The 56472-nt window shown below is 72.4% G+C and carries 52 protein-coding genes and 1 pseudogene (2 of these 53 running past the window's edge); 27 read left to right on the top strand and 26 right to left on the bottom strand.

Annotated elements, in window-relative coordinates:
* Window positions 1–146, top strand: the 3' portion of a protein-coding gene (locus tag OHA30_RS22965) for a MarR family winged helix-turn-helix transcriptional regulator (protein WP_328915744.1). It extends 403 nt beyond the left edge of the window; only the last 146 of its 549 coding nucleotides appear in the window; its start codon lies off the left edge, out of view; its stop codon occupies window positions 144–146.
* A gap of 505 nt (window positions 147–651) precedes the next feature.
* Here the strand turns inward: OHA30_RS22965 and OHA30_RS22960 are convergent.
* Entirely contained in the window at window positions 652–1818 is a 1167-nt protein-coding gene (locus OHA30_RS22960; RefSeq protein WP_328915743.1) for a cystathionine gamma-synthase, read from the bottom strand.
* A gap of 262 nt (window positions 1819–2080) precedes the next feature.
* On the opposite strand from OHA30_RS22960, the gene msrA reads away from it, so the two are divergent.
* Entirely contained in the window at window positions 2081–2740 is a 660-nt protein-coding gene (gene msrA, locus OHA30_RS22955) for a peptide-methionine (S)-S-oxide reductase MsrA (protein ID WP_328915742.1), read from the top strand.
* 25 nt (window positions 2741–2765) lie between these two features.
* Here the strand turns inward: msrA and OHA30_RS22950 are convergent, their stop codons facing one another.
* From OHA30_RS22950 to OHA30_RS22940, 3 genes are all read right to left on the bottom strand, one after another.
* Complete coding sequence (locus OHA30_RS22950; RefSeq protein WP_328915741.1) at window positions 2766–5156, bottom strand: ATP-binding protein; 2391 nt, start codon at window positions 5154–5156, stop codon at window positions 2766–2768.
* A gap of 96 nt (window positions 5157–5252) precedes the next feature.
* Entirely contained in the window at window positions 5253–5882 is a 630-nt protein-coding gene (locus OHA30_RS22945; RefSeq protein ID WP_328915740.1) for a DUF6879 family protein, read from the bottom strand.
* A complete protein-coding gene (locus OHA30_RS22940) occupies window positions 5875–6144 on the bottom strand; it encodes a hypothetical protein (protein ID WP_328915739.1) in 270 nt (89 codons plus the stop codon). Before OHA30_RS22940 ends, OHA30_RS22945 begins: the two co-directional genes overlap by 8 nt.
* A gap of 169 nt (window positions 6145–6313) precedes the next feature.
* Between OHA30_RS22940 and OHA30_RS22935 the strand changes: the two genes are divergently transcribed.
* Entirely contained in the window at window positions 6314–6694 is a 381-nt protein-coding gene (locus tag OHA30_RS22935) for a VOC family protein (protein WP_328915738.1), read from the top strand.
* A 91-nt stretch (window positions 6695–6785) separates the two neighbouring features.
* Here the strand turns inward: OHA30_RS22935 and OHA30_RS22930 are convergent, their stop codons facing one another.
* Complete coding sequence (locus OHA30_RS22930) at window positions 6786–7328, bottom strand: NUDIX hydrolase (RefSeq protein ID WP_328915737.1); 543 nt, start codon at window positions 7326–7328, stop codon at window positions 6786–6788.
* A gap of 5 nt (window positions 7329–7333) precedes the next feature.
* Window positions 7334–8455 (bottom strand): adenosylhomocysteinase, encoded by a 1122-nt coding sequence (locus OHA30_RS22925; RefSeq protein ID WP_328915736.1) that lies wholly within the window; start codon window positions 8453–8455, stop codon window positions 7334–7336.
* Between the two features lie 305 nt (window positions 8456–8760).
* Between OHA30_RS22925 and OHA30_RS22920 the strand changes: the two genes are divergently transcribed.
* Both OHA30_RS22920 and OHA30_RS22915 read left to right on the top strand, forming a co-directional pair.
* Window positions 8761–9996, top strand: a complete 1236-nt coding sequence (locus OHA30_RS22920) for a helix-turn-helix domain-containing protein (protein ID WP_328915735.1) — start codon at window positions 8761–8763, stop codon at window positions 9994–9996.
* A gap of 140 nt (window positions 9997–10136) precedes the next feature.
* The gene (locus tag OHA30_RS22915) at window positions 10137–10379 is read left to right on the top strand and encodes a helix-turn-helix domain-containing protein (RefSeq protein ID WP_328915734.1); all 243 of its coding nucleotides are present in this window, start codon (window positions 10137–10139) and stop codon (window positions 10377–10379) included.
* Between the two features lie 164 nt (window positions 10380–10543).
* On the opposite strand, the gene OHA30_RS22910 is transcribed toward OHA30_RS22915, so the two are convergent.
* Together OHA30_RS22910 and OHA30_RS22905 are read right to left on the bottom strand one after the other, a co-directional pair.
* Complete coding sequence (locus tag OHA30_RS22910; RefSeq protein ID WP_328915733.1) at window positions 10544–10930, bottom strand: hypothetical protein; 387 nt, start codon at window positions 10928–10930, stop codon at window positions 10544–10546.
* Complete coding sequence (locus OHA30_RS22905) at window positions 10927–11358, bottom strand: ATP-binding protein (RefSeq protein WP_328915732.1); 432 nt, start codon at window positions 11356–11358, stop codon at window positions 10927–10929. Before OHA30_RS22905 ends, OHA30_RS22910 begins: the two co-directional genes overlap by 4 nt.
* Window positions 11359–11491: 133 nt before the next feature.
* Here OHA30_RS22905 and OHA30_RS22900 point away from each other — a divergent pair, with 133 nt between their 5' ends.
* Genes OHA30_RS22900 through OHA30_RS22890 form a run of 3 tightly spaced genes read left to right on the top strand, consistent with a single transcriptional unit; the run spans window position 11492 to window position 12868 of the window.
* Complete coding sequence (locus OHA30_RS22900) at window positions 11492–12436, top strand: helix-turn-helix domain-containing protein (protein ID WP_328915731.1); 945 nt, start codon at window positions 11492–11494, stop codon at window positions 12434–12436.
* The gene (locus tag OHA30_RS22895) at window positions 12399–12530 is read left to right on the top strand and encodes a DUF397 domain-containing protein (protein ID WP_328915730.1); all 132 of its coding nucleotides are present in this window, start codon (window positions 12399–12401) and stop codon (window positions 12528–12530) included. Before OHA30_RS22900 ends, OHA30_RS22895 begins: the two co-directional genes overlap by 38 nt.
* A gap of 41 nt (window positions 12531–12571) precedes the next feature.
* Window positions 12572–12868 carry a DUF397 domain-containing protein gene (locus OHA30_RS22890; protein WP_328915729.1) on the top strand — a complete coding sequence of 99 codons (297 nt, stop codon included), beginning with the start codon at window positions 12572–12574 and terminating at the stop codon, window positions 12866–12868.
* A 3-nt stretch (window positions 12869–12871) separates the two neighbouring features.
* Here OHA30_RS22890 and OHA30_RS22885 read toward each other — a convergent pair whose 3' ends face one another.
* From OHA30_RS22885 to xylA, 4 genes are all read right to left on the bottom strand, one after another.
* The gene (locus OHA30_RS22885) at window positions 12872–13696 is read right to left on the bottom strand and encodes a phosphatase PAP2 family protein (protein ID WP_328915728.1); all 825 of its coding nucleotides are present in this window, start codon (window positions 13694–13696) and stop codon (window positions 12872–12874) included.
* A gap of 344 nt (window positions 13697–14040) precedes the next feature.
* Window positions 14041–14724, bottom strand: coding sequence for an ABC transporter ATP-binding protein (locus OHA30_RS22880; RefSeq protein WP_328915727.1), 684 nt, complete (start codon window positions 14722–14724; stop codon window positions 14041–14043).
* A gap of 247 nt (window positions 14725–14971) precedes the next feature.
* A complete protein-coding gene (locus tag OHA30_RS22875) occupies window positions 14972–16453 on the bottom strand; it encodes an ABC transporter permease (protein WP_328915726.1) in 1482 nt (493 codons plus the stop codon).
* A gap of 300 nt (window positions 16454–16753) precedes the next feature.
* Window positions 16754–17935: a xylose isomerase gene (xylA, locus tag OHA30_RS22870; RefSeq protein ID WP_328915725.1), complete on the bottom strand. Its 1182-nt coding sequence runs from the start codon at window positions 17933–17935 to the stop codon at window positions 16754–16756.
* A 103-nt stretch (window positions 17936–18038) separates the two neighbouring features.
* On the opposite strand from xylA, the gene xylB reads away from it, so the two are divergent.
* Both xylB and OHA30_RS22860 read left to right on the top strand, forming a co-directional pair.
* Entirely contained in the window at window positions 18039–19469 is a 1431-nt protein-coding gene (xylB, locus tag OHA30_RS22865; protein WP_328915724.1) for a xylulokinase, read from the top strand.
* Window positions 19470–19669: 200 nt separating this feature from the next.
* Complete coding sequence (locus tag OHA30_RS22860) at window positions 19670–20818, top strand: ROK family transcriptional regulator (protein WP_328917957.1); 1149 nt, start codon at window positions 19670–19672, stop codon at window positions 20816–20818.
* A gap of 49 nt (window positions 20819–20867) precedes the next feature.
* On the opposite strand, the gene OHA30_RS22855 is transcribed toward OHA30_RS22860, so the two are convergent.
* Together OHA30_RS22855 and OHA30_RS22850 are read right to left on the bottom strand one after the other, a co-directional pair.
* Window positions 20868–22196, bottom strand: a complete 1329-nt coding sequence (locus OHA30_RS22855; protein ID WP_328915723.1) for a L,D-transpeptidase — start codon at window positions 22194–22196, stop codon at window positions 20868–20870.
* Between the two features lie 272 nt (window positions 22197–22468).
* Window positions 22469–22918, bottom strand: coding sequence for a hypothetical protein (locus OHA30_RS22850; RefSeq protein WP_328915722.1), 450 nt, complete (start codon window positions 22916–22918; stop codon window positions 22469–22471).
* A gap of 131 nt (window positions 22919–23049) precedes the next feature.
* On the opposite strand from OHA30_RS22850, the gene OHA30_RS22845 reads away from it, so the two are divergent.
* Complete coding sequence (locus tag OHA30_RS22845; RefSeq protein ID WP_328915721.1) at window positions 23050–23319, top strand: hypothetical protein; 270 nt, start codon at window positions 23050–23052, stop codon at window positions 23317–23319.
* A 32-nt stretch (window positions 23320–23351) separates the two neighbouring features.
* Here OHA30_RS22845 and hutH read toward each other — a convergent pair whose 3' ends face one another.
* The 5 genes and pseudogenes from hutH to OHA30_RS22820 all read right to left on the bottom strand — a co-directional run.
* A complete protein-coding gene (gene hutH, locus OHA30_RS22840; RefSeq protein WP_328915720.1) occupies window positions 23352–24917 on the bottom strand; it encodes a histidine ammonia-lyase in 1566 nt (521 codons plus the stop codon).
* Window positions 24918–25909: 992 nt separating this feature from the next.
* Complete coding sequence (locus OHA30_RS22835) at window positions 25910–27064, bottom strand: GGDEF domain-containing protein (RefSeq protein WP_328915719.1); 1155 nt, start codon at window positions 27062–27064, stop codon at window positions 25910–25912.
* Window positions 27065–27166: 102 nt separating this feature from the next.
* On the bottom strand, window positions 27167–27970 hold the full coding sequence (locus OHA30_RS22830) for an enoyl-CoA hydratase/isomerase family protein (protein WP_328915718.1): 804 nt from the start codon (window positions 27968–27970) through the stop codon (window positions 27167–27169).
* Window positions 27971–28901: 931 nt separating this feature from the next.
* Window positions 28902–30233, bottom strand: a complete 1332-nt coding sequence (locus OHA30_RS22825) for an adenylate/guanylate cyclase domain-containing protein (protein WP_328915717.1) — start codon at window positions 30231–30233, stop codon at window positions 28902–28904.
* Between the two features lie 268 nt (window positions 30234–30501).
* A pseudogene (locus OHA30_RS22820) lies at window positions 30502–31353 on the bottom strand (biotin--[acetyl-CoA-carboxylase] ligase); the annotation flags it as partial.
* Between the two features lie 204 nt (window positions 31354–31557).
* On the opposite strand from OHA30_RS22820, the gene OHA30_RS22815 reads away from it, so the two are divergent.
* The 4 genes from OHA30_RS22815 (at window position 31558) to OHA30_RS22800 (ending at window position 34401) form a co-directional block, all read left to right on the top strand.
* A complete protein-coding gene (locus OHA30_RS22815) occupies window positions 31558–33147 on the top strand; it encodes an acyl-CoA carboxylase subunit beta (protein WP_328915716.1) in 1590 nt (529 codons plus the stop codon).
* Between the two features lie 21 nt (window positions 33148–33168).
* The gene (locus OHA30_RS22810; protein WP_405785408.1) at window positions 33169–33387 is read left to right on the top strand and encodes an acyl-CoA carboxylase subunit epsilon; all 219 of its coding nucleotides are present in this window, start codon (window positions 33169–33171) and stop codon (window positions 33385–33387) included.
* An 84-nt stretch (window positions 33388–33471) separates the two neighbouring features.
* Entirely contained in the window at window positions 33472–33606 is a 135-nt protein-coding gene (gene mmpB / locus OHA30_RS22805) for a morphogenic membrane protein MmpB (protein WP_328915715.1), read from the top strand.
* 189 nt (window positions 33607–33795) lie between these two features.
* Complete coding sequence (locus OHA30_RS22800; RefSeq protein ID WP_328915714.1) at window positions 33796–34401, top strand: Maf family protein; 606 nt, start codon at window positions 33796–33798, stop codon at window positions 34399–34401.
* Here OHA30_RS22800 and OHA30_RS22795 read toward each other — a convergent pair.
* A complete protein-coding gene (locus OHA30_RS22795) occupies window positions 34382–34807 on the bottom strand; it encodes a hypothetical protein (protein WP_328915713.1) in 426 nt (141 codons plus the stop codon). The genes OHA30_RS22800 and OHA30_RS22795 overlap by 20 nt on opposite strands.
* A gap of 391 nt (window positions 34808–35198) precedes the next feature.
* On the opposite strand from OHA30_RS22795, the gene OHA30_RS22790 reads away from it, so the two are divergent.
* Entirely contained in the window at window positions 35199–36956 is a 1758-nt protein-coding gene (locus tag OHA30_RS22790; protein WP_328915712.1) for an acetyl/propionyl/methylcrotonyl-CoA carboxylase subunit alpha, read from the top strand.
* 91 nt (window positions 36957–37047) lie between these two features.
* On the opposite strand, the gene OHA30_RS22785 is transcribed toward OHA30_RS22790, so the two are convergent.
* Entirely contained in the window at window positions 37048–38481 is a 1434-nt protein-coding gene (locus tag OHA30_RS22785) for an MFS transporter (protein ID WP_328915711.1), read from the bottom strand.
* 114 nt (window positions 38482–38595) lie between these two features.
* Between OHA30_RS22785 and OHA30_RS22780 the strand changes: the two genes are divergently transcribed.
* On the top strand, window positions 38596–39201 hold the full coding sequence (locus OHA30_RS22780) for a TetR/AcrR family transcriptional regulator (RefSeq protein ID WP_328915710.1): 606 nt from the start codon (window positions 38596–38598) through the stop codon (window positions 39199–39201).
* Window positions 39202–39247: 46 nt separating this feature from the next.
* Here OHA30_RS22780 and OHA30_RS22775 read toward each other — a convergent pair whose 3' ends face one another.
* On the bottom strand, window positions 39248–40135 hold the full coding sequence (locus OHA30_RS22775; protein ID WP_405786066.1) for a DeoR/GlpR family DNA-binding transcription regulator: 888 nt from the start codon (window positions 40133–40135) through the stop codon (window positions 39248–39250).
* Between the two features lie 922 nt (window positions 40136–41057).
* Window positions 41058–42506 (bottom strand): NAD(P)H-quinone dehydrogenase, encoded by a 1449-nt coding sequence (locus tag OHA30_RS22770; RefSeq protein WP_328915708.1) that lies wholly within the window; start codon window positions 42504–42506, stop codon window positions 41058–41060.
* Between the two features lie 86 nt (window positions 42507–42592).
* Here OHA30_RS22770 and OHA30_RS22765 point away from each other — a divergent pair, with 86 nt between their 5' ends.
* The 5 genes from OHA30_RS22765 (at window position 42593) to OHA30_RS22745 (ending at window position 48378) form a co-directional block, all read left to right on the top strand.
* Entirely contained in the window at window positions 42593–43030 is a 438-nt protein-coding gene (locus OHA30_RS22765) for a gamma-glutamylcyclotransferase (protein WP_328915707.1), read from the top strand.
* A gap of 1105 nt (window positions 43031–44135) precedes the next feature.
* Complete coding sequence (locus tag OHA30_RS22760; protein ID WP_328915706.1) at window positions 44136–44945, top strand: purine-nucleoside phosphorylase; 810 nt, start codon at window positions 44136–44138, stop codon at window positions 44943–44945.
* Window positions 44946–45031: 86 nt separating this feature from the next.
* Window positions 45032–46741 carry a phospho-sugar mutase gene (locus OHA30_RS22755; protein ID WP_328915705.1) on the top strand — a complete coding sequence of 570 codons (1710 nt, stop codon included), beginning with the start codon at window positions 45032–45034 and terminating at the stop codon, window positions 46739–46741.
* 385 nt (window positions 46742–47126) lie between these two features.
* The gene (locus OHA30_RS22750; RefSeq protein WP_328915704.1) at window positions 47127–47888 is read left to right on the top strand and encodes a hypothetical protein; all 762 of its coding nucleotides are present in this window, start codon (window positions 47127–47129) and stop codon (window positions 47886–47888) included.
* A gap of 133 nt (window positions 47889–48021) precedes the next feature.
* Window positions 48022–48378, top strand: a complete 357-nt coding sequence (locus OHA30_RS22745) for a VOC family protein (RefSeq protein WP_328915703.1) — start codon at window positions 48022–48024, stop codon at window positions 48376–48378.
* A gap of 43 nt (window positions 48379–48421) precedes the next feature.
* Here OHA30_RS22745 and OHA30_RS22740 read toward each other — a convergent pair whose 3' ends face one another.
* The gene (locus OHA30_RS22740; RefSeq protein WP_328915702.1) at window positions 48422–49108 is read right to left on the bottom strand and encodes a PH domain-containing protein; all 687 of its coding nucleotides are present in this window, start codon (window positions 49106–49108) and stop codon (window positions 48422–48424) included.
* An 881-nt stretch (window positions 49109–49989) separates the two neighbouring features.
* Between OHA30_RS22740 and deoC the strand changes: the two genes are divergently transcribed.
* The 3 genes from deoC to OHA30_RS22725 are packed head-to-tail and all read left to right on the top strand — an operon-like array spanning window position 49990 to window position 53428.
* Entirely contained in the window at window positions 49990–51015 is a 1026-nt protein-coding gene (gene deoC / locus OHA30_RS22735; protein ID WP_328917955.1) for a deoxyribose-phosphate aldolase, read from the top strand.
* Window positions 51016–51020: 5 nt separating this feature from the next.
* Window positions 51021–52544 carry an aldehyde dehydrogenase family protein gene (locus OHA30_RS22730; protein ID WP_328915701.1) on the top strand — a complete coding sequence of 508 codons (1524 nt, stop codon included), beginning with the start codon at window positions 51021–51023 and terminating at the stop codon, window positions 52542–52544.
* Complete coding sequence (locus OHA30_RS22725) at window positions 52541–53428, top strand: aldehyde dehydrogenase family protein (RefSeq protein ID WP_328915700.1); 888 nt, start codon at window positions 52541–52543, stop codon at window positions 53426–53428. Before OHA30_RS22730 ends, OHA30_RS22725 begins: the two co-directional genes overlap by 4 nt.
* Before the next feature lie 61 nt (window positions 53429–53489).
* Here the strand turns inward: OHA30_RS22725 and OHA30_RS22720 are convergent, their stop codons facing one another.
* Window positions 53490–53894 carry a hypothetical protein gene (locus OHA30_RS22720; protein WP_328915699.1) on the bottom strand — a complete coding sequence of 135 codons (405 nt, stop codon included), beginning with the start codon at window positions 53892–53894 and terminating at the stop codon, window positions 53490–53492.
* Between the two features lie 116 nt (window positions 53895–54010).
* Between OHA30_RS22720 and OHA30_RS22715 the strand changes: the two genes are divergently transcribed.
* On the top strand, window positions 54011–54676 hold the full coding sequence (locus OHA30_RS22715) for an ATP-binding protein (RefSeq protein ID WP_328915698.1): 666 nt from the start codon (window positions 54011–54013) through the stop codon (window positions 54674–54676).
* Between the two features lie 188 nt (window positions 54677–54864).
* Here the strand turns inward: OHA30_RS22715 and OHA30_RS22710 are convergent, their stop codons facing one another.
* Complete coding sequence (locus OHA30_RS22710) at window positions 54865–55638, bottom strand: SigE family RNA polymerase sigma factor (protein ID WP_328915697.1); 774 nt, start codon at window positions 55636–55638, stop codon at window positions 54865–54867.
* A gap of 243 nt (window positions 55639–55881) precedes the next feature.
* Here OHA30_RS22710 and OHA30_RS22705 point away from each other — a divergent pair, with 243 nt between their 5' ends.
* Window positions 55882–56472 carry the 5' portion of a response regulator transcription factor gene (locus OHA30_RS22705; protein WP_177246411.1) on the top strand. Its footprint extends 87 nt past the window's final position, so only the first 591 of its 678 coding nucleotides appear in the window; it begins with the start codon at window positions 55882–55884; the stop codon falls past the right edge of the window.

Raw genomic sequence — 56472 nt, 5'->3', positions numbered from 1 at the left:
AGACCTTCACCGAACTGCTCGTACGCTTCAACGAAGGGCTCGCGGACTGGCACGCCGGGCTCTCGCACCGGGACGAACTCCCCGAGGGCGACGCGGAGTCGGCGTCCGGCGTCGAGGGGACCGAGCGGGCGTCCGAAGGGGCCTGATCCGGCCACGCGAGGGGCGTGAACCCCGGCTGCCCGCCTGCCGTCCCACGGCCGCGTGGGGTAGCGCCGGGCGGCAGCCGCACTCCGACGGGACGCCGAGTCCGCGGCGTTCACCGCGGGCGCGGGCGGACGGCTGTCGCACACCGCCGTCCTGCTCACCGGCGACCGCGCGGAGGCCGAGCGGCTGCTGACGGCCGTCCTCGCGCGCTGCTACGCCGACTGGTGCCGGATGGGCGCGGAGGATCCGTACGAGCGAGCTGGTACGGCGGTTCGCCCACCGCCCGTGAGGGGCGGCGTCCGCGCGGCGCTCACCTGGCCGCCCCACCCGCCGCCCGCGCCCCCCGGCGGACGGCACGTGGTGGTCCTCGGTGGGTCCCGGCTGACGCCCGGCCCGCGCGGACGCGCCACGGGACCGATGCGTGCCGGCCCGGCGGTCGGGTGCGGGTCCCGGGCCGGGCTCGGGGCCCGGTCCCGTTCAGATCGCCGCCGGCAGCGGCCGTACGCCTCAGGCCAGCGCCTGCTTGAGATCCGCCAGAAGGTCGTCCGCGGCCTCGATGCCGACCGACAGCCGTACGAGGTCGGCCGGGACCTCCAGCGCGGAGCCCGCCACCGACGCGTGGGTCATCCGGCCGGGGTGCTCGATCAGCGACTCCACGCCGCCCAGCGACTCACCGAGCGTGAAGAGCTTCGCGCGGTCGCAGACCGCGACCGCCGCCTCCTCGCCGCCCGCGACCCGGAAGGACACCATGCCGCCGAACGCCTTCATCTGCTTGGCGGCCACCTCGTGCCCGGTGTGCTCGGGCAGCCCGGGGTAGTACACCTGCGTCACCTTCGGGTGCGCGGCCAGCATCTCGGCGACGCGGCCCGCGTTCTCGCTGTGCCGGTCCATGCGGACCGCGAGCGTCTTGATCCCGCGCATCACCAGCCACGCGTCGAAGGGCCCGGCCACCGCGCCCATCGCGTTCTGGTGGTAGGCCAGCTCCTCGCCGAGCGCGGCGTCCGAGGTGACGAGCGCGCCGCCGACCACGTCGGAGTGCCCGCCCATGTACTTCGTGGTGGAGTGCACGACCACGTCCGCGCCCAGCGCCAGCGGCTGCTGGAGGTACGGGCTGGCGAAGGTGTTGTCCACCACCAGCCGTACGCCCGCCTGGCGGGCCACCCCGGCGAGCGCGGCGATGTCGGTGATGCCGAGCAGCGGGTTGGAGGGGGTCTCCACCCAGATCAGCTTCGTCTCGGGCCGGACCGCGTCCCTGACCGCCTGCACGTCCGAGGTGTCGGCGACCGACCACCGCACGCCCCAGCGCTCGACCACCTTCGCGAAGAGCCGGAAGGTGCCGCCGTAGGCGTCGTTCGGAATCACGACGTGGTCACCGGGCGCGAGCAGCGTACGCAGCAGGCAGTCCTCGGCGGCGAGGCCCGAGGCGAACGCCAGCCCGCGGCTGCCGCCCTCAAGCGCCGCCAGATTCTCCTCAAGAGCCGTCCGGGTCGGGTTCGCCGACCGGCTGTACTCGTATCCGCCGCGCAGCCCGCCGACGCCGTCCTGCTTGTACGTCGACACCTGGTAGATCGGCGTCACCACCGCGCCGGTGCTCGCGTCGGCCGGCTGGCCGGCGTGGATCGCGAGGGTCTCGAAGTGCCGGCTGTCGTGCTGCCCGCTGTGCTGATCGCTCATGCGACCGAGGGTAGCGGCCCGGGGTGGGCGGGGAACCGGGCGCCCACCGGGACGCGGGGTCTTAGGTAAATATGACGTTGTCGGGTAGGGGGTGAGGGCAGGAATCCCCGGCCGGGCGACGGCGTTGCCGAGTGAGTGGAACGTACGACTCCGGACCTGGGCCTTCGGGACTTTCGGGACCCTGCAAGACCGGCTCCGGAGGCTGGCCCGGGGCCCGGCGTACCGTCGAAGGCACCCACACCGTGTCGGAGGAGACCCGCTGATGCTGTTCAACCGCTACAAGAAGCAGCTGCCCACCGCTCAGGAGGCGCTGCCCGGGCGCGCGCAGCCGGAGTTCTCCGTCCCCGCCCGGCACACCGTCCTGGGCAACCCGCTGTCCGGCCCGTACCCGGACGGCCTTGAGGTAGCGGATTTCGCGCTGGGCTGTTTCTGGGGCGCGGAGCGCAAGTTCTGGGAGACGCCGGGTGTGTGGACGACGCTCACCGGCTACCAGGGCGGCCACACCCCGAACCCGACGTACGAGGAGGTCTGCTCCGGGCTGACCGGGCACACCGAGGCGGTCCGCGTCGTGTACGACCCGGCGCTGGTCTCGTACGAGCAGCTGCTCAAGCTGTTCTGGGAGTCGCACGACCCGACGCAGGGGTTCCGGCAGGGCAATGACCACGGTACGCAGTACCGCTCGGCGGTCTACACGCACTCGCCCGAGCAGGCCGCGGCGGCGGATGCCTCCCGCGAGGCGTACCAGCGGGTGCTGACGGCGTCCGGCTACCGGGAGATCACCACGGAGATCCTGCCGGCGGGGCCCTTCCACCCGGCGGAGCCGTACCACCAGCAGTACCTGGACAAGAACCCCGCGGGCTACTGCGGCATCGGCGGCACAGGCGTCTCCTGCCCGGTCGGCGTAGCCCGCACGGAGGGCTGACCCCGGCCCCCGGCCGGGGTGACCGTCACGCGGGGGGAGCTGTGAGTCGCCGCTCCAGCTCCCGCCGCAGGTGTACGGCCCGGGGGTCCGCATAGGCGGAGATGAGACCGAGGGCGTCACGACGGTGACCAGTCGCGGCGGCGGGATCCCCGGGGTGCAGCAGGTCCGCCAGCCCGGCCAGGGCGAGGGCACGGTTCCACACGTCGGCCGACCGGGAGAAGCTCGTGACCGCCATGCGCTGGAAGTCGACAGCCTCCTGCGAGCGGTCCATCAGCCAGTAGGTCCCGGCTGTGCCCTGCCAGGCCAGCGCCTCCCGGTCGGTGTCGCCGAGGCGCCGGTGGAGTACTGCGGAGCGGTGGTAGGAGGCAAGCGCGGCGGAGTAGTGGCCGAGGGCCCGGTGAGCGTTTCCGGCAGTGAGCAGCCAGTAGCCCTCAAGGGTGTGATCACGCAGCTCAAGAGCCAGCTCCACGGCTTCGTCCGCAAGCTTCAGCGCTTCCTGGGCCTGGCCGAGTTCGAGGTGGACCGCGCTGGACAGCCGTAGGGCGTCACCGAGGGCGGCCTTCCTTCCGGCTTCCCGGTGAGCCGGGATCGCGCGCCGCAGATCGTCCGCAGCTTCCGCCAGAAGCCCGGCGGCGAAGCGGGTGGCTGCGCGGTTGGACAGGGCCGTGTACGCGCGCTGGGTGGCGCCCAGGGCGCGGAAGATCCCGATCGCCTGGTCGAACCGGTCCTCGGCACGGTCGAGTTGGCGGCGGCGGAGGTGCACCAGGCCCAGCGCGCTGAGCGTTTCCGCCTCCCCTCGGCGGTCCTCAAGTTCGCGCCGGATCAGCAGCGAGCGTTCGTGAAGGTCGGCCGCTTCCGCGAGACGGCCGACCCGGCGGTGGGCGAAGCCGAGGTAGTGCAGCAAGGTGCTTTCGGTGGCACGGTCGCCGGTCCTGCGGGCGGCGGCGAGCCCGATCTCCCCGGCCGAGATCCAGTCCTGAACGGGTGCCGACGGGGCCTGCGTACCGTAGAGGACGTCCGCCAACCGGCAGGCATACCCGTCGAGTCCGGCCTCCTCGGCGAGGCGGACCGCAGGCGTGAAGTTGATGTGCTCGCGCTCGGACCAGTTCACCGCCTGGTCGTAGTCCGTGAAGACTGCGGGAACGACGCCCTCCGGCGGTCGGCCCTCTCCCTCCTGGCCTTCGCCGGAAAGTCCCGGTACGGGGTTCGCGGGCGGACCCGCAGGAGCACTTGCGGGCGGGCTCGCGGGCGGCGAGATGAAGTCCCTCGCCGCGCGGGCACTGCGCAGATACCAGTCGAGTACCCGTCGGACCGCCGCCGACCGTTCGTCCGGAGCGTCCTCCAGCCTTACCTGGTCGGTGGCGTAGGCACGTAACAGGTCGTGGAACTCGTAACGGTCCGGTGCCGTCTGTTCCAGCAGATGAGCTCCCACCAGCACATCGAGCAGTTGCCGTGTCCGCCGCCCGGCGATGCCCGCGAGTGCCGAGGCCGCGTCGAGGCCGAAACCGGGCCCCGGATGCAGCCCGAGCAGCCGGAAAACCCTGGCCTCGTCGGGGGAGAGTGCCCGGTAGGACCACGCGAAGACCGACCGTACCGCGTCCGTTCCGTCGCCGTCGCTGTCCTCGTCCCCGGTGCTCAGCGCGTCCCACAAGGCCGATTCGTCCCGCAGGTCGGCGATCAGTTCGTCCAGTCCCATGTGCGGGTGCGTCGCCGCCCGCTCCGCCGCTATCCGCAGTGCCAGCGGCAATCGCGCGCAGAGCCGGGCCAGTTCGCGCAGCTTCCCGGTGTCCTCCTCGGGGCGGTATCCGGCCGTCACCGTGCGCAACAGCGCGACCGCCTCGGGCTCGGGAAGCGTGCCCAGGGTGATCCGTTCGGCACTGTCCCTGACAGCCAGCCCGGACAGCCGTCCTCGGCTGGTGACGACCACCAGGCAGCGGGAGTTGCCCGGCAGCAGCGGCCGTACCTGCGAGACAGCGACCGCGTTGTCCAGGACGATCAGGACACCGCGGTCGGCCAGCAGTGACCGGTAGAGCGCGGCAGCCGACTCCGGCTCCGCCGGAATCGCCGCGGCGGGCACGCCGAGGCCGGTCAGGAAATGGTGCAGCGCCTCCTCGGGGGTGACGGGCTCGCGCGGATCGTAGCCGCGCAGATTGATGTAGAGCTGGCCGTCGGGGAACCGGTCCTTCACCTGGTGCGCCCAGCGCAGGGCGAGCGAGGTCTTGCCCGCGCCCGCCGTGCCCGCGATGACGCACACCGACAGGATCAGCGGTTCATCGGCGCTTTCCTGGGCAAGCAGGGCGTTGAGGCGATTCAGTTCATGCGTACGGTTGACAAATATCCTTGTGCCGGCCGGGAGTTGGCGCGGTGGCGGGCCCTCAGGCCGCCGCTCGGAGCCGTGGAAGTGGATATCACCCATGACGCTGCCGGCCTGGACCACATCGCGTGAGGTCCCGGACAGGTCGGAGTGCGTGCTGTTGAGGTTCGCGTGGCGGTCTTCGTTGTCTCTGATCGCTCAGCCCACGGTCGTCCGCGGCGGGGGCAACTGCGCCACCCGCCGGTCGAAGTACAGTGTCACGTCCTCGCCCGAGGCGTAGGCGGCCTCGACGAAGTGTGCCCAGCCCTCGACGAGTCGGGGCTGGGTGAAGCGGACGGCCCCCTCCGGGGCACCATCCGCGGAATACACGACCTCGTACAGCACTCGGTCGCCAAGGACAACGACCTCCGGCAGGGGCCCCGTCCGCTCCGCCGACCGCACTGCGTCAGCTCCGACGACCCGGATGCCCTTGCCGCATTCGGCCTGGATGCGGAGGGCGTGGAGTTCCCACTGCACATACGGGGTCAGCGGCTCCTCCACGATGCGTACCCGGTGGAGGGTGTGACCGAGGAGGCGGTCGCGCGCGACCGCCTCCAGCAGGCCGGCGCGGTCCTCCTCAAGAAGGCGCAACGCTTCGGGCCAGTCGCCGCGGCGGAGGGCGTCGCGGCTGCTGTCGTCCTCCTCGAAGTGCTGCCGGCGCTCGAACTTCCAGGAGTTGCGGCCCTTGGCACGGTCGCGCTGCGTACGGAAGTCGCGGGCGTAGTCGGCGCGGCTGAGGCGTTCGCCCAGAGCGCGGTCGAGCGGGGGCGGGGCGGCGGGATCAGACATCGGCGATGTCGGATTTCGCGGCCTGGAACATGTTGCCGGGGATGACGACCAGTCGTTCGTCAGCGGCCAACGCGACGCCTGCCGGGAGCCGGGACGCGTACGCGTCCGTCAGATCGCGGCCGATGACGACGACATCGCCGTTGTCCAGTTCCCAGATGTCCGGGCACTCCGTGTCGTCCTTGGAATTCCCCAACTCGGCGGCCGCCTTGCCCAGTCGTCGCGCGAATAACGCAGACGGGTCCGCCTCCCACGAACGAGCCACGGCTGTCCCCTCCGCTTGCCATCGTGTTCGCCGCATATTCCACCGAGCGTAGTAAGGGCGACTACCCTCTGCAATAGTTTTGCGTTGCCGCCACCCCGAAATGGCCGATACGGTCCCTCGCGTCCCCACCACTACCGGGAACGCCGAAACGTCTCCCAGGGAGGAACCCGTGGGCCCGCATCTGAGCTTCACCGCCGTGGTGCTCGACGGCCCCGACGCGGGGGCGCTCGCCGCTTTCTACCGGCGGCTGCTCGGCTGGGAGGTCGCGGCGGAGGAGCCGGGGTGGGTCAAGCTGGTGCCGCCCGGCGGGGGCGCGGGGCTGTCGTTCGCCACGGAGCCGGATTACGTGCGGCCGACGTGGCCGTCCACGCCCGAGGCTCAGCAGATGATGCTGCACCTGGACTTCGAGGTGGCCGACCTGACCGAGGCCACCGCCCACGCCCTGACCTGCGGGGCGACCCTGGCGGACCACCAGCCCCAGCCCGACGTCCACGTCCTCCTCGACCCGGCCGGCCACCCCCTCTGCCTCTGGACCCCCACAACCCCCTGACCGGGGCGCGCGGCGAGCCGGGGCGCGGGGCCCCGGCCGGCCGCGGAAGGGGCAGTACGCGGACGGACGAGGCTCGGGGCTCTGGCCACGCTCAGCGCAGCGCGGCGCGCACGCGGTCCCGCAGGGTCTCGTCGGCGATCGTGTCCACCGGCCGCCAGGCGCACGCGCTCACCTCTTCCTCCTGCAACCGCACGGCCTGCTCCCCTTCCGCCCGGAAGAGGTAACGGAAGTCGATGTGCTGGTGCTCGGCCTCGCCCTTGCTCGGGTTCGCGGGAATGGGGTGCACGTCGATGTGCACCGGAACCGGTGAGACCGGGGCGACGCTCAGCGTGATCCCCGTTTCCTCGACCAACTCCCGCAGCGCCGCGCCGATCAGGTGCGTGTCCTCAGGCTCGACATGCCCGCCCGGTGTCAGCCACTTGCCGAGTGCCACGTGACGGATGAGGAGCACATCGCCGCTGTCGTTCACCAGCACGGCCCCGGCCGTGACGTGGCCCCGGTACTCCTTGCGGCTCGTCAGGTCGGCCCCGTCGTCCAACAGGGCCTCGACGACCGCCAGGGCCGCCTTCTCCTCGGGGTGCGCGTCGGTGTACTCCGAGACCGTCGCGCGGATGTGCTCTGCCGTAATGGCCATGAAGGTCACCTGTTGTAGTAGTTGAGCCAGGTCGCGGCGATAACCGCCCGGTCCCCGGCGGGAACCTCGTGCAGCCCGGGAGTCAAGTCCCCCCGGGCCAACAGCCGGACCCCCGCCAGAATCTCCGCCTGTACCAGGAAGATGAACGGTCCAACGGACGCGCCGTGGAGGAAGTTCACCGCATTCCCGTGGTTCAGCAGATAGAAGTAATGGCCCGTGGTCTGGTAGCGGGTGACGTGCTCGCCCGTGTTGGCGCGGGTGTAGCCGTCCGGCAGCCCGTCCAGCTCCAGTTCGTCCTCGCTGCTGGTGACTGTAGCGACGTACGCCCCGTTCCTCAGTAACGGGAAGTCCTCGCCGCGCAGCGAAAGCGCTCCGGTCGCGCAGAGCACCAGCCCCGCGGCCGCTAGCGCCTGCTCGCGGTCGCGTGCCACGCCGAAGCCCTGCGAGAGCGCCTGCGCACGGCGCACCGGGTCGATGTCGTGGACCGTGACATTGATGCCCTTGGCGTGCAGCAGACGGGCAATGCTGGACCCGAGCTTGCCGAAGCCGATCACCAGTGCGGGACGACCGTGCAGGATGTCCCCGCGTCCACGCAGCAAAGCTTCTGTCGAGAACACGACGGACTGCCCCACGAGAAAGTCTTCCGGGTCCTTGAGCGGCGAGCGCGCGACCGAGAGCACCGGGCACGGGAGCTTCGGCAGTCCGGCGTACCGCTTGTGCCCGTTCTCGGTGTCCTCGATCACGCCGAGCAGCCGACCGGAGAACCGTTCCGCGATGGCGTGAAGCGAGGAGGCGAAGTATCCGCCCACGTCGAGCAGCACGACCTCTTCCCCAGCCGCTCGGGCCTCAAGATAGGTGACGGCCTGGTTCGGGTCCTCGAACATCTCGCGGGACAGCTCGTCGCAGGCGGTCGTCCGCTCGACTTCACGCCGGGCCACTGTGTCGATCGACTTCGGCTTGGGCAACACCGCCCGCAGGTCGGAGACCGCACCCACGGCGCGTACGAACGCGGGCCGTTCAGGCAACAAGTGCGTCACCAGCAGCGAGGCGGGCCGCTTCTCCGGGGCGAACGTCTTGCAGATTCTGCCGAAGTAGGTGTCCAGTCGGACGCGCTCTGAGGTCTCCATGACCCCCCTTTCTCATGTGCGCCAGGCGATCAGATGTCGCCGGCCGGGTTCCCCTCGCCAACAACGGCAGCTCGTTGCTGCACTGGACGGCTGCTACGGCTCGCTGTACCTGGATCGGGAAGACGTAGGACACCCAGTTCGTCGTGCTACTGCGCTCCGGGTGCGTGTGAGTTTCACCAGTACAGAGCGGAGACCCAAGGTTCACCAGCGCATCGACGCCGCACCTTTGCTGCATCTCTGCCGCATACTGGGTGCGTCAGGGGCTCTGAACTGGTAGGACAGCATTTCAGAGAATGGGAGTGGGGATGGCAGGCAGGCGGCAAGATTTCTTCAGGCATCGCAGGGCTCTGGGATTCACTCAGGAATCTCTGGCCGAAGCCGTGGGAGTGGATCGCTCTACTGTGGGACGCTGGGAGTCAGGAGAAACCGAGCCGCAGTCCCACCAGCGACGCACACTCGGCCGCGTCTTGAATCTTTCCGCAGCCCAATTGGAATCCCTGCTCTCCGCTCCCCGGGGTGCATCACCGGCATTCATTGTCGAAATCGGTAGGAGCACGAAATCGAACCCCGAAGATGACGATGAGATCGAGTCCTTGGAGTTGTCGCGCCGAGCAACAGCAAGCGATGTGGGGCGTGAGACGCTCTTTCGCCTTGAGGTCGCATTTGATGAACTGGCGAGAAAATACCCTTACTCGCCTCCAGAACTGCTGCTGGACAGGGTAAGAAAGCATTCTGGGTACATCTCCCGATTGATGGATGCAAGAAAGACGCTCTCCGAACACAGGCAACTGCTTGTGCTCGGGGGATGGTTCTCGCTTCTGGGTGCGACTCTGCACATTGACTTGAACCAGGAGGACGCAGCCACAGCACGACTGCGAACTGCTACAACCCTGGCCGACCACGCCGGACATGCAGAGATCAAAGCCTGGTGCTTGGAAACTGACGCCTGGCGAGTTCTGACGGACGGAAATTACCTCAAAGCTGTCGAACTGAGCATAGCGGCGCAGTCTCTGGCACCAAGAGGGACCTCCGTCGAAGTTCAGGCGACCGCCCAAGAGGGAAGAGCGCGTGCCCGGCTCGGACAGCAAGCGGAAACGTACACGGCCATAGGAAAAGTAGATATCCTTTCTTCCCAGCTTGCTCCGACCGATAGTCCGGAACATCATTACAGGTACGATCCCGCGAAGTCTGTTTCGTACACAGCTACAACGCTTGCGTGGCTGGGCGACCCTGCGGCGGAGGGCCATGCCAGAGAAGTCATTGCGCAACTCTCCCCTTCTGATGACATTTCCCGATGGCCGCGCCGAGTAGCCTCCGCGAACATTGACCTTGCCCTTTCTCTCGTTGCCTCCGATCGCATGGACGAAGCGTGCAATGCGGCTCAGCGGGCCATCCTGTCGGGACGGGTCGTCCCCTCGAATCGCTGGCGAGCTCTTGAAGTGATCCGCGCCGTTGAAATACGCCAACTGCCCGAAGCGCGGGACCTGCGAGAGGCATTCGAAGAGATGCGCCCCAGGACAGAAAGGAAGAAGAACAGATAGTCGCGCATCAATAAATCCCTCGCTCCCACCACGGCAGGGGACAAGGCCGGTGACTGGACCGGGTGGTACGGGCGGGCGATTCCGATGCCGGAACGGCGGTACGCGGCCTATGTGGCCGAGCGGGCGAAGGAGGCGGGGCAGTGACGGAGTTCTCCCGGTGGGCGGACAGCGGGCATCACGAACGGGCCGAGGAACTCGCCGGCGGACGTGACGCCTTCGAGGCGGGCGCTGCCCAACTGATCGGCGAGGCACGGGCGCGGCGCCTGGTCGAACTGCGGAAGGAGCGCGGCTTCACGCAGACCGATATGGCCGCGCGGTTGGGCATTGACAAGGGCCGGACGTCCCAGATCGAGAGCGGCCAGGTCTCGGGCAGCGGCCAGTAACCCGGCTCGTTCGCGTGCACGTGGAGCCCAGCGGCAATCCGGCTCGGCAGGTAGCCCGGGGAGTGTTGTCGGGAGCCGCACGTCCGGACGGGCGGCTCCCGCGGGTCTGTCCGCAATGCGGCTCTCAGTCGACGAGCGCAGAGTCAAGCCGGACCCAGACCCCCTCACCCGTGCGGGGCGAACCTCTTCTCCCGCACCGGCAAGGAACTCTTGAACATGTCGTGGTCGACGCGGCAGGCGACCAGGTCCTGTACGAGGTAGCCGCTCGCGGAGTACACGGGATCGGCCTGCGCGGGGTGGAGGGCGAGGTGTTCGCGGGCGTACGCGATCCGGTCGTCCGGCGACAGATCCCCCGGCATCGGCGCAACACCCTCCAGCGTCACCCCGAGCCACGACAACGCGTCCTCGGGCCGGTCGAACGTCGCCGCGTACACACCCCGCGGCCGGAACACCCACTCCCGCACCACCAACGGAAAAGCGGCGAACGTGGCCAGGGGCCGCGCCGTTCCTGTCGTCACCGAGGTGTGCCAGTGGACTTCGGGAACGCTCACGTACCGCCACCGCCCACGGCCACGTAGGCCCAGACGAGCTTGCCGACGCCGTCGCGCTCGCTCACGCCCCAACTCCCGGGGCCGACCAGCGCGTCCACCAGCGCGAGCCCGCGCCCCCGCTCGTCGTCGGCGCCCGCCCGGTGGACCTCCGGCCGCCGGGAACTGGCGTCGTGCACCTCAAGCCGTACGCCCTCCCCCTCGCGTACGAACCTGGTCTCGATCAGCCGGCCCCGTACCCGCGCGTGCTGGACGCTGTTGGTCACCAGCTCGGTCAGGACGAGTTCGGCCACCTCGGCGAGGTCGCCCAGACCCCACTTCCACAGCACCGCCCGCAGACAGTGCCGGGCCCGGCTCACCGAACGAGGCGTACACGCCCAGTACGAGGCCACCAGCGGTTCCGGGGGCGTTGTCACTACTGGTGTCTCCATGGGCCGGGCCTTTCCTTCGTACCACGCCGTAGTCGGGTTCTGACGTTCTGCTCACAAGACTGCGCGCGTAGTCCTACGATCGAAAAGGGGGTACGGGCTTAAGCCTCAAACCGTAAAGATCGGAAGGAGTCCCGTGGCAAGGCAAGTTGATCCGGACGCGTCCGTGGCAGCGGTGTTCGCACGACGGGTGACGCGACTGCGGCAGATAAGGGGTTGGAGCCAGGTGGAGTTGGCCCGGCGGGTCCGCGTGCACCCGACGCGGATCAATCAGATCGAACGCGTGACCGGACACAAGCCGACGCTCGATCTGGCCCGCGACCTGGACCGCGAACTCGAAGCGGACGAACTCCTGATCGACCTGTGGCCGCACGTCTACCGCGAGGCGTTTCCGGATTGGTCGCGGGCGTTCATGGAGCAGTCCGCTCGAGCTGTCCGGATTCGCGCGTACGCCGCACACACCGTTCCTGGTCTGCTTCAAGTCCAGGACTACGCACGGTCCGTTCTCGGCGCAGGACGTACGCTCAAGACTTCGGAACAACTCAAGGAACGCGTCGCCGCTCGAATGGCCCGGCAGGAACGCCTTACTGCCGATGACCGCCCCGAGTTGGTGGTTGTCCTGGACGAGGCCGTGCTGTTGCGTCCGATCGGCGGTCCGACCGTCATGCGTCGCCAACTCCGTCGACTCCTGGAGACCGAAAGCGATCCGAACATCATGGTTCAGGTGCTTCCGTTCTCAGTTGGTGCGCATCCGGCCATGGGCGGATCTCTGACCATTCTGACCCTTCCGGACGGCTCGGAGTCGGCGTACACAGAAGGTGCGGACTACGGCCAACTCATCGAAGATCCAGCGGAGGTGAGGTCCTACTCAATGTCCTACGATCAGCTCAGAGGCCATGCGCTGCCGTCGGCCATGTCCTTGAACATGATCAGAACCATGATGGAGGACGCCTACCTTGACTCCCGGCTCCCGACTCGACATCAGCGCCGCCGACTGGCGCAAGTCCAGCTACAGCAACCAGGAGGGCGGCGACTGCGTCGAGGTGGCAACCCACTTCCGCGACCTCGTCCCCGTGCGTGACAGCAAGAACCCCCAAGGCCCCGCCTTGCTCTTCGCAGCTCACGCATGGACCGCGTTCATTGCCGACGTCAAGGCCGGGCATATCACTGCCTGAAAGCCAACGGCCCTCGTCCGCCACGTGATGAAGGAGTACCGATGGGCAACACCCCCGACCTCTCCGGCACGAAGTGGCGCAAGTCCAGCTACAGCAACCAGGAGGGCGGCAACTGCGTCGAGGTGGCAACCCACTTCCGCGACGTTTCCGGCACGAACTGGCGCAAGTCCAGCTTCAGCAACCGGGAGGGCGGGGCCTGCGTCGAGGTGGCTCCCGGCTTCCCCGACCTCGTGCCCGTGCGTGACAGCAAGGACCCTCAAGGCCCCGCCTTGCTCTTCGCGGCCCACGCGTGGGCCGCGTTCATCGCCGACGTGAAGGGTGGGCGGTTGGGCGGGTGATGGTCAGGCGTGGTCGGCCGTGGCGGGTTCGGGGGACGCCCGGGGGCCGCGCTTCAGGGGCCACGCCCAGTGCGTGTTCGGGGCCAGCGCCGTTTCCGGGGCCGGGCCCGGGACGACGAGGACGGCCACGCCGAGCAGCGCGCAGCCGATCGCGCAGTCGAGCCAGTAGTGGTTGGCCGTGCTGACCACGACCAGCAGCGTGACCAGCGGGTGCAGCAGCCACAGCCACCGCAGGCGCGAGCGGTGCGCGGCGATCAGCCCCACCGCGATGGCCAGCGCCCAGCCGACGTGCAGCGACGGCATCGCGGCGAACTGGTTGGACATGGACTGCCCGTCGGGCTTGCCGTAGACCGAGGGGCCGAAGCGCGCCGCCGTGTCGACCATGCCGGAGCCTGACAGCATCCGCGGCGGGGCGAGCGGGAAGAAGAGATGGCCGATCAGGGCCAGCAGCGTCTGGACGACGATCGCCCGCCGTATCCACAGATAGTGGGCGCGGTGGCGCAGGAACATGTAGGCGAGGAAGCACACCATCGCGGGGAAGTGCACGGTGGCGTAGACGTAGTTGGCCGTGTGGATCACCGGCTCCCAGTGCATCACCGCGCGCTGCACGGTGTGTTCGCTGGGCAGCCGCAGATCGCGTTCGAACGACCAGACGTCGCGCGCGTGCCGGAAGGCCGGATCGGTCTGGCCGTTGGCGAGCCTGCGGCCGTACTTGTAGACGGCGTCGAACAGGAAGAGCAGGCCCAGTTCGGGGAGCAGTCGGGGCAGTTGGTTGGCCAGGGGAAGGGGAACGGGAAGATGTCTGTGCCGGGCCGGTCGTTTGGACACTTCCACCGACGACGTGGCTTTCCCCGGCACCCTTGTCCCCACCTCTCCCGCACCTCTCCCGACCGCTGTCCTCCACCGCTGCCCGACCACCGCGCCGGCCCATGGCCCGGCCGGCGTGACCGGCCGTCCCCCGGCCGGTGTTCGGGCGTGCGCACCGTCTGCCCGTCCAGGCGTACGGCACTCAACCCACCCCCGACATCCTCGCAAAGGGTTCACGGAATGTCCGTGACCTGTTTCACCGCACGGTGTCTCAACTCAAGTAGCGGACGCCCACCGCGAACGCCGGACCGGCGGGGCCGGGAAGGGCCCCGCCGGTCCGGCGGCGAGAAGAGAGGGACAGGCGGTCAGGCCGTGGTGGACTCCCGTACGGTCAGCGTCCCCTTGCGGATCGTGGCCACCCTCGGCGCCCGCTTGGCGATCGCCGAGTCATGGGTGACCAGTACGAACGTGAGGCCGCGGTCGCGCCAGAGCCCTTCGAGCAGGGCCATGATGTCGTCGCGGGTGGCCTCGTCGAGATTGCCGGTGGGCTCGTCGGCGAGCAGCACCTTGGGTTCCTTGACCAGCGCGCGGGCGATGGCGACCCGCTGCTGCTGACCGCCGGACAGCTCGGACGGCAGATGGTTCAGCCGCTCGCCGAGGCCCACGGACTCCAGCGCCCGCGCGGCACGCTCGCGGCGCTTGGCGGCGCGCACGCCCATGGGGACGAGGGCGGTCTCGACGTTCTCCTGGGCGGTGAGGGTGGGGATGAGATTGAAGCTCTGGAAGATGAAGCCGATGTTCTCCGACCGTACTTTCGTCAGCCGGCCCTCACCGAGCCGGGCGAGGTCGGTGCCGTCGAGGTCGACGGAGCCGGAGGTCGGGCGGTCCAGGCCGCCGAGCATCTGGAGCAGCGTGGACTTGCCGCCGCCGGTGGGGCCCTGGATGACGAGTTGGTCGCCGTCGGCGATGGTGAGGTCGATGCCGCGCAGGGCCTCGACGGTGTCCTTGCCTCGGCGGTAGCGCTTGGTGACGCCGGTCAGTCGGTACATGGGTGAACTCCTCAGCGGGGATGGGTGGTTCGACGTGGGCGCGCCGGGCGGACAAGGGCGGTACGACGCCGGGCACGGGCCGTTCGACACCGGGCAGGGGCCGTACGGGGGCCAACGGACTTGAGCGGTACGGGAGTCGGCGGATGCGAGCGGTACGGAGGCCGGCGGCCCCGGCCCGTACCGGCGCGCCGACCGGCCCAGGCCGTACGGACCTCGACGCCGCCGACACCTCACGCCCGGCGCCCGCTTACTCGACGCGGCGCAACGCGTCCGCCGGCCGCAGCCGCGACGCCCGCCAGCCGCCGAACGTCCCGGCGATCAGGCCACCGCCGAGCGCGAGCCCGACGGCCAGCACGATGGTCCCGACGGACACGGGCGCGCTGAGCGCGATGTCGAGCGTCTTGGCGGCGGCCTCCCGCGGCCCTCCGCCGGGCCCGCCGCCGAAGCCGCCCGAGCCGCCCGAGCCGCCCAGGCCGGCGCCCGAGCCGCCCCCGCCCCCGCCGAGCTGCGCGCTGAGCGTCGGGCTGATCGCGGTGACCGTGTACGCGCCCGCGAGCCCGAGGGCGATACCGAGCGCGCCGCCGATCAGACCGTTGACCAGGGCCTCGCCCATGACCTGCCGGGTGACCCGGCCGCTCTTCCAGCCGAGCGCCTTGAGCGTGCCGAACTCCCGTACCCGTCGGCTGACCGCCGAGGAGGTCAGCAGTCCGGCGACGAGGAAGGCGGCGATGAGGACGGCGATGGACAGCCACTTGCCGACGTTCGAGGCGAGCGAGGACGCCGTGGACAGCGAGCCGGAGACCGTGGAGGCGAGGTCCGCCGAGGTGGTCACCGTCGTGCCCGGGACGTTCTGCTGGATCGCCGTCTTGACCGCGGCGATCCGCTTGGAGTCGGACGCCTTGACGTAGACCGTGGTGACCTTGTCCGTGGAGCCGGAGAGCGTCTGGGCCTGCTTGAGCGGCAGGTAGACATCGGCCGCCGCGTCTCCGCTGTCGGCGGTGGCGACGCCGATGACCTTGTACTTCACGCTCTTGACGGTGAGCGTCGAGCCGACCTTGAGCTTGTGCTGCTCGGCGTAGGCGGAGTCGACGACGGCCACCTCGGCGTTCGACTGGGCCGAGGTGAAGGTCGTGCCCGAGGTGATCCCCGAGGAGGTCAGCGGGCCGAGCCCGAGGTCGGCGACGTCCACGCCGTAGACGGAGTAGCTGTTGACGTCGAACTGGGCGCCGCCGCCCTTGACTTCGCCCTGCGGGGTCTGCGCGGTCTGCGGGGCGCCGCCGGGACCGCGGGACGTACCGCCCTCGCGCTGCTGGAACTGGCCCGGGGTGAAGGAGCCGTCGATCTTCATGACCCGCAGCGAGAGTCCGCCGACGGCGTCGGCGACGTGTCGTTGCGCGCCGACCTTGCCGACGACCGACGAGGCCAGCGTCTGGAAGCCCTGGACGGTGACCAGGTCACTGCTCTGCGCGGCGCCGTCCGCCTTGGCGTCGAAGTTGAACTGCGGGCGGCCCGTGGCGCCCGAACCCGGCGCGGCCGCCGCCTTGGTGACCGTCATGTCGGTGCCGAGTCCGTAGAGCGACTGGAGCACCTTGCCCTGCGCCCGGCTCATGCCGGACGAGACGGAGTCGACGGTGATGACGAGCCCGATGCCGAGCGCGAGGCCCAGCGCGACGACCAGGGCGGCCTTGCGCCGGCGGCGCAACTCGCGCCGGAGATACGTGAAGAACATCCGAATCCTCGTGGTGGCAGGGGGTGGAGGGGACGCGGGTGAGGTTCGCGTCCACCTCCACCCCGCTGCCGCGCAACGCTAGGAATCGGCAATGACGTTGTGGTGAGGCGGGTGTGAGAGGGCAGTGAGAACGAAAGCGTGGAAATGACACGCGGGTGAGTTTCCGTTCGGACCCGCCATGAACAGGCTCACCACGGGTGGTTCACAGCCCTCTCCCAGCTCCGTCCGGAATGCTGGCGCGGCGGCTACCGCGCGCAAAGCACCCCGAGCACCCCGGAAGCACCCCTCGGCGACTACGACTTACCGCGCGCCGAGCAGGTGGTCCATCGCCAGCTGGTCGAGGTGCTCGAAGCCCATCCCGCGGGCCGCGGCGGCCTCCGGGTCGAAGTCCTCGAACGCGCCGCGGTCCGCGAGCAGCCCGGCCAGCGTCTCGCCCTCGCCGAGCGTGGGCTGCGCCAGCTCGTGCAGCCGGGACGCGCGCAGCGCCTCCTGCACCTCGGGGTCGGCGCGGAAGGCCGCGGACCGCTCCTTGAGGATCAGGTAGTTGCGCATGCAGCCGGCCGCCGACGCCCACACGCCCTCGGTGTCCTCGGTACGCGGCGGCTTGAAGTCGAAGTGCCGCGGGCCCTCGTAGCCGGCGCTCTCCAGCAGGTCGACCAGCCAGAAGGCGGAACGCAGGTCGCCGGCGCCGAAGCGCAGGTCCTGGTCGTACTTGATGCCGGTCTGGCCGTTGAGGTCGATGTGGAAGAGCTTGCCGTGCCACAGCGCCTGGGCGATGCCGTGCGGGAAGTTCAGCCCGGCCATCTGCTCGTGGCCGACCTCGGGGTTGACGCCGACGAGCTCGGGGCGGGCCAGCTCGTTGATGAACGCCAGCGCGTGGCCGACGGTCGGCAGCAGGATGTCGCCGCGCGGCTCGTTCGGCTTGGGCTCGACGGCGAACCGCAGGTCGTAGCCCTGCTCGGTCACGTAGTCGCCGAGGATGTCGAAGGCTTCCTTCATCCGGTCCAGCGCGGCCCGTACGTCCTTGGCGGCGCCGGACTCCGCGCCCTCACGGCCGCCCCAGGCGACATAGACCTTGGCGCCCAGCTCGACGGCCAGGTCGATGTTGCGGATGGTCTTGCGCAGCGCGAAGCGGCGGACGTCCCGGTCGTTCGCGGTGAAGGCGCCGTCCTTGAAGACGGGGTGGGTGAAGAGGTTGGTCGTGGCCATCGGGACGGTCAGGCCGGTGCTGTCCAGCGCCTGCCGGAAGCGCTTGATGTGGCCGTCGCGCTCGGCGTCGGAGGACCCGAAGGGGATCAGGTCGTCGTCGTGGAAGGTCACGCCGTACGCGCCCAGCTCGGCCAGCCGGTTGACGGACTCGACCGGGTCGAGCGGCGCGCGCGTGGCGTCGCCGAACGGGTCGCGGCCCTGCCAGCCGACCGTCCACAGGCCGAAGGTGAACTTGTGCTCGGGGGCCGGGGTGAGGTGGGTCTCGGAAGTCATGGGGGTCGGCTCCTATTCGTCAGACTGTTGAACAAATTAGTATGCGAGACCGATGATGGGAAGTGGCAACCTCCGAAGGACCTCCAGAAAGGACCGGGATCACATGGCGGCACAGGGGTCGGACGGACCCGTCGTACTCGGCGTCGACAGCTCCACGCAGTCCACCAAGGTGCTGGCGGTCGACGTCGCCAGCGGAGCCGTACTGGCGTCCGGGCAGGCCCCGCACACAGTCAGCACGGGCGCGGGGCGCGAGACCGACCCCGAGGTCTGGTGGCAGGCGCTGGAGTCGGCGCTCGGGCAGATCGGCGACTACGCGGCCCGCGCCGAGGCGGTCTCGGTCGGCGGCCAGCAGCACGGCCTGGTCGTGCTCGACGGACAGGGCCGGGCGCTGCGGCCCTCCCTGCTCTGGAACGACGTACGGTCCGCGCCGCAGGCCGCCGCGCTGGTCGAACGGCACGGCGCCCAGTGGTGGGCCGACCGCTTCGGCTCGGTGCCGGGCGCCAGCTTCACGATCTCCAAGTGGGCCTGGCTGGCCGAGCACGAACCGGAGGTGGCCGCCGCCGCGAAGGGCGTACGGCTCCCCCACGACTTCCTCACCGAACGGCTCTCCGGCGCCGCGGTCACCGACCGCGGGGACGTGTCGGGCACGGGCTGGTGGCGCTCGGACACCGAGGAGTACGACGAGACGCTGCTGTCCGCGGCCGGTCTCGACCCCGAGCTGCTGCCGGCCGTGCTCGGGCCCGGTCAGGCGGCCGGGACCGTAAGGGACGGGCTGCCGCTGCGCGCGGGCGCCCTGGTCGGCGCCGGGACCGGTGACAACGCGGCCGCCGCGCTCGGCCTCGGGCTCACCCCCGGCCAGGCCGTGCTGAGCCTCGGCACGTCGGGCACGGTGTACGCGGTCGCCCGGCGGCGGCCGACGGACGCCACGGGTACGGTCGCCGGGTTCGCCGCGGCCGACGGCGGCTGGCTGCCGCTGGCCTGCACGCTGAACTGCACGCTCGCGGTCGACAAGGTGGCCGCGCTGCTCGGCCGCGACCGCGAGGAGGTCGAGCCCGGCGGCTCGGTCGCCTTCCTCCCCTTCCTCGACGGGGAGCGCACCCCCAACCTCCCTTACGCCTCGGGGCTGTTGACCGGGCTGCGGCACGAGACGACCGCGGGCCAGATCCTCCAGGGCGCGTACGACGGGGCCGTGTTCGCGCTGCTGGCCGCGCTCGACGAGGTGCTGGCGGTGGACGGGACCGCCGACCCGGCTAAGGCGGAGCCGCTGCTGCTCATCGGGGGCGGGGCGCGGGGAGCCGCGTGGCTGCGTACGGTGCTGAGGCTTTCGGGGCGTGCCGTACGGGTGCCCGCCGCGCGGGAGTTGGTGGCACTCGGGGCGGCGGCGCAGGCCGCTGCGCTGGTGACGGGGGAGGCGGCGGTGGAGGTCGCCGCGCGCTGGGCGACGACGGAGGGGGCGGTGCATCAGGCTGTCCCGCGCGACGACGAGACGCTCGCACGCCTGGCGTCGGCTCTTCCCCTGGCGTCGGCACGCTAGCGCCCACTGCGTGGGGCTCTGTTTCCCCGCCCGCCCCGGTTGTGCGAGCCGAACAGCCGCCGACAGGCGGGCGGGCGAGGCAGGTGCGGGGGGCCGCGGCCACATACTGGAGGCGGCGGCGAGGACAAGCGAAAGGTGACTCCGTGACCAAACGCACAGGCGCCCAATCCGCCCTGCGCCACCGCAACCTCGCCCTGGTCATGCAAGCCCTCGCCGCGGGCGACAGCCTCACCAGAGCCACCACCGCCGCGCAGATCGGCCTCACCCGGGCCACCGTCTCGACGCTCGTGGACGAACTCCTCGCCGCCGGCCTGCTGGAGGAGCGCGGCGCGCAGCGCCCCGGCACGGTCGGCCGCCCTGGCACCGCCCTCGCCCTGAGCACGACAGGCCCCGCGGGCGTCGGCGCGGAGATCGGCGTCGACCACCTCGCCGCGTGCGTGGTCGATCTGCGCGGCGAGGTCCGCTGCCGCGCCGAGGCCCCCTCGGCGAACCGCGGCCGGCCCGCGCCCTCGGTCCTCGCGGAACTCGCCGGGCTGACCGCCCGGGTCACCGCGGAGGCCCGGGAGAAGCGGCTGCACCCGGTCGGTACGACGGTCGCCGTCCCCGGCCTGGTCGGCCACGACCGCGGCACCGTCCTGCGCGCCCCCAACCTCGGCTGGGAGAACGTCGACGTGGCGGCGGCCCTCGCCCAGGACACGGACGAGGCCGTCGGCGTCATCGAGGTCGAGAACGAGGCGAATCTCGGCGCGCTGGCCGAACTCTGGCTCGGCGGCCACGCCACCCGCACCGGCCGGATCGCCGACTTCGTCCATGTCTCGGCCGAGATCGGCATCGGCGCCGCCCTCGTCGTGGAGGGCCGGCTGTTCCGCGGTGCCCGAGGCTTCGCGGGCGAGCTGGGCCATGTCCCCGTACGGCCGGACGGCCCGCTGTGCTCGTGCGGCGCCCACGGCTGCCTGGAGACGTACGCGGGCGAGAAGGCCCTGCTCAGGGCGGCGGGATCGGGAAGCCCCACGGCGTTGCGCACCGCCGCGGCGGCCGGTGACCCCGCGGCCGTGCGCGCCCTGGAAGAGGCCGGCGCCGCCCTGGGCATCGCCCTGAGCGGCGCGGTGAATCTGCTCGACCCGCAGGCCGTGGTGGTCGGCGGCCCGCTGGCGGACCTGGCCCCCTGGCTGCTGCCGGGCGTCCGCCGTGAGCTGGCCGACCGCGTCACCGACCGCCAGTGGCGGCCGGAGGACGTGGTCACCTCACGCCTCGGCCGTGACGGCGTCCTGCGCGGCGCGGCCTACAGCGCCGTACGGACGGTGCTCGACGATCCGGGGAGCTGGATACACAAACCCGATGAGGGCTGACGGGCTGACCGGCTGAGCGGGACCTGCGGAGCCGCTACCAGCGGACCCGTTACAGCGCGGACCCGGCCAACCACGCGCTCCACGACATGTTCCAGCCGTTGAGCCCGTTGTCCGGCTGGACCGTACGGTCCTTGGAGTCCTTGACGATCACGACGTCGCCGGTCATCGAGTGGTCGAAGAACCAGGCGGCGGGCGTGTTCGGGTCGTTGCCGCCCTTGGTGTCGCTCAGCCCGATGCAGCCGTGGCTGGTGTTGACCTTGCCGAAGATCGACGGGTCACCCCAGTAGTTGCCGTGGATGAACGTCCCGGAGCTGCTCAGCCGCATGGCGTGCGGCACGTCGGGGATGTCGTACTCGCCCTTGCCGTCGTCGTCGGTGAAGCCGACCGTGGCCCCGTTCATCCGGGTGGTCTTGTCCTTCTCCGAGATCACCATCTGGCCGTTGTACGTGCTGTGGCCGTCCGCGCCCGCGGAGACGGGCAGGGTCCTGATCACCTGGCCGTCGCGGACGACGGTCATCAGGTCGGTCCTGGTGTCGACCGTGGAGACCTGGGAGCGGCCCACGTCGAAGCTGACCGTCTTGTTCTGCACGCCGTACGTGGCGGGCGCGCCCTCGACACCGCTGAGCCGCAGGGTCAGGGAGACATGCGAGCCGGCCTGCCAGTACTGCTGCGGCCGCAGGTCGAGCCGGGTGGAGCTGAACCAGTGGCCGACGACCTGCTGACCGCTGCTGGACTGCACGATCACGGCCCGCTGCACGGCGGCCCGGTCGGCGTTCGATATCGCCTTGTTGAAGTTGATCGAGACCGGCATGCCCACGCCGACGGTCGAGCCGTCCTCGGGGGTGAAGTAGCCGACGAAGGTGTCGACGGCGGAGGCGGTCGCGAAGGTGGCGTTCGTGGCGGCGGGCCGGCCGTGGGAGTCGGTGGCGGCAGCAGCGATCGTGTACTGGGTGCCGCGGGCCAGCGTGACGTCCGGCTTCCAGCTGGTGCGGTCGGCGGAGATGGACCCGGCGATCCGGTGGCCGGTGGCCTTGGACGTCATGGTGACGGAGGTCAGGGTGCCGCCGGTGACGGTGACCTTGGCGCCGTTCGCCACCCTCGCCTGGGTGGTGCCCGCCTTCGGCGAGATGGTGATCTTCGCGTCCGAGGTGTGCTTGGCGGCGTTCGCGTCCTCGCGGGCCTGGGCCTTCTTCTCCGCGGTGGCGGTGGCCGAGGGCGAGGGCGAGGGCGAGGGCGAGGGCGAGGAGGGGGAGGGGGAAGGCGAGGAGGAGGTCGGGGACGTCCCGCTCGCGGTGGTGGGCGACGAGGAGGTCGCGGCCTTCCCCTCGGCGCCGCCCCCGCTGTGCCCGCAGGCCGTGAGCGCGACCGTGCCCCCCATCAGCACCGCGATCGCCGTGAGCGTACGGCGACGGGTGAACAGGGACCTCGGGTTACGAGGGGCGGGTGTGGGAGCTTTTCCGTTTTGGGGCGGAGTCACACATCTCTCCAATGACCTGGGGTCGCCCACGGGGGTACGCGAGCTTCGTCCGTACCCATGGAAACAGGCTCGGCCGCGGTTACGTCCCCTCATGCCGGAATTGTGGGCTTTACCACGCGCGACGCCCCCGGCGAAATCAGGCCGGGGGCGCCGCGTCCGTGCAGGTCAGAGGCTTATGGCCGCCAGCCCTCGGCATTGAGGCGGGTACGCTCCGAACGTTCGTCCGAATCGAGATCGTCCAGTTCCGGATCGTCCTCGTCCGGATCGTCGTCCGAGTCGTCGTCCGAGTCGTCGTCCGAGTCGTCGGCGTCAGGGTTCCACTCCTCGTCGGGGTCGTACTCGGTGTGGGCGCACGACCAGGACGCCTGGACCAGCTCGACGCCCGGGACGCGGGTGATCAGGTCGGCGGGGTCCACGAGGTACGCCAGCGCCTCCGACTCGTCGCTCCCGACGGCCGCCTCGGCGTGGCCGCGCTCGCGCGCGGGCATCGCGGTGTCGGCCCCGATGCGGGCGAGGGCCGCCGAGCGCAGTTCCGCGGCGCCGGACACCTCCAGCACCAGTTCGGCCTGTAGCCGTACGTACCGCGGGCCGCTGTCGCCGCGGGGAATCTCAGTAGTGCTCATGGCACGGAGAGTAAGCGGCCCCGACCCCGCTTCCCACGAGCCACACCAAGTCACTACGATCGGCTCCCACGGTCAAGTCGCCCACCTCCCCCCAGTGCCCACGCCCTGGGAGGCACCCTCAGGGAGATCCGTTGGCATCGTCCCGCCCTTATGTCGCCGCCGCGGCCGCCGCCGTGCTCGCCGCGCTGTACTTCGTCCCCTCCGCGTCCGCCAGCCCGGACCGGCCGGCCGCCGCGCGTCCGGCCTCGGCGACCACGCAGTCCACCGGGGAGTTCGGCCTGGCCGACACCGGCGCCGTCGACACCACGCCGTATCTGATCGGTGGGGCGGCGTTCCTGGTGGCCGGCGCGGGCCTGGTGCTCAACGCCGGCCGCCGCGCCCGGGAGAACGCCGCCGCCTGACGGACCGTCACGGCGTAACGGTCCCCGGGCGCTCACGCCAGCGGTCCGGTGACCTTCTCGGCCGCCCGGACCAGGGCGCCTTCCCGTACGAAGGTGTGGGCCGCCTCCAGATCCGGCGTCAGGAAGCGGTCCCGGCCGGAGCCGGGGACGCCCGCATCCCGTACGGCCGCGAGCACCGCCGCCGTGGCCGGGGCCGGGCGCAGTTCGCTGCCCGTGGTCCTGATCTCCAGCGCGCGGGTGGCCGTGTACAGCTCGATGGCGATGATCCGGGCCAGGTTGTCCACGGCGGTACGGAGCTTGCGCGCGGCCGACCAGCCCATGGAGACATGGTCCTCCTGCATCGCGGAGGACGGGATCGAGTCGACCGACGCGGGGACCGCCAGCCGCTTCAACTCGCTGACCAGCGCGGCCTGGGTGTACTGAGCGATCATCAGACCGGAGTCCACGCCCGGGTCGTCGGCGAGGAACGGCGGCAGGCCGTGCGAACGGTTCCGGTCGAGCAGCCGGTCGGTACGGCGTTCGGTGATGGAGCCCAGGTCGGCGGCGGCGATGGCGAGGAAGTCCAGGACGTAACCGACGGGCGCGCCGTGGAAGTTGCCGTTCGACTCGACCCGGCCGCCGTCGGGGCCGTCGATCAGCACGACCGGGTTGTCGATGGCGGCGGCGAGTTCGCGGTCGGCGACCAGCCGGGCGTGCGCGAGGGTGTCCCGGCCGGCGCCCGCCACCTGGGGGGCGCAGCGCACGGAGTACGCGTCCTGCACGCGCGGGGCGTCGTCCTGGTGATGGCCGGTCAGGCCGGAACCCTCAAGGACCCGGCGCATGTTCTCGGCGCTGGCGGCCTGGCCGGGGTGCGGGCGGATGGTGTGCAGTTCGGGCGCGAGCACCTTGGCGGTGCCGAGCAGCGCCTCCAGGGTGAGGGCGGCGGTGATGTCGGCGGCGGTGAAGAGGTTCGCCAGGTCGGCGCAGGCCATCACGAGCATGCCGAGCATGCCGTCGGTGCCGTTGATGAGGGCCAGGCCCTCCTTCTCGCGCAGCTCGACCGGCTCGATGCCGTGTTCGGCGAGGAGTTCGGCGGCCGGGCGGACCGTACCGTCGGGACCCTCCGCCTCGCCCTCGCCCATGAGCACGAGGGCGCAGTGCGCGAGGGGGGCGAGGTCGCCGGAGCAGCCGAGCGAGCCGTACTCGTGGACGACGGGGGTGATGCCCGCGTTGAGCACGGCGGCCATCGTCTCGGCGACGACGGGACGGACGCCGGTACGGCCGGAGGCGAGGGTCTTGAGCCGCAGGAACATCAGCGCGCGGACGACCTCGCGCTCGACCCGCGGGCCCATGCCGGCGGCGTGCGAGCGGACGAGGCTGCGCTGGAGCTGGGCGCGCAGTTCCGGGCTGATGTGACGGACGGCCAGGGCGCCGAAGCCGGTCGAGACGCCGTAGACCGGTTCCGGCTTGGCCGCGAGGGCTTCGATCACGGCCCGGGCGGCGCCGATGCTCGCGAGGGCTTCGGCGCCCAGCACGACGGTCGCGTCCTGGCGGGCCACGGCGAGGACGTCCTCGGCAACGGCTCCCTGGGTGCTCAGCACCACGTTCTGCATATTCATATTCACGCACCCTAGGCACTGAAGCCTTTCCTGTCACTGCTCCCCTTCCCCGAACACGGCAGCTCCCCCCAGCGCCCGGGGTCGGTACACGGCGCCCGGGGGCGGTAAGCGGCGGCCGGGGTCGGTACGCGGCGGCCGGGAGCCTAGCCCGGTGCGGCGCGGGCCCGGTGGCCCGGGGCCCGGTGCGCGGGGCGCGGGGCGCGGGGCCCGGTGCGCGGGGCCCGGTGCGCGGGCCTGGGCGCAGCCCGGACCAATCCCGCCGCGACGGTGAGCAACCACCCTCACGCGAACCGGCGGCGCCCAACCCGCCGATCCCGCCGCCACGGCACCGCCGAACACCGCCATCCCAACTGAGCACCGCCGCGGCGGAAAAAGCGCGGCCCCCCGCCAGGGGCCAAGCGGCCCCGGGGCACCCGGATCCCCGGGCGCGACAGATGACCCGACCGCCGCGAGCGGTGCACGGTCATGACGAACACCCGCCCGTCGACCCGGGCGCAGCCCGGACCAATCCCGCCGCGACGGCGAGCAACCAGACTCAGGTGGACCGGCGGTGCCGAACCCGCCGAACCCGCCGCCACGGCGGAACAAAGGCGCGGCCCCCGCCAGGGGCAAGGCGGCCCGGGGGGCACCCGGATCGCCGGGCGCGACAGATGACCCGACCGCCGAAGGCGCGCGGAGCCGCCGCGAGCGGTGCACGGTCATGACGAACACCCGCCCGTCGACCCGGGCGCAGCCCGGACCAATCCCGCCGCAACGGCGAGCAACCGGACTCAGGCGGACCGGCGGTGCCGAACCCGCCGATCCCGCCGCCACGGCACCGCCGAACACCGCCATCCCAACTGAGCACCGCCGCGGCGGAAAAAGCGCAGCCCCCGCCAGGGGCGAAGCGGCCCCGGAGCACCCGGATCCCCGGGCGCGACGGATGACCCGACCGCCGGCAGGCCGTGCGCGGCCCGGGGCCGGGACGATGGCTGAACGCGCGACCCGCAGGGTCAAGTGCGGCGGCCGCGGAGGGTGCGGCGCTCGCCCTCGCCGGGGGCCGGCGGGGAATCGGCGAGCCGGACCACCGGGTCCTGCGCCCCCTCCTCCCCGGCCACCACGGGATGCCCGGCCCGGAGGGCCTTCGCCCGGTACTGCGCCGCGTCCGCAAGACGGAACAGCCGCCGGGCCGACCGTACGGGCCCGATCTCGACCCCCGTGGACGCGACCCCGCAGGCCACCCCCTCGCCGACGTCCAACTCGGCCGCCCTGCGGCACAGTTCGTCGGCCGCGTGAATCACCTCCGCCGGCTTCTGCCCGACCGCGACGATGCAGAACTCGTCACCCCCGAGCCGAGCCGCCAGGCTCCCCGGCAGCGTCGCCCCGCACAGCGACAGCAGCGAGCCGAACCGTTCCAGCAGCCGGTCGCCCACCGCGTGTCCGAGCTGGTCGTTCACCTTCTTCAGGCCGTTCAGGTCGCACACCACGAGGCTGACCACGACGCCCTCCACCCGGTGCCGCTCCAGCGCCTCGTCCAGACGTACGTCGACCGCGCGCCGGTTGCCCAGGCCGGTCAGCGGATCGGTGAAGGCCAGCCGCTGCACCTCGGCGAGCCGCTCGGTCTGGACGATCCCGGCGGCGATCAGCGCGGCCAGCACCGCCGCGAAGTCCGCGTCCTCCCGCTCGAAGCCGGGCGCGCCCTTACGGCGGGCCACGTACAGCTCCCCCCACGCCCGCCCGTGCAGAACGATCGGCGCGACCGCGCAACTCCCGCGCCCGCGCCGCCGCAGCGCCGCCGCCCGCCCCCAACTGCTGCCGCCGGGCGACGTGCCCGTACCCTCCGCGGTCTCCACCCACCCGTGCGGTTCGCCGCCGCCGGCCCACGTGCCGTGCAGGAATTCGGCGATCTCCGGGAAGTCGTGCACGGAGTACGACTCGTCGGCCGGTTCCGGCTCCTCGCCGGGCGCGAGGTCACCGTCGTTGACCAGGACCCGCAGCCGGCCCGTCTCGCGCTCCCACAGCGAGATCGCGGCGAAGGAGCCGCCCATCGCGAGCCGCGCCCGGCGCGCGCCGGCCCGTACCGTGGCCTGCGGCGTCTGGGCGGTCGCGAGTTCCTGCGCGAGTTCGACGACCGCTCGCAGCCGAAGATCGGCCGTCCCGTCCACCATCTCCCCAGGCTAGGGATGTTTGCGCCGGATCGGGCGCTGAATGCTCCGAACGGGGTCGGGTCCGCGCGTCCTGCGCCCCTGCTCCCGGCCCGGGCGGCGCCCCTACTCCCCCGGCCAGTCCGGGGTCCGCTTCTCGTTGAACGCGGCGACGCCCTCGGCCCGGTCGCCGGAGAAGGCGGTGGTACGCCAGGCCGCGTCCTCGACCTCAAGCCCTGCCCGCAGGTCGAGCCCCTGGCCCAGCCGCAGGGCGCGCTTGGCCGCGCGCAGGCCGACGGGCGAGTTCGCGGCGATACGGGTGGCGAGGTCGAGCGCCGTACGGCCGTCCTCCCCCTCGGGGGCGAGCTGGTCGACCAGGCCGAGGCTCAGCGCTTCCTCGGCGCGGACCCGGCGGGCGGTGAAGATCAGCTCGGCGGCTCGGGCGGCGCCGACCCGGCGGGGCAGCAGCTGCGTACCGCCGCCGCCGGGGATCACCCCGACGGAGACCTCGGGCAGGCCGACCACGGCGGTCGGGTCCGCGACGATCAGGTCGCAGGCGAGGGCGAGTTCGAAGCCGCCGCCGAGGGCGAAGCCGTGCACGGCGGCGATCGTGGGCATGGGGAGGTCGAGTACGCCGGTGTACGCGGCGCGGGTGCGGGGGCGCTGGCGGCGCAGGTCGGCGTCGGTGAAGGAGTTGCGTTCCTTGAGGTCGGCGCCCACGCAGAACGCTCGGTCGCTGGACGAGGTGAGGACGGTCGCGCTGACGGTGGGGTCGGCGGCGAGGTCGGCGCAGGCGGTGGCCAAGGCGTCGGCCATCGCGGTGGAGACGGCGTTCATCGCCTGGGGGCGGTCCATGACGAGTTCCGCCACGCGGGTGGCGTGGCGTCGTACCGCTACGAAGTCCCCGTACCGCTGCTCCACCGTACTCACCCTCCGGTTAACGCCCGTAAACCAACGCGGGCCATCCTCCCACGCCCCACCCCAGCCCCCCAGCCCGGGGCCACCCCGCGACGGCGGGCCCAGCCCGAAAAACCCCGCCGAGACGGCAAGCAACCCTCGAACCGACAGCGGGCGCAGCCCGAAAGAATCCCGCCGCGACGGCGAGCAACCACACTCACGCAGACCGGCGGTACCAAACCCACCGACCCCGTCGGCACGGCACCGCCGAACACCGCCGTCCCGGCCGACCGCCGCTGCGGCGGAAAGGGGGGCAGACCCCACGCCCGCTGCGGCGGAAAGGCGACATCGGCCGGGCCGTACGGCCCCCGCGGCAGCGGGCCGGGGCGGATGCCCCGCCAACTTCTCGGGCCCAGCCCGAAGAACCCCGCCGAGACGGCAAGCAACCCTCGAACCGACAGCGGGCACAGCCCGAAAGAATCCCGCCGCGACGGCGAGCAACCACACTCACGCCAACCGGCGGTGCCAAACCCACCGACCCCGTCGGCACGGCACCGCCGAACACCGCCATCCCGGCCAGCCACCGCTGCGGCGGAAAGGGGGGCAGGCCCCCACGCCCGCCGCGATGACAAGCGAGGCCGGGGGCGGACGCCCTCACGCCCCGGGCGTAGCCCGAAAAGACCCGCCGCGACGGCGAGCAACCACACACACGCACACCGGCGGTACCAAACCCACCGAACCCGTCAGCATGGCACCGCCGACAACCGCCATCCCGGCCGACCGCCGCTGCGGCGGAAAAGGAGGCTCCCGTCAGGGCACGTGGCGGCTGCGGGCGCGCGAAGAGAACCCGGCCCGGGCCGGAGGCCAGACGCACGCGACATCCGGGCGCGCGGAGAGGACCGGGCCCGGGCCGGAGGCCGGGCGCACGTGGCGTCCGGGCGCGCGAAGAGGACCGGGCCGGAGGCTAGGGGCGGCGGGTGAGGAGCCAGGGCTCCACCACGCCGAGCCCCCGCACCGGCCTCCTCCACATCGGCTGAAGAGCGAACCTGTACTTCTCCGTGCTCGACGCGTCCACATCCGCCTCAGAGACCGGCGCCTCGCCCGCCTCGCCGAGCGCCACCGCGAAGTCCCCGTCCACCAGCACCGCGTCCCGCGGTGCTATGGACGTCAGCCGGGAAGCCAGATTCACCGTCGTACCGAACACATCGCCCATCCGGGTGGTGACCGTCCCGAACGCCATCCCCACCCGCAGCGCCGGCATCGTCTGGTCCCCGGTCATCGTCTCGATGAGCCGTATCCCGATCTCCGCCGCCGTCCCGGGGTCGTCGGCGACGTACAGCACCTCGTCGCCGAGCGTCTTGATCAGGCGCCCCCCGTACGCCGCGACCTGATCCGCCGCGGTCGTCTCGAACGCCTCGACCAGCTCGCCCAGTTCCTCCTCCTCAAGGCGCCGGGTCAGCCGGGTGAAGCCCACGAGATCGGCGAAGCCGACCGCGAGCCGCCGGTCCACGGCCTCCTCGTCGTCGGACTGGACGACCCTGCTGGTCGCGGCGGCCACCTGGCGCCGCCAGACGTAGATGAGGAACTCCTCCAGCTCCGGCAGGAGGAGTTCGACCAGCGGATACGCCACTTCCGCCCGCGTCATCCCCGGCTCGGGCGGCTCCGTGAGGCCCTCCAGGAAGGAGTCGGTCTGCCAGTCGGCCAGCCGCGCCGTGGTCTGCCCGGTGGAACGGGCCACCTGGATCGCCATCGACTCGCTGAGCAGCCCCGCCTCGACCAGACCGGCCAGCCGCCGCAGGGCGAGTACGTCCGCCTCGGTGAGCGCCCTGGCCTGGCCGATGTCGGCGAAGCCCATCGCCCGCCAGAAACGGGCGGCCAGGTCCATCGAGACACCGGCCGTACGGGCGGCCTGGAAGGGGGTGTAGCGGCGGGGCGCGCCGAGGATCAGCTGTTCCAGCCGGAGGGCGAGCGGGTGCTCCCCGGAGTCCGGCTCACCTGGCTCACCTGGCTCACCGGGATCAGAACCGTCGGCCGGGTCACCGGACCCGGCGTCCGCTCCCCCGCCGCCGGACGCCCCGCGCCCGGAGTCGCCGGAAGCGGCGCTCCCGCGCTCAGGACCGTCGGCTGTGTCACCGGTCGGGGCATCGGTCGTGTCACCGGCCGGTTCGCCGAAGCCCGTACCCCCCTGCTCCGGGCCACCGGAACCCGCGCTGTCGGGATCGCCTCCGTCACGGTCCGGGTCTGTGCCCGGATCCGAGGTGAACGGCTCGTTCGGCGGGGGGCTGTCGTGATCCACGATTACCGCCCGGCCCCTGAAAAGTCCCTGCGCACAGCCCTTCCGATCATCGAGACGACGCAGCCCCTCAAACGATACGGCAGGTGTGCCCTGGCTCACTCCCGTCCGTCGCTCAGTCCCGCTGTTCGGACCGCCCGTCCGCCCCGGCAGACCCGCCCGACCCCCCGGAACCGCCGGAACCGGCAGAACCCCCCGCGTCCCCCGGCCCCCCGAACCCGGCGGGACCGCCCGACCCGGACCCGGCAGGGCCCGCCGAACCCCCGGGCCCGGCCGGCCGCAGATGGACGACGTCCCCCGCCCCCACCGCCCGCTCCCCTTCCGGCCCGGCGATGACGAGCCTGCCGTCGCCGTCCACGGCCACCGCCGTCCCCGCCAGCTCCCCGCCGCCCGGCAGCTCGGCCCGCACCTGCCGGCCGAGCGTGGCGCACCCGGCCGCGTAGGTCTGCTGGAGCCGGGAGAGCGCCGGGTCGCCGCCCGCCTCCCGCCAGGCCCCGTACCAGTCGGCGATCGACCGCAGCACGGCCCGCAGCAGCGGGTCCCGGTCGGTGCCCTGCGCCCCGGCGAGGGCGAGCGACGCGGCGGTCGGCACCGGGAGTTCCGCGGCCCGCAGCGACACATTGAGCCCGATGCCGATCACCACGGCGTCGGCCCCGACCCGCTCCGCGAGGATCCCGCCGGTCTTGCGCTCCTCGCCGTCCACGGTGACCAGCAGGTCATTGGGCCATTTGAGTGCTGTGTCCACCCCGGCGGCCCGGGACAGCGCGACCGCCGTCGCCACCCCGGCGAGCAGCGGCAGCCAGCCCCAGCGGTGCACCGGCACCGGACCGCCGCCGACGGCGGCGCCCGGCCGCAGCAGCACCGAGAAGAAGAGCCCGGACCTGGCGGGCGCCGTCCACCGCCGGTCGAGCCGCCCTCGCCCCGCGGTCTGCTCCTCGGCGACGAGCACCGCACCCTCGGGCGCTCCTCGCTCGGCCCGCGCGGCCAGGTCGACATTGGTCGAGCCGGTCGCCTCCACCACGTCGAGCGAGGTCCACAGCGTCTGCGGGAGGACCACCGCCCTGCGCAGCGCTGCGGCGTTGAGCGGCGGGCGTTCCAGGTCGGACCAGCGGCTGTGCGTCATGTCCTCACCCTACGAGCCCGCCGGTCAAGGCCGGGCAGTGTGGCGAACGCCGCAGTGCCCGTACCCGAGAGTCGCCACTACGCTACGGAAGCAGCGTTACTCGCCGGTCACGTACGAGTGAACGCGGTATGCCCACCCCGTACGGAACCCCCGTGCGGCAACGGAAAAGCACGATCCGCCGCCGAGAGCAGGAGAGCCGCCTCCATGGCCGAGCCGGAGTACGACATCCACACGACCGCGGGGAAGCTCGCCGATCTGCGCCGCCGTATCGAGGAGGCGACGCACGCGGGCTCCCGGCGCGCGGTCGAGAAGCAGCATGCCAAGGGCAAGCTGACCGCCCGGGAGCGGATCGAACTGCTCCTGGACGACGGGTCGTTCACCGAACTCGACGAACTCGCCCGGCACCGCTCGACCAACTTCGGTCTTGAGGCCAACCGCCCTTACGGCGACGGTGTGGTCACCGGCTACGGCACGGTCGAGGGCCGGCCGGTGGCCGTCTTCTCCCAGGACTTCACCGTGTTCGGCGGCGCGCTCGGCGAGGTCTACGGCGAGAAGATCGTCAAGGTGATGGACTTCGCGCTCAAGACCGGCTGCCCGGTCATCGGCATCAACGACTCCGGCGGCGCCCGCATCCAGGAGGGCGTCACCTCTCTCGGCATGTACGGCGAGATCTTCCGCCGCAACACCCATGCCTCCGGGGTGATCCCGCAGATCAGCCTGATCGTCGGCCCGTGCGCGGGCGGCGCGGTCTACTCCCCGGCGATCACCGACTTCGTGGTGATGGTCGATCAGACCTCGCACATGTTCATCACCGGGCCCGATGTCATCAAGACGGTGACCGGTGAGGACGTGGGCATGGAGGAGCTGGGCGGCGCCCGCACCCACAACACGACCTCCGGCAACGCCCACCATCTGTCGGGCGACGAGAAGGACGCCTTCGAGTACGTCAAGGCGCTGCTGTCCTACCTCCCGAGCAACAACCTGGAGGAGGCGCCCGCCTTCCCGGCCGAGGCGGACCTGGCCGTCACCGACGAGGACCTGGAACTCGACACGCTGATCCCGGACTCGGCGAACCAGCCCTACGACATGCACCAGGTCATCGAGCACATCCTCGACGACGCCGAATTCCTGGAGACGCAGGCGCTTTTCGCACCGAACATCATCACCGGCCTCGGGCGTATCGAGGGCAGGCCGGTGGGCGTGGTCGCCAACCAGCCGCTGCAGTTCGCGGGCTGTCTGGACATCAACGCCTCGGAAAAGGCGGCGCGTTTCGTGCGGACCTGCGACAGCTTCAACATCCCCGTGGTCACTTTCGTCGACGTCCCCGGATTCCTCCCCGGCACCAGTCAGGAGTGGGACGGCATCATTCGTCGTGGTGCCAAATTGATCTACGCGTACGCCGAGGCCACAGTTCCGCTGATCACGATCATCACCCGAAAGGCGTACGGCGGCGCGTACGACGTCATGGGCTCCAAGCACCTCGGCGCGGACCTCAACCTGGCCTGGCCCACCGCCCAGATCGCGGTCATGGGCGCCCAGGGGGCCGTCAACATCCTGCACCGCAGGACCCTCGCGGCCGCGCAGACCCCGCAGGAGGCCGAGGAGCTGCGGCAGCAGCTGATCACGGACTACGAGGACACGCTGCTCAACCCCTACATCGCGGCCGAGCGCGGCTATGTGGACGCCGTCATCGCGCCCTCGAAGACCCGCGCCCAGCTGGTCAAGGCGCTGCGGACGCTGCGCAACAAGCGCGAGAGCCTGCCGCCGAAGAAGCACGGCAACATCCCGCTGTAGAGCCGCCGGAGGAGCGCGCACATGATGATCAAGGTGGAGCGGGGACGACCGACCCCGGAGGAGCTCGCGGCCGTCGTGGCCCTCGTCCAGGCGCGGGCCGCGGCGCTGGAACCCCGCGCCGACGGCCCGCGCCGCCCGGCCCCCTGGTCCGACCCGGCCCGTACGGTGCCGCGGGCCGCGGCCCATGCCGTCCCCCGTCCGGGGCCGGCCGCGTGGCGTACCTCGGTGTGGCCCGCGTAAACCACCGGTACGGGTGAGGTTGTTGTTCCGTTTCTGAGTACGGGTACTCAGGCGCGGGCCGCGCCGGGCCGGGACGCTGGACGCATGCTGTGGTCGGACCGCCAGCCGGAAGAGCCCCCCGAGGAGATGCGCCAGGCGCAGGCGATGCTGCGCCGGGCCATGCTGCTGATCGCGCTGGCCGCGGCCGTCGTGATGGCGGTCACGGCCTGGCGCGCCTGAGCGGGGGCTCCTTCGCGGTGACCGCGTCGGGGCGACGGCGGTGACTCGGCGCGTCTGAGCCGGGGGCCGCCACCGCAAGGGCAGGCGCCGCCGTGAGCCCGGCGCCCGGCCCCGGCGCCGTACGCCCGCCGCCGGCCCCGCCCCCGGGCCCCCAACCGCCGCCGCCCGCCCGGTCCCTACGATGTGCGGGTGACTTCCACCCGCGCCCTCGTGCTCGCCTCCGCCTCCCCCGCCCGCCTGGGACTGCTCCGCCAGGCCGGTCTCGACCCGCGCGTGCTGGTCTCCGGCGTCGACGAGGAGGCCGTCACCGCGCCCACTCCGGGCGAACTCGCCCGTGTGCTCGCCGAGGCGAAGGCGAAGGCGGTGGCCGGCGGCGACGGCCTGGACGGCAACGAGCTGGTGATCGGCTGCGACTCCGTGCTCGACCTGGACGGCAAGGCGCTGGGCAAGCCCGCGGACGCGGCCGAGGCCACCGCCCGCTGGCAGGCGATGCGCGGCCGCAGCGGGGTGCTGCGCACCGGGCACTGCGTGATCGACACGGCCACCGGCCGGCAGGTCTCGGCGACGGCCTCCACGACCGTACGGTTCGGCCGGCCAGACGACGCGGAGGTCGCCGCCTATGTGGCGAGCGGCGAACCGCTGTACGTGGCGGGCGCGTTCACCCTGGACGGCCGCTCGGCGCCCTTCATCGAGGGCGTGGACGGCGACCCGGGCAACGTCATCGGCCTTTCGCTGCCATTGCTGCGAGAACTGCTGGCCCAACTCGGCGTGCGGATCACTGATCTGTGGGGGTGAGCGCGGCGGGCGCCCGGTCCTCCGGCGCGTAGAGCAGCAGGGTGCCGACCAGCAGAGCGAGTATCACCATCAGCAGGGCGAACGCGGTCCAGCCGACGATCCCGACCACGATCGCGCCCACGACGCCCTGCACCACCGCGCAGACGATGAGCGCGATCCGTCCGGCCCGCCCGGCCGTCCGGTCCCGCAGCGCGATCCGGGCCACCAGCACCGCGCACACGACCAGGAAGAGTGCGAACAGCCCACCGCCCGCCCAGGATCCGGCGGCCATGGTGTCGGAGTCGAGCCCGCCGAGCGACATCTCCTGGTGCCGCACGGCCAGGCCCAGTACCCAGTTCACGCCGGCGATCGCGAGGGCTTCGAGCACGAGCACCACGGCCGTACCGGCGGCTATTCCTCTGCGCACGCGTTCCCCCTTCGGCCGACACTCCGGGGAATTCCCGGCCGTTACCCCCGGTACCCCGCCGCTCGCAGGCTACTCACCGGTACCGGCGACGGCAAGGGTGCGCGTCCAACCACCCGTCAGGGCGGACGCGTCGGCAAACTTTCCGCCCTCTCTTAGTGGGGTCCCCACAAAAGAACGCGGCTCGGGGGCGGAGACTTCGGCCCAGTTCGCGCCCGCGCCGGAGAGTGACACACATCGGCCGGATCGGGGCCTTACCGTGGACTGAGCAGGCGTTCACGGGCTCCTCGGGCCCGTGGATCACCCTCCGTGTGGGCAAGCTCACGTGCAGGGGTGCCTCGGCATCAAGTGTGGCCAGTACCTAAACTCGGCTTGTTCCAAGGAGGGAGCCATCGTGCGCAAGGTGCTCATCGCCAACCGCGGTGAAATCGCAGTCCGCGTCGCCCGTGCCTGCCGGGATGCCGGGATCGCCAGCGTAGCCGTCTACGCCGATCCGGATCGGGACGCGCTGCATGTCCGCGCGGCCGACGAGGCATACGCACTGGGCGGCGAGACCCCGGCGACCAGCTATCTGGACGTCACCAAGGTCCTGCTCGCCGCGGCCGAGTCGGGTGCCGACGCGGTCCATCCCGGCTACGGGTTCCTGTCGGAGAACGCGGAGTTCGCGCAGGCCGTGCTCGACGCCGGTCTGACGTGGATCGGCCCGCCCCCGCAGGCCATCCGCGACCTGGGCGACAAGGTGGCGGCCCGTCACATCGCCCAGCGCGCGGGCGCCCCGCTGGTGGCCGGCACGCCCGACCCGGTCTCGGGCGCGGAGGAGGTCGTGGCCTTCGCGAAGGAGCACGGCCTGCCGATCGCCATCAAGGCGGCCTTCGGCGGCGGCGGACGCGGCCTGAAGGTCGCCCGCACCCTGGAGGAGGTCCCCGAGCTGTACGACTCCGCGGTGCGCGAGGCGGTCGCCGCCTTCGGCCGCGGCGAGTGCTTCGTGGAGCGCTACCTGGACCGGCCGCGGCACGTGGAGACCCAGTGCCTGGCCGACACCCACGGCAACGTGGTGGTCGTCTCCACCCGTGACTGCTCGCTCCAGCGCCGCCACCAGAAGCTCGTGGAGGAGGCCCCCGCGCCCTTCCTGACCCAGGAGCAGAACGACCAGCTGTACGCCGCGTCCAAGGCGATCCTGCGCGAGGCGGGCTACGTCGGCGCGGGCACCTGTGAGTTCCTCGTCGGCCAGGACGGCACGATCTCCTTCCTTGAGGTCAACACCCGTCTCCAGGTGGAGCACCCGGTCACCGAGGAGGTCTCCGGCATCGACCTGGTCCGCGAGATGTTCCGGATCGCCGACGGCGAGAAGCTGGGCTACGACGATCCGCCGCTGCGCGGCCACTCCTTCGAGTTCCGGATCAACGGCGAGGACCCGGGCCGCAACTTCCTGCCCGCGCCCGGCACCGTCACCCGGTTCGACGCGCCCAGCGGCCCCGGCGTACGGCTGGACGCGGGCGTGGAGGCCGGCGCGGTGATCGGCCCGGCCTGGGACTCGCTGCTGGCCAAGCTGATCGTCACCGGCGCCACCCGTGAGCAGGCCCTCCAGCGGGCGGCCCGCGCGCTGGGCGAGTTCCATGTGGAGGGCATGGCCACGGCCATCCCGTTCCACCGCGCGGTCGTCGTCGACCCGGCGTTCGCGCCCGCCGAGGGGCCGTTCAGCATCCACACCCGGTGGATCGAGACCGAGTTCGTCAACACCATCCCGGCGTTCGCGGGCGCGGTGGCGGACGAGGAGGAGGCCGGGGGCCGCGAGACCGTGGTGGTCGAGGTCGGCGGCAAGCGCCTTGAGGTGTCGCTGCCCGCCTCGCTCGGCATGACGCTGGCCCGTACGGGCCTGGCCGCCGGTGCCAAGCCCAAGCGGCGGGCCGCCGCCAAGGCGAGCACGGCCGTCTCGGGTGACGCGCTGCCGTCGCCGATGCAGGGCACGATCGTCAAGGTCGCCGTCGAGGAGGGCCAGTCGGTGGCCGAGGGCGATCTGATCGTCGTCCTGGAGGCGATGAAGATGGAACAGCCGCTGAACGCCCACCGGTCGGGCACCGTGATCGGCCTCAAGGCGGAGGTCGGCTCCTCGGTCTCCTCCGGCGCGGTCATCTGCGAGATCAAGGACTGACCCGGGGGGCCTGACGCCCCGCGGACGACGACGCCGGTCGGGCTGGTCGAGGTTGACCAACCGGGCCGGCGTTCGTACGAAGAGCGGCCGGTCAGCCCACGACGGTCGGCCGCGGTGCCTTGAGGGAGAGCGCGAGCACCAGCGACAGGCCGGTGAAGACCGCGCCGAGGGTGAAGGCGGCGGTGGCGCCGTGGATGAACGGGTCGTGGTGCGCGTGCCGTGACACCGTGCCGAAGACGGTGACCAGGACCGAAAGACCGAGGCTGCCGCCGACCTGCTGCATCGTCTGGAGCAGCCCGGAGGCGGAGCCCGCGTCCTTGGGCCCGACCCCGGACAGGATGAAGGTGTTGAGCGGCATCATCGTCAGCCCGACACCGACGCCGATGAGGACCAGCGGGCCGAGGATGCCGCTCGCGTAGCCGTCGGAGGCGCTGAGCTGGGTGATCCAGACGGCGCCCGCGAGGTTGAGCAGCACCCCGGTGCTCGCCACCCGCTTGGCGCCGTACCTGGCCAGCGCGCGGGGCGCGGTCCTGGCGGCGACGAAGAGCGGCCCGGCCAGCGGCAGGAAGGCGAAGCCGGTACGCAGCGGGCTGTAGCCGAGATACGTCTGGAGATACTGGGTGGAGAAGTAGAAGACGCCGAACATGCCGGCCGGGACGAGCAGCATGATCCCGTACGCCAGCGCCCGGTTGCGGTTGGTGAACAGCCGCAGGACGACCAGCGGGCGCTCCACCCGCATCTCGTTGACCAGGAAGGACGCGAGCAGGGCGGCGGCGATCACGAAGGACGTCAGCGCGCGCGAGTCGGTCCAGCGGGACTCGCCGACCCGGATGAAGGCGTAGACGAGCGTGGCCATGCCGAGGGTGCCGGTGAGCGCGCCCGCGATGTCGAAGCGGCCGCCGCGGTGGCGTTCGGTCTCCTGGATGTAGCGGGGGGCGAGCAGCACGATGGCCACGCCGACCGGGATGTTGATGAAGAACACCCACCGCCAGGAGCCCCAGTCGGTGAGCATGCCGCCGACGGTGAGGCCGACCGCGGAACCGGCCCCGGCGACCGCGGAGAAGACGCTCAGCGCGCGGTTGCGGGCGGTGCCCTCGGCGAAGGTGGTGGCTATCAGGGCCAGGGTGCTGGGCGCGGCGAGCGCGGCGGCCGCGCCCTGGAGCCCGCGGGCGATCAGCAGGGTGGTGGCGTCGTTGGCGACGCCGCCCGCGATCGAGGCGACGGTGAAGGCGGCGACGCCCCAGATCAGCGCGGTGCGCCGGCCGATGAGGTCGCCGATCCGGCTGCCGAGCAGCAGCAGGCCGCCGAAGGCGAGGGTGTAGACGTTCAGCACCCAGGACATGCCGGTGGGTGAGAAGCCGAGGTGGACACCGATGCCGGGCAGGGCGACGTTCACCACAGTGGCGTCGAGCAGCAGCATCAACTGGGTACCGACAATGGCGGCGAGGGCGAAGAATGAATGCCTGCGAAGGGGGGACGGCAGGCGGGAGGTGCTGGTCAGGTCGCGCACGGCGTGCGTGGACATGGGGAGTGAGCCTCCAGCGGAGAGACAAACGGAGGGTGCCTCCGAAAACTATACGGAGACCACCTCCGGTTCTACAATCGCTTTTGGTGAACGCATCCCGGGAGGCAGGACGACATGCGGGCAGACGCGCAGCGCAACTACGACCGACTGCTGGAGGAGGCCAAGCAGGCCTTCATCGTGCACGGCACCGACGTCGCCCTTGAGGACATCGCCCGCCACGCCGGAGTCGGCATCGGCACGCTCTACCGGCACTTCCCCGACCGCTACACCCTGATGAACGCGGTCTTCGAGCAGGAGGTCGACGCGCTCACCGCCCGGGCCCGCGAGCTGACGGCCACCGAGGAGGACCCGGCGCTCGCCCTCACCAAGTGGCTGCACGCGGTGGCCGTGCACTCCACCGCCTACCGGGGGCTGGCCGCGGCGATCATGGAGGCGTCGGAGGTACGGATGCCCGAGTGCAAGTCCCTGCTGCGTTCGACCGGCGGCGCGCTGCTGTGGCGGGCGCAGGAGGCCGGGGCGATCAGAAGCGACGTCGAGATCGGCGACCTGCTCAAGATGACGTACGCGCTCGTGTCGGCCGCGGAGAAGAACCCGGAGGAGCACGGGCTGTTCGACCGCCTGATGTCACTGGCGGTCGACGGCATGCGGACCCGCGAGGGCACTCCGTGCGGGCACGCGCGGCCCTCGACGGCCGCCGCCGCGAGGGAGGCGGCCGTCTGAGGCCGGTGGCGGACACGCCGCCGCGGTACGTCGCCCGACCGACCGGTCACCTGCGCCGTACGTCGGCGAGCCGCGGGGTCGGCTGCTCGGCGCCCACGGCCTGGGCGGCGCGCAGCGGCTGGGGCCGCCGGGGGCCCGGCAGGGGGGAGTCCCGGCGCGGGCGCCCGGCGGCGATGACGTCCGCGCCAGACAGCTGGGCCACGGCGATCTGCACCCCGCGGTCGGCGAGCGCCTGGAGTTCGGTGCCGGCCCGCTCGTCGTCGGCCGGCGGCTCGTCGGTGACCAGATGGGTGATCAGATCGGTCGGCACGGTCTGGAACATGGTGTCGGCGCCGAGCTTGGTGTGGTCGGCGAGCACCACGACCTCGGCGGCGGCCTGCACCAGCGCGCGGTCGACGCTCGCGGAGAGCATGTTGGACGTGGAAAGACCGCGCTCGGCGGTCAGTCCGGCGCCCGACAGGAAGGCCCTCGACACCCGCAGCCCCTGGAGGGACTGCTCGGCGCCGCTGCCCACCAGGCCGTAGTTCGACCCGCGCAGCGTGCCGCCGGTCATCACCACTTCGACCCGGTTGGCGTGGGCCAACGCCTGGGCCACCAGCAGGGAGTTGGTGACCACGGTCAGTCCCGGCACCCGCGCCAGCCGGCGGGCCAGCTCCTGCGTGGTGGTACCGGCGCCGACCACGATGGCCTCGCCCTCGTCGACGAGTCCGGCCGCGAGATCGGCGATGGCCGTCTTCTCCGCGGTCGCTAGATGGGATTTCTGCGGGAAGCCGGACTCCCTGGTGAAGCCACCCGGCAGCACCGCACCGCCGTGCCGGCGGTCCAGCAGTCCTTCTGCCTCCAGTGCCCGCACGTCACGACGCACGGTCACTTCGGAGGTCTGGACGACTCGGGCGAGCTCCCGGAGCGAGACCGCCCCGTTCGCCCGCACCATTTCCAGGATCAATTGGCGACGTTCTGCAGCGAACACGAAACCGACAGTAACCCCAACGACCGGGTCGGTTCAGCGTTTTGCTCCGGATGACGGAAGTCGTGCACAAATCAGACCGCCAAGTGCTATACGCCGACCACCCGTTCGCCCGCCCCGCGGCGCCGGGCCGGGGCGGGCGCGCCCCCACCCACGCCGAGTGCCCGGCGGCGGCCCCCGCGGCCCCGGGCCGGGGGCAGGCGCACCCGGCGTCGGGCCGACTGACCGCTGTAAGGGCCGACTTCGGGACGGCGTCCCGCCACTGGGAGCCGATATACGGCCGACAGATCGATACCCGGCCGACGGCCCGCCCGGACAGCGCACGCGGGCGCCGGGCCGGACGGCTGCCGCGGGACTCACGGGGAGCCGGCACGGGCCGACCGGGCCCCCGCGGCCCCGCGCCGGGGCGAGCGGCCAGCGCCAGCCAGCGGGCCGCCGCAAGGCCGACTTCGGGACAGCGTCCCGCCGCTGAGGGCCGATATGCGGCCGACAGAGCGATACCCGGCCGACGGCCCGCCCGGGCAACGCGCGGGCGCCGGGCCGGACGGCTGCCGCAGGACTCACAGGGAGCCGGCACGGGCCGACCGGGCCCCCGCGGCCCCGGGCCGGGGCGGGCACAATCGGCGTAGGGCCGGCGGGGCGTTGGCCGGTCGGTCACCGCGAAGACCGGTGCCGGGTCGGCAGGTCGCCGCAGGGGACGATGCGCCGGAGGCGAGTCGGCGCGGACGGTCGCGTCCGGCCGGACAGCCGCCGCAAGGGCCGGCGGGCGGCCGACAGATCACCGACCGTCAGCCGGCGTCGGGCCGGCGGGCAGAGGCGAGCCGCCGTGGGGCCTCGCAGGGAGCCGACCTGCGGTCGGCGCCGGGGGGAAGCGAGCCGCAGGCTCTCCTCAGCCTTCGTCGGCGGTCTTGCGAGTGTGCAGCTGCCGCGCCACCTCGGCGATCGAGCCCGAGAGCGACGGGTACACCGTGAACGCGTTGGCGATCTGCTCCACCGTCAGACTGTTGTCCACCGCGATCGAGATCGGGTGGATCAGCTCGCTCGCCTTGGGCGCGACCACCACACCGCCGACCACGATCCCCGTCCCCGGACGGCAGAAGAGCTTCACGAAGCCGTCCCTGATCCCCTGCATCTTCGCCCGCGGGTTCCGCAGCAGCGGCAGCTTGACCACGTTCGCCGCGATCCGCTTGCTGTCCACGTCGGCCTGCGTGTAGCCGACGGTGGCGATCTCCGGGTCGGTGAAGACATTGGACGAGACCGTCTTGAGGTTCAGCGGCGCCACCGCGTCACCCAGGATGTGGTACATCGCGATCCGCCCCTGCATCGCCGCCACCGACGCCAGCGCGAACACCCCGGTGACGTCACCGGCCGCGTAGATGCCGGGCGCGCTCGTACGCGACACCCGGTCGGTCTTGATGTGCCCGGACCCGGTGAGCCGTACGCCCGACTCCTCCAGGCCCATGCCCGTCGTGTTGGGGATCGCGCCGACCGCCATCAGGCAGTGCGTGCCGCTGATCACCCGGCCGTCGGCGAGCGCGACCTCGACCCGGTCGCCGACGCGCTTGACGCCGGCCGCGCGGGAGCGGGCCATCACGTTCATGCCCCGGCGGCGGAAGACGTCCTCCAGGACGGCGGCCGCGTCCGGGTCCTCGCCGGGCAGCACGCGGTCGCGGGACGAGACGAGCGTCACGGTCGAGCCGAGCGCCTGGTACGCGCCGGCGAACTCCGCGCCCGTCACACCCGAGCCGACCACGATGAGCTCCTTGGGCAGCTCGTCGAGGTCGTAGACCTGCGTCCAGTTCAGGATGCGCTCGCCGTCCGGCCGCGCGTCCTCCAGCTCGCGCGGGCGGGCGCCGGTCGCGACCAGCACGGCGTCGGCGGTCAGCCGCTGGGTCGTACCGTCCTCGGCCTCCACGACCACGCAGCGCGTGCCCTCGGCGGTCGGGCAGCCCTCCAGCCGGCCCCGGCCGCGCAGCACACGGGCGCCGGCCCGGGTGACGGAGGCGGTAATGTCGTGCGACTGGGCGAGCGCGAGCCGCTTGACCCGGCGGTTGACCTTGCCGAGGTCCACGCCGACCACCCGGGCGGAACGTTCCAGCAACGGAGTGTCGTCGGCGACGATGATGCCCAGTTCGTCGTACGACGAATCGAACGTCGTCATCACCTCCGCCGTGGCGATGAGCGTCTTGGACGGCACGCAGTCGGTGAGGACCGACGCCCCGCCCAGGCCGTCGCGGTCCACGACGGTCACCTCCGCGCCGAGCTGCGCTGCCACCAGCGCGGCTTCGTAGCCGCCGGGTCCGCCACCGATGATCACGATCCGAGTCACGTACCCCATTGTCCCGCACGCGCCAAGCGAATGCCGCCGGGGGGCTGGTCCGCTTCCTTACGCCGGACGCATCCGGCTCCCGTACTCTCGTGTCCATGTCGCTCTACGCCGCCTACGCATGCAACCTCGACGCGCGGCTGATGACGCGCCGCGCCCCGCACTCCCCGCTGCGCGGCACCGGCTGGCTGGACGGCTGGCGGCTCACCTTCGGCGGTGAACAGATGGGCTGGGAAGGCGCGCTGGCCACCCTGGTCGAGGACCCGGGCCACCAGGTGTTCGTCGGCTTGTACGACATCGCGCCCGTGGACGAGGAGTCGATGGACCGCTGGGAGGGCGTCCCGCTGGGCATCTACCGGCGTACGACCGTTCGGGTCCACACGCTGGAGGGCGACGCGGCGGCCTGGCTCTACGTCCTCAACGACTACGAGGGCGGCCTCCCCTCGGCCCGCTACCTGGGCGAGATGGCCGACGCGGCGGAATCCGCCGGCGCGCCCTACGACTACGTCATGGAACTCCGCAAGCGCCCCTGCTGACGCCCTCCCGGCGGGCGCCCTCCCGGCGGGCGCCCCGCGCGGCACAGCCCTGACCCCCAAGCACCCGCCCGGCGAACATCGACGTCGCCCCGCCCCTGCCCACCAGCGCCCGCCCGCGCCGGGCCGGCGGGCCAACCCGCCCGGCTGCCGCCGCTTCGGCGGCAACGCCTCCAGCGGCCGGGGACCGCGCCCCCTCACCCCAACCTCTACGCGCCAGCGCGCCCGCGCCGGGCCAGCGGGCCGGCGGGCCACGCCCGACACTCGGGGGGCCGAACCGCACCCTCCGGCACCCCGACCTTTGCGTGGCAGCGCCCGCCCGCACCAGGCCAGCGGGCCAACCCGCCCGGAGGGCGACCGCCGGGCCGCAGCCCGCACGGCTGCCGCCGCGGCAGCGCGCGCCGGGCCGGCGGGCCGCGCCGCGCGGTCCTGACGTCCGCCCCTGCGGGTGCGACCCGGGCGCCGGATCGCACCCGCCGCCCGAAGGCGGTCACCCCAGGCACCCGCCCTGCGCGCATCGGCGGCGCCACGCCCGACACCCGGGGGCCGAATCGCGCCCTGCTGCAACCCGACCTTTGCGTGGCAGCGCGCGCCCGCGCCGGACCGTCGGGCCAACCCGGCCAGAGGGCGACCGCCTGACAGCAGCCCACACGGCTTCCGCCACTCCGGCGGCAACGCCTCCGGCGGCCGGGGACCGCGCCCCCTCACCCCGCTCCCTGCGCGGCAGCGCGCGCCCGCGCCGGACCGTCGGGCCAACCCGCGCGGCCGCACCCTCGCTACGGCGTCCCAGCCGCCCCGCCCAGAGGGCGACCGCCCGGCCACAGTCCGCCCGGCTGCCGCCGCTTCGGCGGCAACGCCTCCAGCGGCCGGGGCCGCGCCCTCCGCACCCCCGACCCCTGCGCGGCAGCGCGCGTCCGCGCCGGGTCAGCGCGGGCGCGGCGCGCGGTCTTGGCGTCCCGCCCGGAGGGCACCCGCGGGGCGCAGGAGGTGCGGGCGCACGGCTGGTGCACGGGTTCGGGACGAAGTCCATTGTCGGAAGATCTGATTTCTTGCGGCTCAGTTGGGGGGACGTCTACGCGCGTAGGCCGTTACGGGTTACGCTCTGCGCGTGAACGATTTCGTGAACCCCGATCCCTACGCCGCGGCCACCGTCGCCGCCGCCCGCCTGCGCGAGCTGACCGGCGACGGCACCCACGACGTGGCCCTGGTGATGGGCTCGGGCTGGGTGCCCGCCGCCGACGCCCTGGGCACCCCCGAGCACGAGTTCCCGATCACCGACCTCCCCGGTTTCCCGGCGCCCGAAGTGGCCGGCCACGCGGGCCGCGTACGGTCGGTCCGCATCGGCGGAGTCCGCGCCCTGATCTTCCTCGGCCGCACCCACCTGTACGAGGGCCGCGGCGTCGGCACGGTCGTCCACGGCGTCCGTACGGCCGTGGCCGCCGGCTGCAAGACCGTCGTCCTCACCAACGGCTGCGGCGGCCTGCGTCCCGGCTTCCGCCCGGGCCAGCCCGTACTGATCAGCGACCACATCAACATGACGGCCACCTCGCCGATCGTCGGCGCGAACTTCGTCGACCTCACCGACCTCTACTCGCCCCGGCTGCGCGCCCTGTGCAAGGACGTCGACGCCTCCCTGGAGGAGGGCGTCTACGTCCAGCTCCCCGGGCCGCACTACGAGACCCCGGCCGAGATCGGCATGGTCCGCGCGATAGGCGGCGACCTCGTGGGCATGTCCACGGGCCTCGAAGCGATCGCCGCGCGCGAGGCGGGCGCGGAGGTGCTCGGCATCTCCCTGGTCACCAACCTCGCCGCCGGGATGACCGGTGAGCCGCTCAACCACGAGGAGGTCCTCGAAGCGGGCCGTGAGTCCGCCTCCCACATGGGCGCCCTCCTCACCCGGGTCCTCGCCAGGCTCTGAACCGCCCGGCGCCCGACGACGAGACCGCCCGGCGCCCGATGACCACCCCGCCCGGCCACGAGGGCCCCACCCACGGAGGAGCGACGATGAGCTCGGACCTGCTGACCACCGCCCGGCGCTGGCTCGCCGAGGACCCGGACCCGGACACCCGCGAGGAGCTGGCGGCCCTCCTCCGGGCCGCCGAGGCCAATGGCGGGGCCAATGGCGGGGCCGACAACGAGGCCACCGCGGCCCTGGCGGCCCGTTTCGCCGGGACCCTCGAATTCGGCACGGCCGGCCTCCGCGGCGAACTCGGCGCCGGCCCCACCCGGATGAACCGCGCGGTGGTGATCCGGGCCGCCGCCGGCCTGAGCGCGTATCTCAAGGCCCGCGGCGGTGGCCTCGTCGTGATCGGCTACGACGCCCGCCACAAGTCCGAACGGTTCGCGCGCGACACCGCCGCCGTCGTCGTGGGCGCGGGCCTGCGCGCCGCGCTGCTCCCCCGGCCCCTGCCGACGCCCGTGCTCGCGTACGCGATCCGGCACCTCGGCGCCGCCGCGGGCGTGATGGTGACCGCGAGCCACAACCCGCCGCAGGACAACGGCTACAAGGTCTACCTCGGCGACGGCTCCCAGATCGTGCCGCCGTCGGACACGGAGATCGCCGCCGAGATCGCGGCGGTGGGCGCGCTCGCGGACGTCCCCCGGCCCGACGGCGGCTGGGACGTACTCGGCGAGGACGTCCTGGAGGCGTATCTGCGCCGGGCGGTCGGTGTCCTGGCCGAGAACGGTCCGCGGGACGTCGCCACCGTGTACACGCCGATGCACGGCGTCGGCCTGGAGACGCTGACCGCCGCCTTCGCCCGGGCCGGTTTCCCCGCGCCGACCCCGGTGGCCGAACAGGCGGCGCCCGACGCGGACTTCCCGACGGTGGCGTTCCCCAACCCGGAGGAGCCCGGGGCGATGGATCTGGCCTTCAGGGCCGCGCTCACCGCCCGCCCCGACCTCGTCATCGCCAACGACCCCGACGCGGACCGCTGCGCCGTCGCCGTACCCGACCCCGGGGCCCCCGCGGGCTGGCGCATGCTGCGCGGCGACGAACTGGGCGCGCTGCTGGCCGTCCACCTCGTCCGTACCGGCGCCGCAGAACCCGGCCAGGACACCTTCGCGGCGAGCATCGTCTCCTCTTCACTGCTGTCGAAGATCGCGGCCCGCGCCGGGCTCGGCTACGAGGACACGCTGACCGGCTTCAAGTGGATCGCCCGCGTGCCCGGCCTGCGCTACGGCTACGAGGAGGCGCTCGGCTACTGCGTCGACCCGGCGGGGGTACGGGACAAGGACGGCATCACCGCCGCGCTGCTCGTCGCGGAACTGGCCGCCGGCCTCAAAGGGGAGTCCCGTACGCTCACCGGCCTCCTGGGCGGCCTCGCGCTCACCCACGGGCTGCACGCGACCGACCAGTTGTCGGCGCGGGTCGCCGATCTCTCCCTGATCGGCGCGGCGATGTCCCGGCTGCGGTCCCGCCCGCCCACGGCCCTGGCCGGGCTGGCCGTCGTATCGGCGGAGGACCTGACCGCCGGGGCGGGGGGCCTGCCCCCCACGGACGGTCTGCGCTACGGGCTGTCCGGCGACGCCGGGCGGGGGGTGGGGTCCGCCCGGGTCGTCGTCCGCCCGAGCGGGACGGAGCCGAAGCTCAAGTGCTACCTGGAGGTCGTCGTCCCGGTGGCGGACGCAGCGGCGCTCCCGCGCGCCCGCGTGACGGCGGCGGCCGTCCTCGCCGCTCTGAAGTCCGACGTCGCCGCTGCCGCCGGGCTCTGACAGACGCCGGCCCGGCCGGCGAACGGCCGCCGGACGGCCCGAGCCCCTTTCCGGGCGGCCGGGGCGGCGGACCGGCGCCCTGATCGGACGGGAACGGCCGACGGCCCGTCAGGAACGCCGCAGAGAGCCCTGGAAGGCCCTGGACGCCCGGACCGCCCGGGACGGCCCCGGCGTACCATTTCGGCCGTGGTGCGGCTCGTACCCACGTCGCGTCCGATCGTCCGATCCTCCAGGGGCAGGGGCTCACATGGACTACTGTGCGTGCGGCAGAACGGCCACGGGACGCTGCGTAGCCTGCGTACAGCCGTGCTGCGACGGATGCAAGGACCGCCGGTACGCCGCCCAAGCCGCGGCGGCCGCCCGATCGGGTATCGCGCGGGTCGAGGTGCTGTGCCGACCCTGCGGGACGCGCGAGTTGGAGGCGCTGCACACCGCCCGCCTGAACCGGATCACGGCGGCGGACCCCCACCACGCGCGGCTGCTGGCGCTTCACGCCCATGTGGAAGCCGGGCCGCCGCGTCGGTTCGGGAGAGACCCGCAAGGGGACCACTGGCCGCTGTTCGAGGAGTCCCGGGCCGCGGGGGTCCCCTTCTCGGCCGGCAGCGCGCATCTGGAGTTGCTGGCGATGATCCGGGCCGGCCTCGTCCTGCCGCGTCAGAACCGGTTGTCCGTGTTCGCCTGTGCCAGGGTCAACCCCCGCTTCGGGGCTCCCCGCACAGAGCTGCACCCGCTCGGTGACCTCGGGGTGACGCTGATGCGCGTCCCCCTGAGCGACAGCGAGACCGACCCGGGCGTCTCACTCGCCCTGCGCGCGGACGGATGCCTCGTCGCGTCCTTCCGATGGCCGCGGCACCGGTACTTCCGGATCCTGACCACCACGGACGGCAGCACCCCCGCCCCCGTGTCCTGGGACGGTGACTACATGTTCAACTCGGTCACGGTGAAAGAGGCACGCCGGATGACGGCGGAGGCGGCGGCCGAGATGGACCGGGTGCGGCAGGCACCGGCGGCGTCGTACGAGTTCGACCGGCTGGTCCCCGACCACCCGGAAACCCGGGCCTACGCGGAGCACTCCCTGGCGCACGCGCTGTGGGGCGTGATCGACCGCGAACGGACGCCGGGGCTGCCGACGGGAGCCTGGTCCTGACGGTGCGGCGCGGGGTCCGGCGCCGGGCTCACGGGGGCTGGCCCTCCGGGTGCCGGACCGCGGGGTGCTGGACCCGGGGGCGCCGGCCAGGGAGGATCGGAGCCCGGTCGGGGGCTAACGCGAGGAGCACGGAATGGGCGTACGGCGAGTCGTACCGGACGTACGTACCGGGTCGGAGGAAGCCATGGCCGCCGGCCGCCGGTTCTACCGGACGCTCGGGCTGGAGGAGGTCATGGACCTCGGGTGGGTGGTCACCCTCGCCTCGCCCGCCAACCCGACCGCGCAGGTGACGCTGATCACCCGGGACGAGAGCGCCGGGACCGTACCCGACATGAGCATCGAGGTCGACGACGTGGACGCGGTGTACGCGGCCGTCGTCGCGAGCGGGGCACGGATCGTGCATCCGCTGCGCGACGAGGAGTGGGGTGTACGGCGCTTCTTCGCCGAGGACCCGAACGGCCGCGTGGTGAACGTCGTCAGCCACCGCTGAGCGTCGCGGCGGTCACGCGTCGGCCGTTCGGCCGCTGAGCTGTTCAGCCGATCGCGAGCAGGACGATCAGGACGATCGCCCCCGCCACCGCCGGAGCGATGATCTCGTAGCACCACCGAATCGCCGGCTCCCCCCGCACCCCGTCCTCGGGCGCGGGCCGGTGCTCGGACAGCTCACGGAGATCGGCGAGCGCCTGATCGGACCAGGAACGGACCGTCCCGTCGCTGCCCGGCGTCGGGGGCCGCCGCCGGGCCCCGCCGAAGGCGTCCTTGCGCTGTCCGTCGCCCGCCGACTTGGCCCGGGCGTCCTGCCGGGCCGCGCGCTTGCGGGCGCGCAGGGAGACGGGGATCGCCCAGAGCTGGAATTTGCGGCTGCCGGAGAAGAGTTCCGTCGAGAACGACGCGCGCAGGGCGTCCACCGAGGTCCACGGCAGGGTGATCGTACGGAACGGGTTGCGGATACGGATCCGCTCGGCGTTGGCGAAGACCGCGGGGCGGACCGTGAAGGCGACGATGAGCGGTACGGCGAGCAGCAGGGCGGCGATGGCCACCCAGGGGGTGTGACCGGTGCCACGGGCGATCGCGTCCCCGCCGAGCCAGCCGGCGAGAACGAGCAGCAGGATTCCTCCGCAGACACCGGCCGTCGAACGGTAGGCGCGGTCGGCGTACTGCGGCTGCCCGGGACCGGCGGTGGCCGGGGAGGTCGGGCGGTCGTGATGGGGGCTCGTCATAAGTCCCGATTGTGCCTGACGCCTGCGGCGCGCCCCGCACACCCGGTCCCGCCCGGCCCCGAACCTCGGCGCCCCTCGCACCCCGGGGCCGTCCGGCCCCGGACCTCGGCCCCCGCCCCAGGGCCGTCCGGCCCGAGAGCCGGCCCACCTGCCCCGCCCGCCCCGACCCCGACTCTCCCGCCATCGCGGCTTGTCGCGCAGTGCCCCGCGCCCCTAACGGGACGCCCCAACCCGGGCCGCCCGGGCCCAGGGGCCAAGCCCACACCCCCCACCCGCGGGGCCGCGGCAGCAGCCCCCGCCCACGACACCGCCTGCCCCGCCCGCACGAAACCCGACTCTCCCGCCACCGTGGCTTGCCGCGCAGTTCCCCGCGCCCCTGACGGGGCACCCCGTCAGGGGCGCCCGGGAATGACCCCGGCCCGGACGCAGAGGGCAAGCCCACGCCCCCACACCCCGGGGCCGTCCGGCCCCGGACCTCGGCCCCCACCCCAGGGCCGTCCGGCCCACCTGCCCCTCCCGCACGGACCCCGGCTCTCCCGCCACCGTGGCCTGTCGCGCAGTTCCCCGCGCCCCTAACGGGACGCCCCAACCCGGGCCGCCCGGACGTAAGGGCCGAGCCCATGCCCCGGCCACGGGCCCGCGGGGAGTCGGCGCCCACGACACCACCTGCCCCGCCCGCACGGAACCCGGCTCTCCCGTCATCGTGGCTTGTCGCGCAGTTCCTCGCGCCCCTGACGGGGCGGCCGGACGCAGGGGTCGAGCCCATGTTCACGCGCGCGGGGGCGCGGGGAGTCGGGGGCGCGCGCTTGGGGGGAGGGTCGGGGCCCGAGGCCGGGGGGTGGCGGGGTGGCTACGCGCGTAGATATGCTGAGCTCGTGACCATGTCCCCCGTTGTACCCGCCCACGCCCCCGACGCCGCGGGTCGTCTCGCGCGCCTCGCGGACGTCACCGCCTCCGACAGCGCGCTCCGCCGCTTCCTGCACGGCCTGCCGGGGGTCGACGCCGTCGGGCTCGAAGCCCGCGCCGCCGGCCTCGGCACCCGTTCGATCAAGACGACCGCCAAGGCGTACGCGATCGACCTCGCGATCTCGATGATCGACCTGACCACCCTCGAAGGCGCGGACACCCCCGGCAAGGTCCGGGCCCTGTGCGCGAAGGGCGTACGGCCCGACCCCACCGACCGCACCGCGCCCCAGGTCGCGGCGATCTGCGTCTACCCGGACATGGTCGCCGTCGCCAAGGACGCCCTCGGCGCCTCCGGCATCCACGTCGCCTCCGTGGCCACCGCCTTCCCGGCCGGCCGCGCCGCCCTGAGCGTGAAGCTCGCGGACACCGCCGAGGCGGTCGCCGCCGGCGCCGACGAGATCGACATGGTCATCGACCGCGGCGCCTTCCTGTCCGGCCGTTACATGGAGGTCTTCGAGACCATCCGCGCGGTCAAGCTTGCCTGTGCCCGCCCTGGGGGCACCTCCCGGGCCGCAGGCTCCGGGGGAGGCACCGCCGCCCACCTCAAGGTGATCTTCGAGAACGGCGAGCTGTCGACGTACGACAACATCCGCCGCTGCTCCTGGCTGGCGATGCTCGCGGGCGCCGACTTCATCAAGACCTCGACCGGCAAGGTCGCCGTCAACGCCACCCCGCCCAACACCCTGCTGATGCTCGAAGCCGTCCGTGACTTCCGCGACGCGGTCGGCGTCCAGGTCGGGGTCAAGCCGGCCGGCGGCATCCGTACGACGAAGGACGCCGTCAAGTACCTGGTGATGGTCAACGAGACGCTGGGCGACGACTGGCTCTCCCCCGACTGGTTCCGCTTCGGCGCCTCCAGCCTGCTCAACGACCTGCTGATGCAGCGCCAGAAGCTCAGCACCGGCCGCTACTCCGGTCCCGACTATGTGACGGTGGACTGATTCCCGTGACCTCGACACACCAGAAGTTCGCCTACGCCCCCGCGCCGGAGTCCCGCGCGATCGTCGATCTGGCGCCCTCGTACGGCCTGTTCATCGACGGCGAGTTCACCGAGGCCGCCGACGGCACCGTCTTCAAGACCGTCTCGCCGTCCACCGAGGAGGTACTCGCCGAGGTCGCCCGCGCGGGCGAGGCGGACGTGGACCGCGCGGTGAAGGCGGCCGGGCGGGCGTTCACGAAGTGGTCCGCGCTGCCGGGCGCCGAGCGCGGCAAGTACCTGTTCCGGATCGCCCGCATCCTCCAGGAGCGCTCCCGCGAGCTGGCCGTGCTGGAGTCGCTGGACAACGGCAAGCCGATCCGCGAGACCCGCGACTTCGACCTGCCGACCGTCGCCGCGCACTTCTTCTACTACGCCGGCTGGGCCGACAAGCTCGACTACGCGGGATACGGCCCGAACCCGCGCCCGCTGGGCGTCGCCGGGCAGATCATCCCGTGGAACTTCCCGCTGCTGATGCTGGCGTGGAAGATCGCCCCCGCGCTGGCCACGGGCAACACCGTCGTCCTCAAGCCCGCCGAGACGACCCCGCTGTCCGCCCTGTTCTTCGCCGACGTGTGCCGCCAGGCCGGGCTGCCGCGCGGTGTCGTCAACATCCTGACCGGGTACGGGGACGCGGGCGCGGCCCTGGTCGCGCACGAGGGCGTCGCCAAGGTCGCCTTCACCGGCTCGACCGCGGTCGGCAAGGCCATCGCGCGTACGGTCGCGGGCACCCGCAAGAAGGTCACCCTCGAACTGGGCGGCAAGGCCGCGAACATCGTCTTCGACGACGCCCCGATCGACCAGGCCGTCGAGGGCATCGTCAACGGCATCTTCTTCAACCAGGGCCATGTCTGCTGCGCGGGTTCGCGGCTGCTGGTCCAGGAGTCGGTGCAGGACGAGGTGCTGGACGCGCTCAAGCGGCGGATGTCCACGCTGCGGGTCGGCGACCCGCTGGACAAGAACACCGACATCGGCGCGATCAACTCCCCCGAGCAGCTGGCCAGGATCACCGCGCTCGCCGAGGCGGGCGAGGCGGAGGGCGCCGAGCGCTGGGCGCCGGCCTGTGAACTGCCGGAATCCGGCTACTGGTTCGCGCCGACCCTCTTCACCGGTGTGACCCAGGCCCACCGGATCGCCCGCGAGGAGATCTTCGGCCCGGTGCTGTCGGTACTGACCTTCCGCACTCCGGCGGAGGCGGTGGAGAAGGCGAACAACACACCGTACGGACTGTCCGCGGGCATCTGGACGGAGAAGGGCTCACGCATCCTGTCGGTGGCGAGCAAGCTCCGGGCGGGCGTGGTGTGGGCCAACACGTTCAACAAGTTCGACCCGACCTCGCCGTTCGGCGGTTACAAGGAGTCCGGCCACGGCCGGGAAGGCGGCCGGCACGGCCTGGAGGGGTATCTCTCCGAGGCGGCCGGGCCGACGAGCGCACATGACGGACATCTCCAGGCGCTGCCCGGGGGAGAGCGAGAAGGCGAGCGCGACCGATGAAGACGTCCGAGGCACCGCGACTCAGCGTGTTCAAGACCTACAAGCTGTACGTCGGGGGCAAGTTCCCCCGCTCCGAGAGCGGCCGGGTGTACGAGGTGACGGACTCCAAGGGCGGTACCTGGCTGGCCAACGCGCCGCTGGCGTCCCGCAAGGACGCGCGGGACGCGGTGGTCGCCGCCCGCAAGGCGGTGCCGGGCTGGTCGGGCGCGACGGCGTACAACCGCGGGCAGGTGCTCTACCGCGTCGCGGAGATGCTGGAGGGGCGCCGCGAGCAGTTCGCCCGCGAGGTCGCCGACGCCGAGGGCCTGTCGAAGGCGAAGGCCGCCGCGCAGGTGGACGCCGCGGTGGACCGCTGGGTCTGGTACGCGGGCTGGACGGACAAGATCGCCCAGGTGGTGGGGGGCGCCAACCCGGTCGCCGGTCCGTTCTTCAATCTGTCCACGCCGGAGCCGACGGGCGTGGTGGCCGTGCTGGCCCCGCAGGAGTCGTCCTTCCTCGGCCTGGTCTCGGTGATCGCACCCGTGATCGCCACCGGGAACGCGGCCGTCGTGGTGGCCTCCGAGCGCGCGCCGCTGCCCGCGCTGTCCCTCGGCGAGGTGCTGGCCACGTCGGATCTGCCCGGCGGGGTGGTCAACGTCCTGTCCGGGCGTACGGCGGAGATCGCGGCGCCGCTGGCCGCGCACCAGGACGTCAACGCGATCGACCTGACCGGGGCGTCGGCCGAGCTGGCCGTGGAGCTGGAGCGGGCGGCCGCGGACAACGTCAAGCGGGTCCGCCGCCCGGCCGTCCCCGGCGGCGCCGAGGACTGGACCGCCGACCCCGGCACTGGGCGCCTCACGGCGTGGCTGGAGACGAAGACGGTCTGGCACCCGATCGGTTCCTAGCCTCCATGGGGCTCTGTCCCCGCCGCACGAGGGCGGGGACGGAACCCTGTCGGGGGAGCCGTTATCCGGGGAGCAGGGCCGCGACCGTACCCACGACCGGCAGCGTGCCGAGCGAAGCCCCGTGCGTCACGGGGCCGGTGGCCACGGCCGTCGACACCGGCTGGAAGTCCGCGATCTGCGACCCGACCGCGTTGTCCAGCGGGTCGACGCCCGTGTTGGCCAGCGGGTCGAGTGTGAGGTTCTTCACCGGCGCCACCCCGGCGGCCAGCGCGCCGGTCACCGTCCGGGTGGGCAGGGCGTCGACCAGTCCGCCGGTGGGCAGCACACCGGTCAGACCTCCGGCGGGGAGCGCGTCGGCGACGCTCTGCCCGGGCGGCGGGCCGGCCGCGACAGCGGCCCCCGCGGGGACCACCGCCGCGGCCGCGGCGGTGAGGGTGAGTACGAGCGCGGTACGAAGCGAGTGCATGGTTCCGGTCCTGTCGACGGAGTACGTGCTGTCGCAGAGTAACGCAAGAGACGCGCAGGGTAGTTGTCTTCCCGCGGGTCGTCCCCCGGCCGGGGTATGCGGGAGAATCGTTTCCCGTGAGTTCACCCTCCCCTCAAGCCGCGTACGGGACCACCCCTCCTCCGCTGCGCGCCCGTGTGATCCTGCTGGCCGGGCCCTCCGGCTCCGGAAAGTCCTCGCTCGCCGCCCGCTGCGGGCTGCCCGTCCTCGTCCTGGACGACTTCTACAAGGACGCGGGCGACCCCACGCTGCCCCAACTCCCGGGCGGTACGGGCGTCGACTGGGACGCGCCCGGGTCGTGGCACCCGGAGGCCGCCGTCGCCGCCGTCGCGGAGCTGTGCGCGCGGGGCGCCGCCGACACCCCGGTCTACGACATCTCGGCCAGCGCGGCGACCGGCGTGGCGCGGCTGGACCTCGGCGGTTCACCGGTCTTCGTCGCCGAGGGCATCTTCGCCGCGGAGATCGTCGGGCGCTGCCGTGAACTCGGGCTGCTCGCCGACGCGCTGTGCCTGCGCGGCCGGCCCACGACGACGGCCAGGCGCCGCTTCGCAAGGGATCTGCGCGAGGGGCGGAAGTCGGTGCCGTTCCTGATCCGCCGGGGTCTGCACCTGATGCGGGCCGAACGCGGCATCGTGGCCCGGCAGACCGCGCTCGGCTGTCACCCGTGCGGGCACGACGAGGCACGGCGGCGGATCGCCGCCGCGGCCGAGGCCGAGCGGGAGCGCGTACCCGTGGAGGTGTGAACCCTGGGTGTGAGAGCCCGGGGTGTGAGAGCACGAACAAGCAGCGCGCACACAGCAGGGCCTCGGGACATACGGCGGGACCGGACGGCTTCCCCCTCGCCGTCCGGTCCCGCGCTCCCCCGTGTCCCCCCTCTGTTTCCCCCCGCTCCCCCGTATCCCCCGTTTCCCCCCGTCCGGTCGCCGGTGGTTCAGGCCACCAGCTCGCCGAACGCGTCCTCCTCGTCACGGCCGAAGTTCAGCGCCTCGTCGTCGCGCATACGCCGCAGCGAGCGCCAGATGCTGCTCTTCACCGTGCCGACGCTGATGTTGAGTATGTCGGCGATCTCCGGGTCGGTCCGGCCCTCGTAGTACCGCAGCACGAGCATGGTCCGCTGCTGCTCGGGCAGCCGGGCGAGCGCCTGCCACAGCACCGCGCGCAGCTCGGTGCCGCCCATCTCGTCGGTGTCGCCCACGGTCTCGGGCAGCTCCTCGGTCGGGTACTCGCTGAGCTTGCGCCGCCGCCACGCGCTGATGTGCAGATTGGTCATCGTCCGGCGCAGATATCCGCCGACCGCGGCCTTGTCGCTGATCCGGTCCCAGGCCCGGTAGGTGGAGAACAGCGCGCTCTGCAACAGGTCCTCCGCCGCGAACCGGTCACCGGTGAGGTGGTACGCGGTCGCGTAGAGGGAAGCTCGGCGTTCCTGGACGTAGGCGGTAAAAGCCGCTTCCGCCTCTGCCTCCTGCGCCTGGGAACGCGTGGTACGGCCACCGTCGTCCGGGGTCTGCCGGCGCGGGATCGTCCGGTCCGCGTCACCGACCGGCGCGATGTGCGCCGGCCGGGGACGGACGGAACAGGCGGTGCGTCCGGCGCCGCGAACGTACCCCCGTCCGCTCGCGGCGCCGGACAACTCGGTGGCTCGGACCGCGGGGTGCGTGTGCGCGGAATGAACTGCGGTGGTGGTGGAGCTGTGCAGTGCGTTCATTTGAGCGCCCCCGTCGGTGGAACCTGCGGCATGGGTTTCGGCGTCGCATCCGGTGTGGCATGCGTTCTTCCGATGGGCATAAGAGTGCCGGGCCAGTTTCATGACGCTGTCCGCCGAGTGTCACAGGCCCGTCACAGAGACCGGCGAGCCGTGTCCCCCGTGCGCGGGGCCCGGCGCGTTCCGCGCGCCCTGTGTTCTCCCCGTGCTTCAACCGGCCGCCGAGGGTAGGCAACAATGTCCGGCGTGCCTTTCCTGTTGCTTATCGAGGATGACGACGCCATCCGTACCGGTCTCGAACTCGGCCTGTCCCGCCAGGGCCACCGCGTGGTGGCCGCGGCGACGGGCGAGGACGGCCTGAGACTGCTCAAGGAGCAGCGCCCCGACCTGATCGTGCTGGACGTGATGCTGCCGGGGATCGACGGCTTCGAGGTGTGCCGGCGCATCCGGCGCACCGACCAGCTGCCGATCATCCTGCTGACCGCGCGCAGCGACGACATCGACGTGGTGGTCGGGCTGGAGTCCGGGGCCGACGACTACGTCATCAAGCCCGTGCAGCCCCGGGTACTCGACGCCCGGATCCGCGCGGTGCTGCGGCGCGGCGAGCGGGACAGCACGGACTCGGCGGCCTTCGGCTCGATCGTCATCGACCGCAGCGCGATGACCGTCACCAAGGACGGCGAGGATCTGCAGCTCACCCCGACCGAGCTGCGGCTGCTGCTCGAACTGAGCCGGCGGCCGGGGCAGGCGCTGTCGCGGCAGCAGTTGCTGCGGCTGGTGTGGGAGCACGACTACCTCGGCGACTCACGGCTGGTCGACGCGTGTGTGCAGCGGCTG

The sequence above is a fragment of the Streptomyces sp. NBC_00223 genome, assembly GCF_036199905.1.
Lineage (GTDB): Bacteria > Actinomycetota > Actinomycetes > Streptomycetales > Streptomycetaceae > Actinacidiphila.
This window is presented reverse-complemented; position numbering and strand designations above follow the sequence as displayed.

Coding starts and splice junctions, on each gene's coding strand:
- OHA30_RS22745 (WP_328915703.1), top strand. CDS start 48,022: ATGGGCGTACGGCGAGTCGTACCGGACGTACGTACCGGGTCGGAGGAA.
- mmpB (WP_328915715.1), top strand. CDS start 33,472: ATGCTGTGGTCGGACCGCCAGCCGGAAGAGCCCCCCGAGGAGATGCGC.
- msrA (WP_328915742.1), top strand. CDS start 2,081: ATGCTGTTCAACCGCTACAAGAAGCAGCTGCCCACCGCTCAGGAGGCG.
- OHA30_RS22945 (WP_328915740.1), bottom strand. CDS start 5,882: ATGTCTGATCCCGCCGCCCCGCCCCCGCTCGACCGCGCTCTGGGCGAA.
- OHA30_RS22890 (WP_328915729.1), top strand. CDS start 12,572: ATGGGCAACACCCCCGACCTCTCCGGCACGAAGTGGCGCAAGTCCAGC.
- OHA30_RS22810 (WP_405785408.1), top strand. CDS start 33,169: ATGATGATCAAGGTGGAGCGGGGACGACCGACCCCGGAGGAGCTCGCG.
- OHA30_RS22850 (WP_328915722.1), bottom strand. CDS start 22,918: ATGAGCACTACTGAGATTCCCCGCGGCGACAGCGGCCCGCGGTACGTA.
- OHA30_RS22905 (WP_328915732.1), bottom strand. CDS start 11,358: ATGGAGACACCAGTAGTGACAACGCCCCCGGAACCGCTGGTGGCCTCG.
- OHA30_RS22960 (WP_328915743.1), bottom strand. CDS start 1,818: ATGAGCGATCAGCACAGCGGGCAGCACGACAGCCGGCACTTCGAGACC.
- xylB (WP_328915724.1), top strand. CDS start 18,039: ATGGCGGCACAGGGGTCGGACGGACCCGTCGTACTCGGCGTCGACAGC.
- OHA30_RS22860 (WP_328917957.1), top strand. CDS start 19,670: ATGCAAGCCCTCGCCGCGGGCGACAGCCTCACCAGAGCCACCACCGCC.
- OHA30_RS22770 (WP_328915708.1), bottom strand. CDS start 42,506: ATGGGGTACGTGACTCGGATCGTGATCATCGGTGGCGGACCCGGCGGC.
- OHA30_RS22740 (WP_328915702.1), bottom strand. CDS start 49,108: ATGACGAGCCCCCATCACGACCGCCCGACCTCCCCGGCCACCGCCGGT.
- OHA30_RS22775 (WP_405786066.1), bottom strand. CDS start 40,135: ATGGTGCGGGCGAACGGGGCGGTCTCGCTCCGGGAGCTCGCCCGAGTC.
- OHA30_RS22815 (WP_328915716.1), top strand. CDS start 31,558: ATGGCCGAGCCGGAGTACGACATCCACACGACCGCGGGGAAGCTCGCC.
- hutH (WP_328915720.1), bottom strand. CDS start 24,917: ATGAATATGCAGAACGTGGTGCTGAGCACCCAGGGAGCCGTTGCCGAG.
- OHA30_RS22930 (WP_328915737.1), bottom strand. CDS start 7,328: ATGGCCATTACGGCAGAGCACATCCGCGCGACGGTCTCGGAGTACACC.
- OHA30_RS22725 (WP_328915700.1), top strand. CDS start 52,541: ATGAAGACGTCCGAGGCACCGCGACTCAGCGTGTTCAAGACCTACAAG.
- OHA30_RS22755 (WP_328915705.1), top strand. CDS start 45,032: ATGAGCTCGGACCTGCTGACCACCGCCCGGCGCTGGCTCGCCGAGGAC.
- OHA30_RS22765 (WP_328915707.1), top strand. CDS start 42,593: ATGTCGCTCTACGCCGCCTACGCATGCAACCTCGACGCGCGGCTGATG.
- OHA30_RS22925 (WP_328915736.1), bottom strand. CDS start 8,455: ATGGAGACCTCAGAGCGCGTCCGACTGGACACCTACTTCGGCAGAATC.
- OHA30_RS22710 (WP_328915697.1), bottom strand. CDS start 55,638: ATGAACGCACTGCACAGCTCCACCACCACCGCAGTTCATTCCGCGCAC.
- deoC (WP_328917955.1), top strand. CDS start 49,990: ATGTCCCCCGTTGTACCCGCCCACGCCCCCGACGCCGCGGGTCGTCTC.
- OHA30_RS22875 (WP_328915726.1), bottom strand. CDS start 16,453: ATGTTCTTCACGTATCTCCGGCGCGAGTTGCGCCGCCGGCGCAAGGCC.
- OHA30_RS22835 (WP_328915719.1), bottom strand. CDS start 27,064: ATGGTGGACGGGACGGCCGATCTTCGGCTGCGAGCGGTCGTCGAACTC.
- OHA30_RS22785 (WP_328915711.1), bottom strand. CDS start 38,481: ATGTCCACGCACGCCGTGCGCGACCTGACCAGCACCTCCCGCCTGCCG.
- OHA30_RS22855 (WP_328915723.1), bottom strand. CDS start 22,196: ATGGGGGGCACGGTCGCGCTCACGGCCTGCGGGCACAGCGGGGGCGGC.
- OHA30_RS22720 (WP_328915699.1), bottom strand. CDS start 53,894: ATGCACTCGCTTCGTACCGCGCTCGTACTCACCCTCACCGCCGCGGCC.
- xylA (WP_328915725.1), bottom strand. CDS start 17,935: ATGACTTCCGAGACCCACCTCACCCCGGCCCCCGAGCACAAGTTCACC.
- OHA30_RS22780 (WP_328915710.1), top strand. CDS start 38,596: ATGCGGGCAGACGCGCAGCGCAACTACGACCGACTGCTGGAGGAGGCC.
- OHA30_RS22880 (WP_328915727.1), bottom strand. CDS start 14,724: ATGTACCGACTGACCGGCGTCACCAAGCGCTACCGCCGAGGCAAGGAC.
- OHA30_RS22950 (WP_328915741.1), bottom strand. CDS start 5,156: ATGGGTGATATCCACTTCCACGGCTCCGAGCGGCGGCCTGAGGGCCCG.
- OHA30_RS22920 (WP_328915735.1), top strand. CDS start 8,761: ATGGCAGGCAGGCGGCAAGATTTCTTCAGGCATCGCAGGGCTCTGGGA.